Genomic DNA, 57,671 nt, shown 5'->3' with positions numbered 1-57,671 from the left:
CGCCCGATGCGAACGTGCGCGCGAGCGTCGCGGTGATGCGCGCGGGATCATCGCCGACGTATTCGGCCCAGTCGAGCGACAGGCCGCGCGCGCCCAGCAGTTCGATGATTTTCGGCAGATGCTTGTCGGTGCGGCGGCCGGACAAGATTTCGTCGCCGATGATGATGACGCCAATGCCCATGAATGCCCCTTTGCTTTTTTCGTGCTTACAGTGAAACGTCGCGGGATTCGACCGTGATCGCCGGGAATTGCGGCTCGCTCGCGCGCAAGCGCTCCAGCGCGTGCAGGCAGTAATGCGCGAACCAGAGCGCCGAAAACACGAGGATGAACGCATACGCCCAGATCGTCACGGCGGCGACGACCGGAAAGAGCGGCAAGAGCCAGACGGACCATGCCCAGAGCATCGTCGGGACAGAACTGAGCAGGCCGCTCACGATGCCGATCGCAAGCAAGGGCCAGCGTGCATCGCGCACGATCGCGCGGCGCTCGTCGGCGCTCGCGTGAAGCGCGAGCGCGTCGTAAGTCATCACGCGATACGTGAGCCAGCCCCACAACAGCGGCGGAATCAAGGCGAAGAACGGCGGAATGAGCCACAGCGGCAGCGTGACGACGAGCAGCACGAGACAGACGACCGTGGTCACGACCGAGTGTCCGAGACTGCCGTACCACGAGCCGCCGCGCCGCTCTTCGAGCGATGAGTAATGACCTTTCGGGCGACGTGTGAGGAGCTTGACGACGCCCGGCATCGACAACGTGGCGATGAGCAGCAGCACCGTCACGACGATCAGCGGCACCGTCATGATGACGACGAGAAACGGCGCGATCACCGCGTGCAGCGACGAAAAGCCGACGGCATCGAAGAGACGGTACATCCACGAGGTCAGCGCCCACGCGCTGAGCCAGTCGTTGGCGGCGCCGGTAAGCGTCTGCCAGAAGAACCAGAGCCCCGCGCCCCAGACCACTGTGGCGACGCCGAAGGGCATCAGCGTCAGCCAGAGCATGCGCGGATGAAAGACGTTCGCAAGCGCGCGCACGAACGAACGCAGCAAGTCACTCATGCGTGTTTCTTAAAAGAAGAAGGAACCGACAGGATAAACCAGCGCCGCGCACGGGCGCTGGTCGAACCGGAGACGTTCAGACGGCCGCCGAGTTGTCGGAAGCGGACGCACCCGCACGGCGAGCGGAAAGGCGCGCGGCGATGCGTTTGAACGCGAGCCAGTGCTGTTCGACGAAGCCGTCGCCGTAATGGACGGGCGCAACGCCCGGCGCACCGAGCTGGTCGCGAATGCCCGTCGGCTCGACGGTGCGGTCGAACGACGCCGAGCGGAAGATGATGTCCCAGAACGAGAACAGCACGCCGAAGTTGCAACCGTAAGTCGTGCCTTCGTGACCGAAGCCGATCGCGTGATGGCGGCGATGAAACGCCGGACTTACGACAATGCGCTCCCCGAGCCAGCCGAAGTGCATGCGGATGTTCGCGTGCTGCACGCTCTGCATGAAGTTGGTGATGGCGACGAGCACGACGAACTGCGACGGCTCCACGCCGATCACGAGCGCGACGCACGCGAAAAAGCTCGCCTGAAGAACGTCGTCGAGCAGATGGTTGCGGTCGTCGGTCCAGAGCGACATCTTCTGCTGGCTGTGATGCACCGCGTGCAATTCCCACCAGATGCCGAAACGATGCTCCAGCCGGTGATACCAGTATCCCGCCAGATCGAGAATGAGCAGATAGATGACGAACGTGACGAGCGGCTGCGTCGTCACGCCGGGCCACAGGTTGTCGATCTCGAGATTCGGCACGTTATGGAGGCGCAGCCAGCTCTGCATCGAATCGAAGAGCGGCTGGAACGTGAAGAAGAAAAACAGATTGAGGATGCCGAGCTTGACGATCCACGTGTAGAGCACGTCCACGCGCACGCCTTTGCGGTCTTTCCACTCCTCCGCCGGGCGGAAAGCTTCGAGCGGCCGCAGGATCGCGTACATCGCGAGCACTTCGAGCACGCCGACGATCACCCAGTACAGCGCGTCGTAGGTGTCTTCGTCGTAGTCCATCATGCCGATCTTGAACAGGACCGGCTGCACGACATCGACGTAGAGCTGCGTCTGAAGCCAGGAAACGAGACCGTCCAGCGACGAAAGAATGGAATGAAACATGGTGCTCCGTGGTGCGTGCGGCCGTCCGGGACCGGCCATCCCTCAATCGTAGTACAGGGCGCGAATGCGCGCCCTGTTTGCTTACGCCCCGTTCGGCGCCGTCACCGGCGCGCGATTGTAGAAGTAGATGCCGTGCGGCGAGCGGCCGACCTTGATGGTTTCGATCAGCTTACGATTCGCCAGGTCGATCACGCCGACGTGCTTCGCGAAGCGGAACGTAACCCACAGATACTTCTTGTCGGCGGAAAGTTCCATGTCGTCGGGGCCGGGCAAGAGACCGGTGATGTCGCCGACGTTCGTGAGCGTGTCCTCGTCGATGATGCTGATCGTGTTCGCCACGCGATTCGAAACGAGTACGTGCTTGCCGTCGACCATCGAGCGGAAGTTGTGCGCGCCCTTGCCGGTCGTGATGGTCTTGACGACCTTCTGGTTGCGCCAGTCGACCACGGCCACGTAATCCGCGCCGGTCATGCCGACGAGCAGATATTTGTCGCCCGGCGTGAGCCAGACGCCCGCGGGCACCTTGCCGACCTTCATCTTCCATTTGACGGTCTGCGTCGGCAGGTCGATCGCCGCGATTTCGCCGGACACCTGCAGCGAGATGAACGCGGTCGAGCTGTCGTTCGTGAACGCGATGTGGCTCGGCATCGTGGCGAGCGGCAGGCGCTTCGCGACGCTCAAATTCTTGCCGTCGAAATGATAGATATCGAGGCGGTCGAGGCGCAGACCCGTCGAGACGAACCATTTCTTGTCCGGCGAAAAACCGAGCTGATACGGATCTTCGATGTCCTGCACCCAGCGCTGGAACGCGCCGGTTTTCGGATCGACGAACATCAGGTTGTTCGACACCGAATTCGCAACGATCAGCGATGAGCTGTCGGGCGTGGGCATCAGGTGATGCGGCTCTTTGCCCGTCGGCACGGTGCCGACGACCTGATGCGTGTTTTCGTCGATGAGACTCAGCGTGGCTTCCGCCGAGTTGAGCACGATGACATTGTTGGCGAGTGCTGCGGAGGCGACCAAGGCGGCGCCGGTTGCGATGGCTGCGCGTGCGGCGAAGGCACGCACACGGCCGGAACGGAAAATATTGCGCATGAAAAGTAGGCTTCGGAGGGCAGGCGTCATTGTAGAACGTTTGCCTCGCGCGGCGGGTTGACGAGCGAGGTCTTTTTGCGCAATACGTTGATTCTTTGCGTCTTTCCAGCGGAAACCTAACGCTGCATCGATTCCCACACCTTGTGGAGGCGTTTTACCGAGACCGGCATCGGCGTGCGCAGTTCCTGCGCGAACAGCGATACGCGCAATTCCTCCAGCAGCCAGCGATATTCGGCAAGCCGCGCATCCGCGACGCCGCCGCGCTGCGATAACGCGCGCTGATAGTTCTGCGCGAGCGGCTGCAGATCGGCGGCGAGACGCGCGTCGCGGGCCGGATCGGCCTTGAGCTTGTCGACGCGCTGCGCGATCGCCTTCAGATAGCGCGGAAAATGCGCAAGCTGCGCATACGGCGTATCGATGACGAAACGCTTGCCGATGAGCGCGCTCAATTGCGCCTGCATGTCCGCATAGGCCGACGCGAACGATTTCACCGACGCCAGCTTTTTGGCGAGCGCCGCATATTCGTTGAGGATCGTGCCGACGAGCCGCGCGATTTCGTTCGCGAGCAGCGTCAGACGCCCTTTCGCGGCGTCGCGGCGCGCGTGGAAGCTGGCGTCGTCGTCGGGCAGCGGGTCTTGCAGGCACGCGCGATCGAGCGCCGTTTCCACGATCTGATCGCGCAGTTCGTCCGCCGTGCCGAGCGCCATGTATTGCATCGACATCTCCCGCAGGCCCGGCAGATTTTTCTCGAGATAGCGAATCGGCTCGCGCAACTGCAGCGCGAAAAGCCGGCGCAATCCCGCGCGATGAATACGCACCGCTTCCTCGGGCGAATCGAACACTTCGACGTCGCAATGCGTGCCGCGATCGACGAGCGCCGGATAGCCGAAGAGCGTCTGCCCGCGCCGGCGGATTTCCAGCAGCTCGGGCAGCTTGCCGAAGTTCCACGTCGTGAGGTTCTCGTAGAGCGCGGTTCCTTCGCTTGCCGGTTGCTGTGCGGGCGGCGTATCGGAGTCCCCGGAAAGCGCATCGAACGCCGCCGCCGACGTCAGTTTCTGGAACTGCTGCTGCGCCTGCCCGCCGAGTTCCGCGCGCAACTGCGCGAGATTGCGGCCCATCGCGAGCTGGCGGCCGTGTTCGTCGATCACCTTGAAGTTCATGAACAGGTGCGCGGGCAGCGTTTCCAGCTTGAAATCGGCGCTTTTCACGGCGATTTGCGTCTGCTCGCGAATATCGGCGATGAGCGAATCGACGAGCGCGCCCGCGCCGAACTTCGGCCCGGCATGACGCCCGGCGAAAGCCGCGGCGTATTCCGGCAACGGCACGACGTGACGGCGCAGCTTCTGCGGCAGCGACTTCAGCAGCAGTTGCACCTTCTCCTTGATCATGCCGGGCACGAGCCATTCGACGCGGCGCGCATCGACCTGATTCAGCCCGTAAAGCGGCACTTGCAGCGTGACGCCGTCGCGCGGCGAACCCGGCTCGAAGTGATACGTCAGCGCCATTTCGATGCCCGACATCGTCATGCGCTTCGGAAACAGATCCGTCGTGACGCCGGCAGCTTCGTGACGCATGAGGTCGTCGCGCGACAGGAACAGCAGCTTGTCGTTGCCCTCTTTCTTCTGCTCGTCGCGATACCAGCGCTCGAACGCCGCGCCCGTCCAGATGTTTTCGGGGATCAGCGAATCGTAGAAGCCGTAGATGAGTTCATCGTCGACGAGCACGTCCTGACGGCGCGACTTGTGTTCCAGTTGCTCGATGTCCGCGACGAGCTTGCGGTTGTGCGCGAAGAACGGCAGACGCGTATCGAATTCGCCTTCGACGAGCGCCCCGCGAATGAACAGTTCGCGCGCGTATTTCGCGTCCTGCTTGCCGAAGCTCACGCGCCGACGCGCATACACCGTCAGCCCGTACAGCGTCGCGCGTTCGTAGGCGACGACCTGCGCGGCCTTCTTCTCCCAATGCGCGTCCGATAGCGATTTCTTCAGCAGATGCGCGCCGACCGTTTCGAGCCATTCCGGCTCGATCTTCGCGATCGTGCGCGCGTAGAGGCGGCTCGTCTCGACGAGTTCGCCCGCCATCACCCAGCGCCCCGCTTTCTTCAAGAGCGCCGAGCCCGGCCAAAGAAAGAACTTGATGCCGCGCGCGCCGAGATAATGCGGCTCGTCGTCGGCCTTGAGACCGACGTTGCCGAGCAGGCCCGTCAAGAGCGACAGATGCACCTGCTCGAAGGTCGCATCCGATTCGTTCAGACGCCAGCCGTGCTCGCGCACGACCGTCAGCAGTTGCGAATGCACGTCGCGCCACTCGCGCAAACGCAGATGCGACAGGAAATTCGCGCGACACGCATCCGCGAGCTGCTTGTTCGATTTCTTGTGCGCGACCGCTTCCTCGAACCACCTCCAGATGCGCGTCCATTGCAGAAATTCGGAGCGCTCGTCGACGAACTGCCGATGCGCCTGATCCGCCTGCTCCTGCGCCTCGATCGGACGGTCGCGCGGGTCCTGCACCGACAGCGCCGACGCGATGATCAGCACTTCCGCGAGCGCATGATGATCGCGCGCGGCGAGAATCATGCGGCCGACGCGCGGATCGAGCGGCAGGCGCGCGAGTTCGCGGCCGAGACTCGTCAGCGCGTTGTCGTCATCGACGGCGCCGAGTTCGTTCAGCAATTGATAGCCGTCCGCGATCGCGCGGCCCGGCGGCGGTTCGATGAACGGAAACGTTTCGATCGCCGTCAGATGCAGCGACTTCATCCGCAGAATCACGGCCGCGAGCGACGAGCGCAGGATTTCGGGATCGGTGAAGCGCGGCCGCGCGGCGAAATCGGCTTCGTCGTACAGACGGATGCACACGCCGTCCGCGACGCGCCCGCATCGGCCCGCGCGCTGATTCGCCGCCGCCTGCGACACCGGCTCGATCTGCAGTTGCTCGACCTTGTTGCGATACGAATAACGCTTCACGCGCGCCATGCCGGTATCGACCACGTAGCGGATGCCCGGCACCGTCAGCGACGTCTCCGCGACGTTCGTCGCGAGCACGATGCGCCGCGCGTTCGACGGCTTGAACACGCGCTCCTGCTCCTGCGCGGAAAGACGCGCGAAGAGCGGCAGGATCTCCGTATGCGGCGGATGATGCTTGCGCAACGCTTCTGCGGCATCGCGAATTTCGCGCTCGCCGGGCAGGAACACGAGCACGTCGCCGGGACCGACGCGGCACAGTTCATCGACGGCATCGACGATGCCTTCCATCAGATCGCGATCGGCTTTGCGATCGTTGCGTTTGGGCGCCGTGCCCTGCGCGTTCCTGATCGCCTCGCTTTCCTCTTCGATCGGCCGATAGCGTACTTCCACCGGATACAGCCGTCCGCTCACCTCGATCACCGGCGCGGGCTTGTCCTCGCTGCCGAAATGGCGCGCGAAGCGTTCTGCGTCGATGGTCGCGGACGTGACGATCAGCTTCAGATCCGGGCGTTTCGGCAGGATTTCCTTCAGATAGCCGAGCAGAAAGTCGATGTTGAGGCTGCGTTCGTGCGCTTCGTCGATGATGATCGTGTCGTAGGCGGTCAGCAGCGGATCGGTCTGCGTTTCCGCGAGCAGAATGCCGTCGGTCATCAGCTTGACGGACGCGCCGGGCGCCAGATTGTCCGTGAAGCGCACTTTGTAGCCGACGACTTCGCCGAACGGCGTGCCGAGTTCCTCCGCGATGCGCCGGCCGGTCGCCGAAGCGGCGATGCGGCGCGGCTGCGTATGCCCGATCAGCCCGCTGCCGCCCGCGCCGAGACCGCGTCCGAGCGCGAGGCAGATCTTCGGCAATTGCGTCGTCTTGCCCGAGCCGGTTTCGCCGCTGACGATCACGACCTGATTCGCAGCGATCGCGCGCGCGATTTCCTCGCGTCGGCCGGAGACGGGCAGCGCTTCGGGAAACGTGATCGGCGGAATGGGATTCGGCGTGACGACGCGCGGCGCGCGCGGCGGACGTTGCTCGCGAGGCGGGCGCGTTTCGGCCGGGCGTTCGACGTGCGACGGACGTGCTTCAACCGGGCGTTGTTCGCGCGGCGGACGTGCATCAACCGGGCGTTGTTTGCGCGGCGGGCGCGTTTCGGCCGAAGGTTCGACACGCGGCGCAGGTTGCGGCTGCGGCTGCTGCTGGCGCGCTTCGACAGGCTTCGGCTGCTGAACGCGCGCCGGACGCTGCGGCCGCGCACCTTGTTCACGCGTCGCGTCTTCGCGTTTCGGGGGCGCTTGCGTGGCAGCTTGCGCCGTGTCGCGCGGCTTCGGCGGACGTTGCGCCGTGACTTCCGCTTTCGCGGGCCGCTCTTTCGACTGCGCCGCCTTCTTCGGTTGCGAAGGAGCCTCCGCCGCCGCTTTCCCGCCCGCGAACCGCTGCGCGGCGCGTTCCTTCTTGCTCAAACCCGCCGCTTCGCCGGAATCGGACGTGCCCGCGCCCTCCCGCGTCTCGCGCAGCAGACTTTCACGCAGTTGTCGCAACTGCTCCTGAGTATCGAGGGATTTGTCGGCGGACTGAGACTTGCCCGCCTGATCGGGGCGTGAGGGACGAGAAACATTCGGCATAGCGTCGCATTATAATCCCGGGATGAATTCCCAAACCGACCTCACGATGACCGCGACGCAGCCGGCAGTCGAGCCCGAAGCGCCGAATCCCCACGCCCAGTTCGTCGACTGGATGCGATCCGTCGCGCCCTACATTCACGCGTTTCGAAACAAGACTTTCGTTGTCGCGTTCGGCGGGGAACTCGTGCAGGAAGGTCGCCTCAACGCGCTCGTGCAGGACGTCGGCCTGTTGCACGCAATGGGCATCCACGTCGTGCTCGTGCACGGCTCGCGTCCGCAGCTCGACGAGCAACTGAGCCTGCACGGCGTCGAGTCGTCGTTCTCTCACGGCTTGCGCATAACGGATGCCCGCGCGCTCGAATCCGCAAAAGAAGCCGCCGGCGAAGTGCGTCTCGACATCGAGGCCGCGATCAGCCAGGGCTTGCCGAACACGCCGATGGCGCACGCGCACATCAGCGTGGTGTCGGGCAACTTCGTGACGGCGCGGCCGGTCGGCATTCTCGATGGCGTCGATTTCCAGCACACCGGCGTCGTGCGCAAGATCGACGGCGATTCCATCCGCCAGTCGCTCGCGTCGAACAAGCTCGTGCTGCTGTCGTCGCTCGGTTTTTCGCCGACGGGCGAAGCCTTCAACCTGTCGATGGAAGATGTCGCGTCCGCCGCGGCCATTGCGCTGCGCGCCGACAAGATCATTTTCGTGACCGAAATTCCGGGTCTCGGCGACTCGGAAAACGAGCTGATCCGCGAAATGTCGCTCGACGACGCCTATCGCTTGCAGGAAAGCGGCGAATTGCAGGGCGACACGGCGTTCTATCTGAAGCATACGGTGCGCGCGTGCCGCGGCGGCGTTGCGCGCGGCCACATCATTCCGTATTCGCTCGACGGCAGCGTGCTGCTCGAACTGTTCCTGCACGACGGCGTCGGCACGATGATCTCGTACGAGAATCTCGAAAGCCTGCGCGAAGCGACGCCCGACGACGTCGGCGGCATTCTCACGCTGATCGAGCCGCTCGAATCCGACGGCACGCTCGTACGGCGCGGACGGCACCAGATCGAGCGCGACATCGACCATTTCTCGGTCATCGAGCACGATGGCGTGCTGTTCGGCTGCGCGGCGCTCTATCCGTACACACAGGAGCGCATCGGCGAAATGGCCTGCCTGACGGTCGCGCCGGAAGCGCAAGGTTCGGGCGACGGCGAACGCCTGTTGAAGCGCATTGAACAGCGCGCCCGCGCACGCGGCTTGACGCGCATTTTCGTGCTGACGACGCGCACCGAACACTGGTTCCTGAAACGCGGTTTCGTGAAAGTGACCGTGGACGATCTGCCCGAAGATCGCCGGCGGCTCTATAACTGGCAGCGCAAGTCGCTCGTCCTGATGAAACAGCTTTGAACATGATCCAAGAAGCGTCGAACGGCGCTTTGCCCCCGATACAGAGGAGAAACTCACAATGGCCCGAATGGTTCAATGCGCGAAGCTCGGCAAGGAAGCCGAAGGACTCGATTTCCCGCCGCTGCCGGGCGAGCTCGGCAAGCGCATCTACGAAACGATCTCGAAGGAAGCCTGGCAAGGCTGGCTCAAGCAGCAGACCATGCTCATCAACGAGAATCGGCTGAACATGGCCGATCCGCGCGCACGCCAGTATCTGATCAAGCAGACGGAGAAGTATTTCTTCGGCGAAGGCGCCGATACGGCGTCCGGCTACGTGCCGCCGCAAAGCTGAAATCGCGCGTTCATCGCATCGCAAAAACCGGCCCGAGCGGCCGGTTTTTTGTTGTCCGCGCGGCGGAAAATTGTTCCGCTTAGTACATCGAACCACGAGATGACAATCGGCGCAATCCTACGTCCGACAAGGCTTTGCGGCCGCCGGGCTCGAGCGCGGTGGCAGACCGGTTTGCAGATCGTCAGTCATCGTGTTATCATCTTGCTCGTTATCAACAGCAATTCACCATCATTCACGTGCAAATGTTTCCGACTTCAAGTTCGGGCGTTGCGCGGTAGTGACAGTTTCTTATACAAAGAGGCGCGTCGGTTTTCCAAGCAGTAACGCCGGCCTTTTTCGTCTCAAGTTGTTTTTTCGCCGACGTCGCGGCCCACCCGCGGCAACTCAGTCATTCAGCGCTGCGTTCGCCGTCCGCACGTCAAATTCGTGTGTTTCACCCGAGTGCAATTTCGCGACTACACCCGCGCGAGGCACCGGCACCGTGTTTCTTTTCGCTCATCGACTTCGAGCCGCTCGGCCCGAGGTCGCGGAAAGCCTTTGCTTTCGTCTTCAAGCGTTCGCGGCGCCGTCTCGAAACTGCACTATCCCGGTAATTTGCGTCCGTCCTCCGCGGCGACGCACCCGACGTTCTTTGAGCGTCGGGATCGAATACGGAGTTTTTCGAACTATGTCTTCTCTTAACGAGGGCCTTTGGCGCAAACGCGATTCATCCAGTCAGAAGTCCGACCTCACCCTCGACGACATCACCATCGTCGATCAATCCCTGTTGAAGCGCGCCGTCGGCGCCATGGCCATCGGTAACGCGATGGAGTGGTTCGATTTCGGCGTGTACAGCTACATCGCCGTGACGCTCGGCCGTGTGTTCTTCCCGTCGAGCAGCCCCACCGCGCAGTTGCTCGCGACCTTCGGCACGTTCGCCGCCGCTTTCCTCGTGCGCCCGATCGGCGGCATGGTGTTCGGCCCGCTCGGCGACCGCATCGGCCGCAAGCGCGTGCTCGCGATGACGATGATCATGATGGCCGTCGGCACCTTCTGTATCGGCATCATTCCGAGCTACGAATCGATCGGCGTGATGGCGCCGGTACTGCTGCTCATCGCGCGTCTCGTGCAGGGCTTCTCCACGGGCGGCGAGTACGGCGGCGCGGCGACCTTCATCGCCGAATTTTCGCCGGACAAGAAGCGCGGCTTCATGTCGAGCTTTCTCGAATTCGGCACGCTCGTCGGCTACGTGCTCGGCGCGGGCGTGGTCGCGGTGCTGACGGCGGTGATGTCGGAAAAAGACCTGCTGTCGTGGGGCTGGCGCATTCCGTTCATGATCGCGGGTCCGCTCGGCCTGATCGGTCTCTACATCCGGATGAAGCTCGAAGAAACGCCTGCGTTCCAGCGTGAAGCCGAAAAGGCCGAAGCCGTGTCGCACGAGACGACCAAGGAGCAGTTCCGCGAGACGCTTATCCAGCAATGGAAGCCGCTCTTGCAATGCGTGGGCCTCGTGCTGATCTTCAACGTGACCGACTACATGGCGCTGTCGTATCTGCCGAGCTATCTGTCGGCGACGCTCAAGTTCAACGAGACGCACGGCCTCTTCATCGTGCTCGTCGTGATGGTGCTGATGATGCCGCTCACGCTCCTCGCCGGCCGTCTGTCGGACACGATCGGCCGCAAGCCGGTGATGCTCGCCGGCTGTATCGGTCTGCTGGTGCTGTCGATTCCTTCGCTCTCGCTGATCCGCATGGGCACCGTTCCGTCGATCTTCGCCGGCATGATGATTCTCGGCGCGCTGCTGTCGACGTTCACGGGCGTGATGCCGTCGTCGCTGCCGGCGCTCTTCCCGACGAAGATCCGCTACGGTGCGCTCGCGATCGGCTTCAACGTGTCGGTGTCGCTCTTCGGCGGCACGACGCCACTCGTCACCGCATGGCTCGTCGACACGACCGGCAACCTGATGATGCCCGCGTACTATCTGATGGGCGCGTCGATCATCGGCATCGTGTCGGTGCTCGCGCTCTCCGAGACGGCGAAGAAGCCGCTGAAGGGCTCGCCGCCGGCGGTCGCGTCGAAGTCGGAAGCGCATGCGATTCTGCGCGGCCATCGCGAAGCCGCCGAAATGGACGATGCGTTCCCGGAAGGCACGGTGCGCGCGTAAGCGTTCTGGCGTGATCGAATGGAAGGGCCGGTGCATGAAGCGCCGGCCCTTTTTTCATTCGATCAGCGAAACGATGCGCGCTTCCGCTTTGCCGTCGTCGATATCGAGCAGCGCGAGCGTGACCGGCAATCTGAAGCGACGCGGCCCCGCGCTGCCGGGATTCACGAAGAGCACGTCGCCGCGCCGCTCGATGAGCGGCTTGTGCGAATGACCGGTCACGACGACATCGATGCCGTCGAGCTGCTTCGGCACATCGGCGATATCGTGGACGACGTGAATCGTCGCGCCGCCCAGTTCGATGCGCGCGTGTTCGGGCAGCCGCGCGAGGTCATCGGCGATATCGTTGTTGCCGCGCACGACGGTGAGCGGCGCGAGCGACGCGAGCGCATCGAGCACGTCGCGTCTGCAGATATCGCCCGCGTGGATGATGTGCGCGGAGCCGCGCAAGGCGTCGAGCGCTTCGGGGCGCACGAGGTTATGGGTATCGGAGATAAGGGCAATACGCATGAGGCGTCACGCTTCTTCGTTCGCGCGCACGCCGAAGTCCTCGCCGTGCGCCACGTTCAGTTCCGGCACCATCATCGTGTCCTCGCGACTGAATCGGTGCCGGCGATTATGCGGGACGGCCGAAACCTTGTCGAACGGCTTGTATACGACGAGCGGCGCGGCTTTGGCGCGGTCGCATGCAATGGTAGAATCGCGTCCGCCCTGCCGGGGTGATGAAATTGGTAAACATAGCGGACTTAAAATCCGCCGCCTCACGGCTTGCCGGTTCGAGTCCGGTCCCCGGCACCAAGCAGTATGAAGGGCAGCGCGCCGCACCCTCACACCGCGTTCAACAACCGCTCCGCATCCCTCACTGCATCGAGCAGCGCTTCGATCGCCGTATCGCGTTCGAGCAGGCACACATGCTCGATATCGAACGGCAACGCATCCACGCCGACGAAGCGCACCGTACCGCCGAAGCAGTCGCGCGCCTTGCCGCTCTTCACGGAAGCGATGTAGTTCGGGGTGATGTAGAGCGCAACGGGCGTCATGGCGGGCTCCGCGATGGTCCGGTCGATGAACCCGAGTCTAGCCGCACGCACCATCTCGCTGAACCCGCCGCACGCGGGGAAACCGATCCCCTCTTTCGCTGCCTTCGCTGCCTACACCGCATGCCCCAGCACACGCGCGACGTAGTGCCGTCCCCACGCCTCGCCGTGCGCGATCGCCTCGGCGACGGTCTCGAACGGGCCGCGGTCGCCGGTCATTTCGCCGGAGTCGTCGGCGAGTTTCGAACCGTGCAGCGGCTTCTGGTCGAGGCGCGTCACGCGCACGCGGATCGCGTAACCTTCGGACGGCGCCGCATCCTCGTCGCCATCGGCCGCGAGCGGCTTCGGCACGGCCTGCATGGCGAGCAGGTAATCGCCTACTTCGATGTCCTTCTGCATGGCGGTCGTCTCCATCGGTGAGGAACGCGCTCGTCCAACGTCAGTGCCGATTGTGCTACCGCATCGCTGCACAAAACAAGCGGTCACGCGCCGCGATGCACTACAGTGATGCACTGCGGCACGCATGTTATAAAGCTCCGCCCGACACTCATCACGCCCCGGCGCGTCTCGCCGCATCGGGCACCGACCGAATTCATCGATGAACCATCGCATCCGTCACCTGCTGCCCGTCCTGCTCACGACTTCGCTCGCCTGTCTCGGCGGCTGCACGTCCTATTACAAGAACGTCGAGACCTGCAAGGAGAAGGTGCGGGCCGACTATCCCGACGCCGCGAGCGCGCCGCTCAAAATCACCGGTTCCGGCGCGAGTTATCATGGCTCGCGGGTCGTCGTGCACGGCACGATCCAGAATCCGCCGAAGCCGCCGGCCACGAAGTCTTCATCGGTGCCCGCAGCCGCCGAATGCACGTTCAGCGAAACGTCGATGACCGGCTTCCAGTGGCTCGTCCCCGCGAAGCTCGCGCCCAAGCCGCCGGTCGCCGAATCCGACGACTGAATCCGACGGCTGAATCCGACGACCCAGCCCGAAACCGTCCGCGACGAGGAGATTCGCGCATGCTGCTCGCCCAGATCAGCGATCTGCACATCACGCCGCCGGGCACGCTCGCCTACGGCCGCGTCGATACCGCCGCGTATCTCGCCCGCGCGATCGACGTCCTCAACGCGCTCGATCCGCGCCCCGACGCCGTGCTTGTTACCGGCGATCTCGTTGATGCGGGCGGCATCGACGAATACCGGCATCTGCGCACGCTCCTCGACCGGCTCGCCATTCCGTGGCGCGTCATCGCCGGCAATCACGACGACCGCGCGAATCTGCGCGCCGTCTTCGGCGATCTCCCCGAGCTCGCGGATCACGACGGTTTCGTGCAGTACGCGTTCGACGTCGGCGAAGTCCGCGTGATCGCGCTCGACACCCTCGATCCCGGCTCCGGCGCGGGACGCCTGTGCGCCACGCGCCTTGCCTGGCTCGAAGCGCAGCTCGACGCCTCGCGCGACCGGCCGGTGCTGATCGGCATGCATCATCCGCCGATCGAATGCGGCATCGGCTTCATGGACGACATCCGCCTCGCGCCCGACGACAGCCGCGCGCTCGACGCACTCGTGCGGCGTCATCCGAACGTCGAGCGCATCGTATGCGGCCACGTGCACCGCGCGATCAGCGCGCGCTTCGGCGGCACGATCGTGTGGTGCGCCCCGTCGACGGCGCATCAGGTCGCGCTGCAATTGAAATCCGATGGTCCAGAAGCCTTCGTGATGGAGCCGCCCGCATTCGGGCTGCATCTGTGGCGCGCCGGCGTCGGCCTCGTCACGCATTGCATGAGCGTCGAACAAGGTGGCGGGCCGCAGCCTTTCTGAGCCGAGCCTTCAGGTGCGCTCGCGCGCGTAGTCGTCGAGCGCGTCGAGCACGCGATCGAACTCGAGCGATTTGTCGAAGAAGTGACGCACGCCGTATTGCAGGCAACGCTCGCGATACGTCGGCAGCGCGTGATTCGTGAGCACCGCGATGAACGCGGTTTCCGAGCGCGGCGCGCCGCCCTCCTTGAGCCAGGCGAGCACGTCGATGCCCGAGCCGCGCTTCAGTTGCAGATCGACGATGATCGCATCGAAAGTCCGCGACGACAGCAGCGCGATGGCCTCGTCGGGCGCATCGGCGAACGCGGTCACGCGCCACGGCCCGAGCGCGTCGATCGCCTCGGTCAGGCTGCGGCGGATAAGCGGCGAATCCTCGATCAGCAACGCCGCGAGCGGCGGCCGCCGCGCGCCCGGCTGCTCCATTCGGTCGTCAGTGTCGATGTGATTGCCCACGGCGGGCGTCCTCCGGCAGTGCTCTCGCGGATGTTCGAACGATGCGCCGCTATTCGATCAGGCCGTTCTTGATCGCGTAATACGTGAGGTCGGCGTTATTGGAAAGCCGCATTTTTTCGAGCACGCGCGCGCGATACGTGCTCACCGTCTTCACCGACAGATGCAGTTCCTGCGCGATTTCCGTCGGCAACTGGCCGCCCGCGAGCTTGCAGAAAATCTGAAACTCGCGTTCCGACAGCAGTTCGTGCGGGCGCTCGGCGGCGGGCTTGTCGAGCTTGTCGGCGAGCGCATCCGCGATGAACTCCGACAGATAACGATGCCCGCGTGCCACCGTGCGGATCGCGCGCACGATTTCGTCGGGCGCGGCATCCTTGTTCAGATAGCCGTTCGCGCCCGCCTTCAGCAGGTTGATTGCGTACTGGCTTTCGGGGAACCCCGAAAGCATCAGCACGCCCTGCTCCGGGCGGATCTGCTTGATGACGCGCAAGGTATCGACGCCGTTCTTGTCGGGCATCGCGATGTCGAGCAGCACGACATCGAACGCCTGCGCGCGCACGAGCGCGATGGCCTCGTCGCCGGTGGCGGCTTCCGCGCCGACTTCCATGTCGGGTTCGTCGGCGACGAACTGCCTGAACCCGCTGCGCACGATGGCGTGGTCGTCGGCTATCAAGACTCGAATCATTCGCGTGGTCCGTGCTGCCGGACGGTCTGCTACCAGTGGATCGGCCATGTCATGCGGGCGCCGGGCGCGCGACGCGTGCCCGGCGCCCTCGTCCTCATCCGTTGCGGCCTTCCAGCAGATCGGCCATGTCGTCGGCGTGCTCTTCCTCGACGGCGAGAATGTCCTCGAAGATGCGACGCGTCGTGACGTCCTTGTCGCCGAGATAGCGGATGATCTCGCGATACGTGTCGATCGCGATGCGCTCCGCGATCAGATTCTCGCGGATCATGTCGATCAGATCCTTACCTTCGCTGTACTGCGAATGCGAGCGCGACGAGAGGCCGTCGGGCGCGAAATTCGGCGCGCCGCCGAGTTGCACGATGCGCTCGGCGAGCGTGTCGGCGTGCTGCTGTTCCTCGTTCGCGTGCTCGAGAAACTCCTGTGCGACGGCTTCCGAGTGGATGCCCTTCGCCATGAAATAGTGGCGCTTGTAGCGCAGCGTGCAGACGATTTCCGTGGCGAGCGAATCGTTGAGCAGCTTCAGCACGGTCTCGCGATCGGCGCCGTAGCCGGTCGTCACCGCGCCTTCGTCCATGTGCTGCCGGGCATCGGCGCGGATCTTCTCGACATCGAGAACGAAGGCGTCGGTGGATTGGCTCGGCTCGGCGTTTACCGCAGACGATTTGGACATTTGGTTCGCTCCTCTTTGACAGGTGAGTTGACGTTGTTCGCTGGAGCAGGCTTCGGCGCCAGGGTTTCCATAGCGCCCTGCTATCCAATCCGATACTCCGATGCACACACCATGCCTGATCTGTCGAAGAAACCGCGCGACGGTGATGAAACCCGCGCGCGGCTTGATGGCTCGTGGCTTTTAGTTAAGCGGGCGTCACGTTCGGAACACGCCGAGCAGCAAAGTGACCACGAACACGACGAGAAAAATGAAGAAAAGGATCTTCGCGATTTCCGCCGCGCCGGCCGCGATGCCCGTGAAACCGAACACGGCCGCGATGAGGGCGATGACGAAGAAGACTGCAGCGTAATGAAGCATGTGACCTCCTTCCTGAGTTTTTGATTACGTTTTGTCGATACGTCCGGAACGCCGCTAATCGATCGCTTTTTTCGTGACGACGAAGCCGAGCACGAGAAACACGACGCACAGGATCAGGAACAGCACGAACAGGAACTTGGCGATGGCGGCCGCTCCGGCAGCGACGCCGGTGAACCCCAGCACGCCGGCGATCACGGCTACGATCGCGAAAAACAAGGCCCACTTCAGCATGATCGTTCCCCGTAGGAGTGGATGACGGAACTATCGTAGCCACGCGATGCGCGCCGCGCATTCGGGCAGGCTCCTTTTTTGCTGTGGGAATCCACCGACACTTGCTTTCAAATCGGCTGCTCTAAGTGAAACGCCGGACGACCCACGCCATGAGCCACGTACCGCCCACCGCGATACCGACGACGATCTTGCCCGAGGACACGCCGCCGCCCGCGCCGGAAGGCATCGCGCGCCGCGCCACGCGCTTCAACGACTGGATGCGCCGCTATAGCTGGGCGGTCGCGATGACGGTGGCGATCGTCATCACGGTCGGCGGGCTGATCATTCTGGAATCGGGGCGCATGCGGATCGCGTCGGAATACGAGACCGCGCTCGAAGCGAAAGGCGCGACCGCGCAGCTTTCGATGCTCGCCGCCGATATCGCCGCGCTCACCGCCGACGAACGCGGCTTCGCGCTACAGGCCGACGACGCGTATCAGGCGCATTTCCGCGACGCGGCCGGACGCGTGCGGCGCACGCTGGCGTGGCTCGATGCGTATTACCGGCGCATCGGTGACGACACCGCGCTCGCGAGCTTCGCGCAGATCCGCGCCGCCGCCGACGATGAAATCGCGCAAGGCACCGCGCGCATCGCCGATTCGCCCGACGCCGATGCCACGCGTGCGCTGCCGCCACCCGACGCGAGCGCCACGCTCGATGCGGCGCTGTCGCTGTTGCGCCTGAACGAAGAGCAGCGCGCGCAACACGCGCTCGACGCGAGCCGCGCCGACCAGCGCATCTCGACGCTGTGCGTGGGCGCGTTGTGCGCCCTCAACATCGTGCTATTCATCCTGCTGTTTCGTAATCTCGGCATTCAGCTCGACAAGCAGGCGCGCGTGCAGAAGGCGCTCATCACGCAGCAGGAAGAGCTCGATCAGCTCGTGTTCGCGCGCACGCGTCAGCTCGAGGCGCTCGCGTGGCACTTGCAGTCCGTCAGCGAAAACGAGAAGACGGAGCTCGCGCGCGAACTGCACGACGAACTCGGCTCGATCCTCACCGCGAGCAAGATGGATGTCGCGTGGGTGCGCGGCAAGCTGAAGGACAGCGAGCCCGCGATGGCCGAAAAACTCGCGCGCGCGCTCGGCAATCTGGATCAGGGCATCGCGTTGAAGCGCCGCATCATCGAGGACATGCGCCCGACGGTGCTCGCCAACTTCGGTCTCGTCACGGCGCTGCGCTCGCTCGCCGATGAAGCCGCGCAGCGCAACGGCTGGAACGTCGAATTCGATCTGCCGGGCGAGGACGTGAAGCTCGGCGAGGCGATCGAAATCGCGCTTTTCCGCGTCGCGCAGGAGACGCTCACGAACGCGGCGAAGTACGCGCACGCGAGCCGTATCCGCGTGGCGCTGACGGTCGATGAAGCGAACGTGTCGCTCTCGATCACCGACGACGGCATCGGCATTCGGCCGCAGGATTTGAAGCGCACGCAGACGCATGGGCTCGTCGGCATGCGGCAGCGCGTGTCGGCGCGCGGCGGACGCTTCGAGATCGAGCGCGCGACGCCGCGCGGCACGGCGATCAGCGTGTCGATGCCCCGCGAGCGCAGCGCCGATGCGCCGGTCGTCGCGGCATCCACGTAGGACGGCGCCGACACGAAATGCGGACGACGCCGACACCAGAATCGCATGCGTGCCTACATCCGCGAACGATGCGCTTTTTTATGATTGATCACACCGGTAAGACAGGACGTCAGCCAGGCGCCCGTCGACCACACACGATGCGCGAACCGTTTTTCCTGTCACGCATTTCAACTCCAAGGGGAATACACATGACTCGACTCATCGCTCTACTCCTCATCGCCGGCAGCGCGGCTCTCGCAGGCTGCAACACCGTTTCGGGAGCCGGTCAGGACATCTCGAAGGGCGGCCAGGCCATCTCGAACTCCGCGGAGCAGCACAAGTAATTCACGAGGCGCGCCGCTTCGCTGCGGCGTTCCCGCTCAGGCGTTCCATAGCGTTGACGTAGTTCTCTCTCTTCCCGCCACCTTCGCGTGGCGGGATTTTTTTTGTCTTTGGAGCCGTTCGTGTGTCGTCCAGGCCGCTCGCGGCGTCCCACGGGTCACGCGTCATTCTCTGCACAATGACGCCGATGACCCAGATCCCCTTCGCTGCGATAGAGTTCGCTCATCTCGATGCCTTCCTGAGCGATGATGCCTGGCTTCAGACATCGGGATTCACAGCGCAAACGGAGACACGAATGGCCAAAGTAAAAGTAGCCGGGTTCGGCGTTTCGCTCGATGGCTTCGCCGCGGGAACCGGTCAGAGTCTGGAACATCCGCTCGGGGTGCGGGGCCCGGAGCTCTTTCAGTGGTTTTTCCCGACGCAGACGTTTCGGCGGATGCAGGGAAAAGACGACGGCGAAACCGGTGTCGATGACGACTTCGCCCGGCGCGCGATGGACGGATTCGGCGCGTTCATCCTCGGGCGCAACATGTTCGGGCCGATTCGCGGCGAATGGCCGGATGAACAATGGAAAGGATGGTGGGGTGAGGATCCGCCCTATCATGCGCCGACTTTCGTGCTGACCCATTACCCGCGTCCGCCGATTCGGATGCAAGGCGGGACGACGTTTCACTTCGTCTCGGACGGCATCGAGGTCGCGCTGCAAAAGGCACGCGAAGCGGCCGGCGCGAAGGACATCAAGATCGGCGGCGGAGCGGCCACGGTCAAGCAATACATTCAGGCCGGCCATGTGGATGAAATCCACCTCGCTTTCGCGCCGGTGGCGCTCGGGCAAGGGGAATCGCTCTTCGACGGTCTGGATTTGCGCGCTTTGGGATATCGGACGGTCGAGCACGTTCCGACGGAGCGGGCCACGCACATCGTCCTTGCGAAGTAGCTGCGCGCGATACGAAAAGGCCCGGCCGATTCTTCCGGCCGGGCTGTGCGGTTCATGCCTTATTGCGTGTCGGGCAGTTCGAGCGCCGGCTGCTGCGTGTTGCCACCCTGCGCGACGAGCACGCGAATCTTCTCGGGCACGAGTTGCGTGGCTGCAGTTCCCGAAGGCAGCGTCGTCACGAGCCAGTCCGCGTTGTTGACGAGATCGAACGACGCCGATTTATAGACCGGCGTCTTCGAGCCCGGCAGCGTCGCGATCAGTTGATACGTGCCGCCGGAGACGTAGATCGAGTCTTGCGTCGTCGCCGGTACGGCGTTCTTGTAGGCCACGCCCGCCATCGTCGGGCTGACGGTCGAGATGTTCGTGCCCGGCGCGACGAGATAGATGTCGAGGTTCGGCGCGTTCGTCGATGCGTTGAACGCGCGCACGCGTGCGCTGCTCGATAGCAGGCCCTTGTCGAACGGATCGTCGATCACCGCGATCGACGGCACGAAGCCCGCGTCCGGCAGCGCGATCACCGTGTATTCGTGCCCTTTCGCCGCGTTCGAGATGGTCGTGTCGGTCGCGAGTTGCGTCGTCGTGTTGACGGCGGCGTAGGAAAAGTTGTGCTGGCCCGTGTCGATGTTCGCGAAGTTCGTCACCGCCTTATAGGCGAGATTCGGCTGCAGGATCTTGCTGTTGTCGTAGAAGTCGACGTTCGGGCCGCTCGGGATCGCGTGGATGAAATGGACTTGCGGCTGAGTGACGCCGATTTCCTTGCTGACGTCATCGGAGCTTCCGCCGCAAGCGGAGAGCAAAGCGGCGACGGCGGCAAGCGCGGCAGCGGTGCGGATGAGCTTCATGGTTTCACCTTCCTTTGTTTTGATTTGATTTGATCGGCCACATCGTCATCCGGGTCCGGACGATTAGGCATCCGCAGGACTTTGCGCGCTCGCTCGCCGGGCCCGATTCGGGTTTCCCTCTTGCCATTTCGATCGATCAGATTTGCCGTCGAAGTGGCGCATGCGTTGAGCAATGAGCATGCCCCGAGACGGTGCGACGATGGCGTGTATCGGCCGCTGAGGCCCGTCCGGAAAGGGTTTCGGATTCGTTAGAGGAATTGCTCGGGATGCGCGAAGACCCCGCGCGGTGCTGCATCGATCAATGCAGCGTCGCCGCGTGACGAGAAGCGGTTTTTACAAGGATGGTGCGTTCAGAGAAGCCCCCGCCGCCGCTGATCAAACCAGAACGACAGCCCAACGGAAAGCAGAATCACAACGGTCGCAATCAAGGTCCATTGCGTGACGATTTCCCCGAGCAGCAGCGCGCCCAAACCAACCGCCACCACCGGATTCACATAAAGACAACTCGTCGCGACGATCGTGCTCGTATTGCGGATCAGAAAGTTATACGCGACATAAGCGGCCATCGAACCGATCACAACGAGATACAAAAACGAGAACCCCGCGCCGACGCCGACGCTCGTCAACCGCTCGCCCGATGCGAACGCGATCGCCGTCGCGATCAATCCGCCCAAACCGATCTGCAGCGCCGTCGACATCAGCAGATCGGAAGGCTGCGGCAGGCGCGTCGCCAGATGCGCGCCGCCCGCCCAGAAGATCGCTGCGCACAGAATCGCCAGCGTGCCGACCGTCGAACTCGGCGAGGGATCGCCGTGATTCAGCAGCACGATCCCGAGCAGACCCAGCGCCACCGCGAACCACTCGCCTTTCGCGACGCCGCGTCCGCTGAGCGCGGTGAAGATCGTCGCGAAAAGCGGCACCGTCGCGACCATCACGGCGGCCGTGCCGGTCCCCACGGTCCGCATGCCGTAAGCCATCATCCCGCTCGACAGACCTTCCAGCAACGTGCCGACGATCGCCGCGTTGCGCACTTCCCGCGCGCTGGGCCACACCGACTTGCGATGCACCGCGATCAAGAATAGCCCGATGCCCGCGAACAGATTGCGCAGCCCGCCGAGCATCAACGGCGGAAAAGATTCGAGCGCGAGATGGATGCCGAGATACGTCGATCCCCAAACGAGATAGACGACCGTCAGCGCAAGCGCGACCTGCCCCTTGAAAGAGCGCGGCGCGCGAAACGGAAAACGGTCAGGGAAGCTGAACGGCAGGCGCGGCGGAGGCAGAGCGGACATGCATCACTCCGCGGCGACGGCTGCGCGCCGGAGAAAAACGGGCAAAACCAGACAGAACGACATGGCGTAAAGCAAAGGGGAATGGCGCGAGGAAGGACCGCGCGACCTTCGGGAAAACCCGGAAATCCGCGGCGCCCGACATTATGCAGTAAGCGCTCGCATCCATCGGCTCATTTTCGGGATGGTTGCCAAGACGCCACGCCGCGGTGTAACGTGTCGGCTGCTAACGCGGGGGTCCTGCGTTGCACATCGCGGTTTCGTGCGGTTTCATCGGCGAAGCGCTTCGTGTGGCGTGGGTGAGAAATACCCTTTGAACCTGATCTGGATAATGCCAGCGCAGGGAAGCGTTCGGGTTCCATAGGCCGCAGTCCACGCCACTTCAACCGAACCCGTACCTTTCCATCTCGTTCCTCCCTGTTTAGCTCCTGAGTCACCACGAGCTACGACATCGCTCGTGCTGAAAAAAATCGTCCCTTAGGAGATCAAGCACATGAATGCCAACCCGAAGTTCCTCTCGGAAAACGCCGTCGTCGATGCCGCCGCCATCGCGCCGCTGCCGAACTCGCGCAAGGTCTATGTCGAAGGTTCGACGCCCGACATCCGCGTGCCGATGCGCGAGATCACGCAATCCGACACGCCCGACGGCTTCGGCGGCGAGAAGAATCCGCCCGTCTACGTGTACGACACGTCGGGCCCGTACACCGACCCCGACGCGCAGATCGACATTCGCAGCGGTCTGCCCGCGCTGCGCGGCGCGTGGATCGAAAAGCGCGGCGACACCGAGGAACTGAGCGGCCTGTCGAGCGAGTTCGGCCGCGAGCGCGCCGCCGATCCGAAAACGGCCGAACTGCGCTTTCCGGGTTTGCACCGTCATCCGCGCCGCGCGCTCGCCGGCAAGAACGTCTCGCAGATGCACTACGCGCGGCAAGGCATCATCACGCCGGAGATGGAGTACATCGCGATTCGCGAGAACCAGCGTCGCGCGGAGTATCTCGAAAGCCTGCGCACGAGCGGCCCCAACGGCGAAAAGCTCGCGAAGATGATGGGCCGCCAGCACGCCGGACAAGCCTTCGGCGCGGCGGCGTTCGGCAAGGACGCGGCGAAGGAAATCACGCCTGAATTCGTGCGCGAGGAAGTGGCGCGCGGCCGCGCGATCATCCCCGCGAACATCAATCACCCGGAAAGCGAGCCGATGATTATCGGCCGCAACTTCCTCGTGAAGATCAACGCGAACATCGGCAATTCGGCGGTCACGTCGTCGATCGGCGAGGAAGTCGACAAGATGACGTGGGCGATTCGCTGGGGCGGCGACACGGTCATGGATCTGTCGACCGGCAAGCACATCCACGAAACGCGCGAGTGGATCATCCGCAATTCGCCGGTGCCGATCGGCACGGTGCCGATCTATCAGGCGCTCGAAAAGGTGAACGGCAAGGCCGAAGACCTGACGTGGGAAATCTTCCGCGACACGCTCATCGAGCAGGCGGAGCAAGGCGTCGATTACTTCACCATTCACGCCGGCGTGCGCCTGCAATACGTGCCGCTGACCGCGAACCGCATGACGGGCATCGTGTCGCGCGGCGGCTCGATCATGGCGAAGTGGTGCCTCGCGCATCACAAGGAAAGCTTCATTTACGAGCACTTCGAAGACATCTGCGAAATCATGAAGCAATACGATGTCTCGTTCTCCCTCGGCGACGGCCTGCGCCCCGGCTCGATCTACGACGCCAATGACGAAGCCCAGCTCGGCGAACTGAAGACGCTCGGCGAACTGACGCAGATCGCGTGGAAGCACGACGTGCAGGTGATGATCGAAGGCCCCGGCCACGTTCCGATGCAGCTCATCAAGGAAAACATGGACCTGCAACTGGAATGGTGCGACGAAGCGCCCTTCTACACGCTCGGGCCGCTGACGACCGACATCGCGCCGGGTTACGACCACATCACGTCGGGCATCGGCGCTGCGATGATCGGCTGGTTCGGCACCGCGATGCTCTGCTACGTCACGCCCAAGGAACACCTGGGGCTGCCGAACAAGGACGACGTGAAGGAAGGCATCATCACGTACAAGCTCGCGGCGCACGCGGCCGATCTCGCGAAGGGTCATCCGGGCGCGCAGGTGCGGGACAACGCGCTGTCGAAGGCACGCTTCGAATTCCGCTGGGAAGACCAGTTCAATCTCGGTCTCGATCCGGACAAGGCGCGCGAATTCCACGACGAAACGCTGCCGAAGGATTCCGCGAAGGTCGCGCATTTCTGCTCGATGTGCGGCCCGCACTTCTGCTCGATGAAGATCACGCAGGACGTGCGCGATTTCGCGGCGAAGCAAGGTGTCAGCGAAAGCGAGGCGCTCGCCAAGGGCATGGAGACGAAGGCGATCGAGTTCGTGAAAAAGGGCGCGGAAATCTATCAGCCGACCTGAAGCTTCTGACTCGCTGACAACGGCCTGTCGCACAGCGCGTGCGGCAGGCCGTTTTTTATGTGTGCGCCGGGCGCAAAGCCTTGTCGGGCCTGAATGAGCGGTTCATCCGACGATTCGGGCATCTTTTCTGCTGGTTGAGTGCGTGAACCGGCGCAAATGCGGCCGAGCCGCAGCCGATTCATCTCATCTTCGAATTGGAGAGTCGACATGAAAATCATCAAACAGATCGGCGCCGCTGCAATGATCGTCGGGTTTCTGGGAGGACTGACCGCTTGCGGCGACATGACCACGCGTCAACGGGATACGGCTATCGGCGCCGGCGTCGGTGCGGCGGGCGGCGCGGTGATCGGCGGCAGCGCGCTTTCGACGCTCGGCGGCGCGGCGGTCGGCGGGATTATCGGCAATCAGGTCGGGAAGTAGCGCGAACATCGTCTGAACGACGCAACGGACGCGTTTCGCCGCCATCAACGACGCGCTGTTTCATTTCTGTTACATAAAGGCGCGCCGCAATGCTTTTTCACATCACGCGGCGCGCCTCCCGGTTGTCGTTCGACTAAGCTGCTTCTTAAGGGGCCAATTTCATTCGATCCCACGTCCCGCAAGCCGTAACGCAAGGAGCAGTGCCATGATTTCCGCCCGCAGCATGTCCGGACCCGGGACGGCCGCCGCAGCGCTCGCCGCCGGGCTTCTTCTCGGCGGATGTTATTACCCTTACGGTTATCCGGCTTATCCAGCTTATCCGCCCGCGCCTTTCGTCGGCGCGACCTACACGCAGCGGGAATTTGCGTTGCCCGCGTCCGGCACGGCGGCCACGCCGACGTCATCCGCGACCTTGCCGCCACAGTACGAATACGCCGTCGGCTCGTCGTACTCCGACTACTACCGGACGTATCCCTATCCGTATTACCCGCCGTATGCGGCTTACCCGTACTACGGCTATCCGGCGTACTACGGCTACGGCTACGGTTATCCGGCGGTTTCGTTCAGCTTCGGCTACTGGGGCGGCAGCGGATGCTGCTGGGGACATGGCTATCGCGGCGGGTACCACGGTGGCGGATGGCACGGCGGCGGCGGGTGGCATGGGGGCGGCGGCTGGCACGGCGGCGGCGGCAGTTGGCATGGCGGCGGAGGCGGCGGCCGCGGACACTGATCGCCGCGCCGCGATACGCTAGGTGAGACAAAAAGCCGTTTGTCGCCTTGCCGCGTAACACTGCTGCAACATTTTCCTTTCGACACGGGCTCGCGCGCACGACGCGCTTCATCGTGCGCCGGCGCACTTTCCTTATCCGACAAGGCTTCGCCACTATTCGCCAGATGATTGGCACGGTTTTGGCTACATAGCTTCCCCGCATCGAGTCGCAACGGCGATAACCGTTGTTCCGCGCACGTTTCCGTATCGGGGGATCGGACATGATGGCCTTCGTGTTTTTCCTGCTGTGGATTTTCGCCTCGCTCGGCCTTCTGACCGTGTGGGTCTTCCGCCAGACGCCATCGGCCGGTCGCGACGAGAGCGCACCGAGCGCCGTCGCCGAGGGCTGATCGCGCTCGTCCGTGCTTCTCCGTCCGCATCGATGACGCGCCCGCAAGCGGCGCGTCCCTTCACGTCCATTCACCTCTGCGCGCCACGCCGTGGCCGGAATGGACGGGCATTCACGCCTTGACGCATGCCCTTCGCGCCCTATTCTTAGTGTGCGCGTTATGCGGTTGCTTAAGCCGGCGACCGGACATCGAACTCCACGCGCATCGCGGCTTCGCGTTGGCGCCGCTTCGGTTCATGACAGAACGAAGGAGACCCGATGTTCCACCAGCTACTCACCCCGATCGCCAATTCCCTGTTCGCATCCTTCATCGTCGCCGCGCTGCCGATCATCCTCGTGCTCGTGCTGCTCGGCTGGGCGCGCCGTCCCGCGTGGCAGGCGTCGCTCGCGGGGCTGGTCCTTGCGCTCGTCATCGCCATCGCGGGCTGGCATTTTCCGGTCGGGCTCGCGCTCGATTCGGTCGCGGCCGGCGCCGTGTTCGCGCTGTGGCCGGTCATGTGGATCGTCTTCGCCGCGATCCTGCTCTACAACGTCGCCCAACGCTCGGGGCGCTTCGAAGCGTTTCGCGTGTGGATGGTCGATAACCTGCCGAACGACCGGCGCATCGTGCTCGTCGTGATCGGCTTCTCGTTCGGCGCGCTGCTCGAAGGGATTTCGGGCTTCGGCACGCCGATCGCAATCACGAGTTCGCTCTTGATCCTGCTCGGCTTCCCGACGCTCGAAGCGCTGACCTTCACGTTGATCTTCAACACGGCGCCGGTCGCGTTCGGCGCGCTCGGCGTGCCGATCACCGTGCTCGGCGCAGTGACGCACCTGCCCACCGATGCGCTCGCCAAAATGGTCGGTCGCCAGTTGCCGTTCTTCGCGCTCTTTCTGCCCTTCTATGTGATCGGTATCTACGCGGGCTTTCGCAACATGATGCGTATCTGGCCCGTGCTGCTCGTCTCGGGCGGCGTGTTCGCATTGACGCAGTTCGTGACGTCGAACTACATCAGCTATGCGCTCACCGACGTGCTTTCGTCGCTCGTCTCGCTGATCGTGACGATCGCGTTCCTGCGCGTGTGGAAGCCGGTCGCGGACGAGCGCTTCGCGGTGAACGTCGAGCGCGCCGGCGCGACGCGTTCGGCGATTCCGGGCGGCCAGGGCTGGGTGCCGTGGATCGTGGTCTCGGTGGTCGTGATCGTGTGGACGGTGCTCAAGATCTTCATGATCGGCGACGTGAAAATCGCGTGGCCGGGCCTCGACAAGGCGGTCTACATTACGCTCTACAGGCAGCCTTACGGCGCGATCTGGGACTTCCAGCCACTCGCGACGGGCACGGCGATCCTGGTCGCGTCGATCATCACCGCGTTGATGGTGAAGCTGCCCGCGCGCGAATACGTCGCGGCGATCGGCGATACGTGGGTGCAGACGCGCATCGCCATCCTGACGGTCGCGACGATCGTCGGCCTCGCGTATCTGATGAACTACTCGGGCATGAACTACACGCTCGGTCTGGGCGTGGCGTCGGTCGGGCCGTTCTTCCCGCTCGTGTCCGCGTTCCTCGGGTGGGTCGCGGTGTTCCTCTCCGGCAGCGACACGTCGGGCAACGCGCTCTTCGGCAATCTGCAGGTCGTCGCGGCGAACCAGCTCAACCTCAATCCGGTGCTGATGGCGGCGACCAATTCGTCGGGCGGCGTGATGGGCAAGATGATCTCGCCGCAAAACATCTCGACCGGCGTCGCGACCACCGAGCTCAAAGGCAAGGAAGGCCTCGTGTTCGCGCGCACGTTCAAGCATTCGATCTTGCTGACGATCCTGCTCGGCGTGCTCGTGTGGCTGCAGCAAAACGTGCTGACGTGGATGATCCCGCCGCATTGAGCTTTCGCGCTTCTCCTGTTTCTCCCGCTTCTTGCGCTTTCGTCCGGCGGACCATTTCTGAGACGAACGCGGTGCTAACATGCGCGGACTTTCGATGAGCCTTGCGAAGTCCGCCCGCCATGTCACCCGCCAATCTGCTGCAACTGATCGTCCTCGCCGCCCTGTGGGGCGCGTCGTTTCTCTTCATCCGCGTGGGCGTCGCCGAGTTCGGCGTCGCGCCGCTGATGGCCGTGCGCGTGGGCATCGGCGCCGTGTTCCTCATCGCGATGCTGCTTTCGCGGCGGCCGCTCGCCCAAACCGCCGCGACGCTGAAGAAACGCTGGCTTCAGTTGCTCGCCGTCGGCATTCTCAACTCGGCCGCGCCGTTTTGTCTCTTCGCGTATGCCGAATTGACGCTTTCGGCCGGGGCCACGTCCGTCATCAACGCGACGACGCCGCTGTTCGGCGCGCTCGTCGCTTTCCTGTGGCTCAAGGATCGCCTGACGACCGCGCGCACGATCGGCATGGCGATCGGCTTCGCGGGCGTGCTCGTGCTGGTGTGGAACCAGATCGCGCCGGAGCACGCCGGGCAAGCCGCCGCGCTGCCGGTGCAAGGCATGCTCGCGGCGGCGGCGGCGCTGGCGGCGTCGGCGCTTTACGGCGTCGCGGGCAACTTCGCGAAAAAGTATCTGATGGACGTCGACGCGATGACCAACGCGGCCGGCAGCATGATCGGCGCAACGCTCACGCTCGCACCGATCGCGCTCTTTACCTGGCCCGCCGCGCCGGTTTCCGCGCACGCATGGGGCGCGGTGCTCGCGCTCGGCATCGGCTGCACGGGGATCGCGTATTTCATCTACTTCCATCTGGTCGCGGTCGCGGGCCCGGCGCGCGCGATGACCGTCACGTTCGTGATTCCGCTGTTCGGCATTCTGTGGGGCGCGCTCTTTCTCGGCGAGCACGTCTCGCTCGTCATGATGGCGGGCTGCGCGATCGTGCTCGCGGGCACCGCGCTCGCGACGGGCGTGGTGAAACGCGTGCCGTTCGTCGGACGGCGAAAATTCGCGCGCTGACTATACTGCTTTCGGGAAAAGCGGCGGTGTGCGGGCGGCATCGTCCGCAAGGGTGAAATTGTTTGGATGCCGTTGCACGCCGTGCGGCGCCGCGTCATCCTTCGCGCTTTTGCCGGGAGCCGTCATGCACGATCTGTTCGCCAAGCTCAAACATGAAATGATGAAAATGGTCCCGCCGACCGTTTTCTTTTTCATCCTCCTGCATGCCGTCGCCATCGTGCGCGCGTTGATGGTAATGGGCACCGGCATTTCGCTGACCTCGTCGATGTCGGTGCTCGTCGCTTCGCTGATTCTCGGCAAGTCCGTGCTGATCGCCAACATGCTGCCGTTCATCAACCGCTATCCGGACCGTCCGCTGGTCTGGAACGCCGCCTGGAAAACGCTGATCTACACGGCCATCGCTGGCATCCTGCACTATCTCGAGCGGCTGCTGGACTTCTGGAAGGAGACCCACGGCCTTGCTGCCGCGAATCAGGCGCTCATCGCGCATATCAACTGGCCGCAGTTCTGGGCCGTCCAGATCCTTCTCGTGCTGATGATCGGCAACTACTGTGCGTTCGCCGAACTGGGCCGCGTGATCGGACGCGACGTGCTCAAGTCGTGGTTCTTCGGGCCGCGCGTCGACATGCCGCCGAAGTGGCAAAGCTGAGTCATTCGCCGCGCACCGGCCCGCGCCCCGCCTTGATCGCGCCGCGTTTCACCTTGCCTTCGACGCGCCGCAACTGCGATGCGCGCGTCGGCTTCGTCGCGATTCGCTTGCGGCGCGTGATTGACACGCTGCGGATGAGTTCGTCGAGACGCGCGAGCGCCGCCGCGCGATTCATGTCCTGCGTGCGATGCTCCTGCGCCTTGATGACGATCACGCCCTCGCGCGTGACGCGGCTGTCGGAAAGCGCGAGCAGACGCGCCTTGATGTGCTCCGGCAACGAAGACCCGCGGATGTCGAAGCGCAGATGGATCGCGCTCGACACCTTGTTGACGTTCTGACCGCCCGCGCCTTGCGCGCGCACGGCCGTCAGCTCGATTTCGTTGGGCGGCACGGCGAGGCTGTCGGTGATGGTCATCGGTCGAATTCCCTGGATAGGCGCCGCATTCTCGCGGCCAGCCCGGAGTCGCGGCGCGTCGGCTCCCGGACGGCTTGCGCGAAGATCGCCGCCGAGCCGATCACTTCGACTCTGCGCTTCGCCCGCGTGATCGCCGTGTACACCAGCTCGCGCGACAACACGCGCACGAACGCGCCGGGCAACACGAGCGCCGCGTGCTCGAACTCCGAGCCTTGCGACTTGTGCACGGTGAGCGCGAACGCGGTGTCGTGCGGCGGCAGCGCAGCGGGCGACACGTAGCGCAGCGCGCCATCGGCCAGGCGGAACGCGACGCGCAACAGGCCGTCGGCGCCCGGCAGCGCGATGCCGATATCGCCGTTGAAAAGCCCGAGCGCGTAGTCGTTGCGCGTGACGATCACCGGCCGTCCGGCGAACCACTGTGCACCGAGTGCAAGCGCAATGCCCGCTTGCTCGCGCACTTCCGCCGCGATGCGCGCGTTCACTTCGTCGACGCCGCGCGGCCCCTTGCGCGTCGCGCACAGCACGCGGAAGCGATTCAGCGCATCGAAGAGTCGGGCGTGATCCGCTTGCTCGCCGTCGAGCACGGCCGAGAGCGCGTCCGCGTACGGCGCGAAGCCTTTCGCGAGACGCGCGAGGGTGCGCTCGGACAGCGTCGCGTCGCCATCGTCGAAGAGCACGGCCGCGCGCTCGCCCGATGGATCGAGCGCATCGAGCGCGGCCCGTTCGTCGCCATTGCGGATTGCGATCGACAGACGCCCGATGTCCGAATCGAGCCCGAAGCGATAGTTCTTCTGCAGCCACACGACGCAATCGGTGAGCGCGGGCTCGGCCTTCGCGTCGAAGAGATCGCCGTAGCCCTCGGAATCGTCGATGGGCGCGGCGTTCGGCAATGCGGCTTCGAGGCGCTTCGCATCGACCGAAAGCGCCGCCGCGATGCGCGCCACGCCCGCATGGCTGAACGACGGCTCCGCGCTCAGTTCCGCGAACACCGCGCCCGCTTCCACCGCCGACAGTTGATCCTTGTCGCCGAGCATCACGAGACGGCTCGCCGGCGCGACGGCTTCGAGCAGATGGGCGGCGAGCGCGACGTCGATCATCGAGGCTTCGTCGACGACGATCACGTCATACGGCAACGGATTGTCGCGATGATGCCGGAAGCGCCCGTCCGACTGCACGCCGAGCAATCGCTGCAACGTGAACGACGTGCGCGGCAGGCGTTCGGCGAGTTCGGGCGGCAGCTTGTCCGCGCGTTCGATGAGCGCCTCCTGCATGCGCTGCGCCGCCTTGCCGGTCGGCGCGGCGAGCGCGATGCGCAAGTCCGGATCGGCGTCGAGCAGACACGCGAGCACGCCGACGACGGTCGTCGTCTTGCCGGTGCCCGGCCCGCCGCTCACGATCGTCAGCCGTCCCGCCAGCGCGACGAACGCCGCGACCCGCTGCCAGTCGATGTCGTCATCCGCGCGCGGGCCGAAATAGCGCGCGATGCGTTCGGCCTGTCGCGCGATGTCCTCTCGCGAAGCGGTCATGCGCGTATCGCGCGAACGTTCGACGAGCGAGCACGCGAGCCTGCGCTCGTAGTCGAAGTAGCGCGCGAGATAAAGCCGCCCGTCCTCGTCGATGACGAGCGGCAGCAGGTCGGCCGCGTCCGCGCGCGCGCCGCCGCGCACGAGGCACGCGACACCGCTTGCAAGCAGCGCGTCGCGCGCCTCGTCGAAACGCGCGTCGTGACGGCGCGCGAGCGCGGCGAGCGGCAGGCACACATGGCCTTGCGCGGTCGCGCGGCTCATCGCGAGCGCGGCGCGTTCGGCCCACAGCACGCTGCGTTCGTCTGCGTTCAGGCGCGCCGCGAGCGCGCTCATGCGCCGCGCGAAACCTTCGGCGAGCGCCGCGCTTTCATCGGCGGGTGCGGGCACGGGGCGCGTCGCCTGCATTGCATCGAGCGTGCTCATGCCGCGCCTCCCGACATCAAACGATCGAGCGCCTCGACCAGTTCCAGCGACGGCCGTCCGCGATGCACGCCGCACGCTTCTTCACCGTCGCGCCAGTCCGGGCGCACGCCGCGCACGAACAGATACAGATAGCCGCCGACATGCGTGTCGTACGCATAGCCCGCGAGCCGCGCGCGCAAATATCGATGCAGCGCGACCACGTAAATGAGCGCCTGAAGGTGATACGCGTGCTCCGCCATTGCCGTGGCGAGCGGCGCGGCGGCGTAGTCGGAAGCGGTGTCGCCCAGATGATTCGACTTCCAGTCGATGATCCAGAAACGGCCTTCGTGCTCGACGATCATGTCGATGAAACCCTTGATGAATCCGCGCAACGCGCCCGCCTCCAGCGCGACGTCGGGAAAACCGTGCGCCGCGAGCAGACGCCGCAACGCGCTGAAATCGAGCGAATCCGCCGGGAACAGGAACTCCAGTTCGTTCATGCGGCGCGTCGTCGGGATGGTCGCGAGCCGCATGCCGGGCGCGATTTCGCTCCTCACGGTGTCGCCGATGAGACGCAGCATCATCGGACGCAGACGCGGCGCGAGCGCTTCCGGCGCGGGCGTCGGATGCTCGTGCAGCGCGCGCTCGACGGCGGCCGGCCAGCTCGACTCATCGGTGAAATCCGCCAGCTCGAACATGCGATGCAGGCATTCGCCCGCCGCCGCGCCGCGCGGAAACGCGAGAATGTCGTCGGGATCGAGCGGCGATTCGTCACTTGAAGCGGCGTCCGTGCGCGCGGTGTCATCGAGCGCGGCGAGTTCGTCGTGATCCGGACGCGCTTCCACCGGCTGCGCCTGATTCGCCTCGTCGCGCGCGCCCGCCGCGATCAGCGAACTGAAGCTCGCCATGCGCCAGCGATCGCGCAGGATGCGCCGGTTCGTGCGCGCGGCGATGTCGTGTTCGTGGGACGCGTCGGCTTCGAGCGGCTCGCGCGTGTCGATCACCGGCAGCGGCGCGACGCCGATCGCGCCCTGCGACCGCGCCGCAACCGCATGCCACGCCGCGACGATTTCCGCTTCCTCGGGCGGCGCATCGCAGAACGCATCGAAGTCTTTTCCGCCACCCGCGACGAGCCAGTTGAGGACGCTTCGGCGCGACTCCTTCGTCGACCGGCTCGACAGATAAGAACCCGCGACGACATAGCAGCGGAACACCGCGCGCGTCAGCGCGACATACACGAGACGCGCGCTCTCGGCCGCCTGCTCGCGCGCAATGGCCGCACTCGCGAGATCGTCTTCGTCGCCTTCCATGCCGTAATGCAGCACCGCCACGCCCGCGTCGTCGTGATACTCGCGCGCATCGGGCAAACCGGATTTCGACGCCTCGCGCGACGCGCCGTCGTTCAGGAACGGACAGAACACGACCCCATACTCAAGCCCTTTCGACTTGTGCACGGTCACGATCTGCACGAGATTGCGGTCCGATTCGAGACGCAGTTGCGCTTCCTCGCCGCCGCCCTGCTGCTCGCGTTGCGCCGCGAGCCAGCGCAGCGTCGGCGCGATGCCGGGCTGTTCGGCCGAGCGCGCCTGCAGCAGCTCCGCCAGATGATTCACGTTCGTGAGCCGGCGCTCGCCGTCGGGCCGTGCGACGAGAGGCGTCGCGATCGACAGCTCGCGAGCGAGCGTGCGCCACATCACCGCGAAGCCGCGCTCGTGCCAGATCGTGCGATAGCGCGAGAAGCGCTCGACCCAGCTCGTCGAATCGATCGACTCGCCGTGCGGATCGGCGGCGTCCGCGTGTTCGAGCCGCCAGAGCGCGGCGGCGTCGAGCCCGAACCAGTCGGTAGCGAGCGCGGCGCGCAGGCGGCGCAGATCGCCCGGCGTGTCGATGGCGGCGAGCACGCGCTCGATCTGCTCGGCATCGAGCGAGCCGAACACGGACGCCTGCGCGAGCTCCACGCTGCCGATGCCCCATGCCGCGAGCACGCGCTTCACGAGACTGCCCTGCCGATGCGTCCGCACGAGCACGGCGATATCGCCCGCCGACAGCGGCGCTTTCCCGATGGTCACTTCGCCGCGCTGCGCACCGCGCAACAGCCGCGCGATCTCGGCGGCGCAGGCCTCTGCGGCATCGCGCTGCGCATTCGCTTTCACAAGCACCGATTCGCCGTGCGGCAGCATCCACACGCAGAAATCCGCGATGTCCGAATACGCGGCGGCAGGCGTGTTGTCGACGAACGGTCCGCGCTGGCGCGTGCCCGCGCGCACCGGCTGATAGTCGAGCCCATCTAGGATGAACGCCGACGGATTCGCCTCGAACAAACGGTTGCACGCCTCGATGATCGGCGGCGTCGAGCGCTGGTTGACCGCGAGCGTGTAGCGCGCGCTCGCGCCGTCGCGCGCGGCGAGATACGTGTGCAGGTCGGCGGCGCGGAAGCTGTAGATCGCCTGCTTCGGGTCGCCGACGAGAAAGAGCGGCCCGTGCGGCGCGAATACGCGATCGAAGATCGCGAACTGCAGCGGGTCCGTGTCCTGAAATTCGTCGATGAGCGCGGCTGGATAACGCGCGCGCAACGCCTCGGCGAGCCACGCGTGCTTCACGAGCGCGTGATGCAGGTTCGACAGCAGATCGTCGAACGACACGACGCGGCGCGCGCGCTTGCGCGCGGCGAGTTCCGAAGGCGCGTGATCGAGCCATTCACGCACGATGTCGAGCCACATCGCGCGCTGCGATGCCTCGGCGGCGGCGGCGGACGCGGCGAGCGCATCGGCCTGATCGAAGAAGGCGTGCGCGGGGGGCGTGTTCTTGACCTTGGTGCCCTTGGCGAGCGCGGTCGCCGTGAGCTTGAGCGCCCGCTCGGGCGGCGGCGCGTGGCAATCGCCTTCCGCGAAGTAGGCGCTCCATGCCTCGATGGCCTCGCCGACGATCTTCGTGCTGTAGCTGTTCGCTTTCAGCGCATCCTTCGCGTCGGAGAGCAGCTTCACGATGCCGTCGCGCTCGGCGTGCCACAACGCGCAGGCTTGGTCGAAGAGCGCCTGCATGTCGGCGGTTTGCGCGGCGCCGAAGTCACCGAAACGCAGCGCCGCGAGCGGCTTCTTCAGCCGCCGCGCGAGCTGCGCATCGAGCGATGCCGGACCCGCGCCCTTCGCGACGAGCCACGACGCGAACGACGGCACGCGCGCCGCCACCGGCTCGACGCGCTCGCGCCAGAAGTCGGCGGCGAGTTCGAAGCGCAACGCGCTGTCGTCGGCTTCCATCTCGAACGCGAACGGCATCGCCGCGGCGAACGGCGCTTCCTGCAGCGCGCGCTGGCAGAACGCGTGAATCGTGTGGATCGCGGCCTGATCGAAGGTCGACACCGCGATGCGCAGGCGCTTCGCGGCTTCGTCTGCGTCGATGCCGGCGAGCGTCGTGTCGAACAGTTGCTCGATGAACGGATCGCCCGCCGCATCGCCGTTTTCGATCGCATGCGCAACGCCCGCGAGCCGCGAGCGGATGCGCTCGTGCAGCTCGGCGGTCGCCGCCTTCGTGAACGTGACGACGAGAATCTGCTCGACGGACAGGCGCTTTTCGAGCAGCAGCCGCACGTAGAGCGCGCAGATGTTCCAGGTCTTGCCGGTGCCGGCGGAAGCCTCGATCTGATTGACGCCGTCGAGCGCGCAAGAGAAGACGTCGAGTTCCTGCACGCCGATGTTGTCCAGAGATGAAGTCAGGTTGGTCATGCGCCGCTCCGCAGATGTTGCACGAGCGGTTCGAACACGATGCGCGCGAGCGCGGCGAAGGCGTCGTCGAGTGCGAGGTCCGCGCCGCGAAAGGCGATGCGAAACACCGGATCGTCGGATTCGGCGTGCGTGCGCTCGGATTCCCACGCGGCCTGCGCTTTCGAATCGCCCTCCTTCACCTTGAGCCACGCGCTCTTCGGAAAGAAGCGCAGCGGCATGCGGCGTCCCGCGCGATAGAGCGACGCGAGCGCGGCGAGATGCGCGAGCGGATCGGCGACGGGCATCAGTTCGAAATCCGCCGATTGTGCGCCGCGCCCATGCCAGATCGTGCGGCGCGGTCCGTCGGGCAGCGCCGCGCAGTACGCGAGATGCGCGAGCCACGCGGACAGATAATCGCGTGCGCGCGGCGCGTCGTAGCGATAGATCACCTGGCCTTGCGGCGTCAGCGCGTTCAACGTGCCGACGAGCGCCATCGGACGGACGTCGACGAGCGAATCGTCGTGCGCGCCGAATAGCGCGATGCCCGCGGTGTCGGGCCAGCGTGGCCTCACGTCCAGCGAGAACGGCAGACGTTCGACGCCCGCCGACGTCGATGCCCGCACGCGCTCCGCCAGTTGCCCGAGCGCGTGCAGTTCGCGCGCCTGCCACACGCCGCCCGTCGCGCCACCCGGCATTTCGGGACTCGCGCGCGCGACGCGTCTTGCGAGTTCCCGCGCGGCGCGCTCGCCATCGTCGGCGGCGTCGAGCAGCGCCGGCAGCACGCGCGCGGCGAGCGCATCGCGGCCCGCGAAGCCGAGCTCGAACGGCTCGGTGTCGTCGAGTTCGGACTCGGCATCGACGAGCGCAATGCCCAGGCGGTCGCGCAACAGCGAGCGCGCCGGATGCCGCCAGAAGCGCACGAAGTCGTCGAACGCGACGGTCTGCGCGTCGTCTTCCGGCGGCAACGGCGCGCTGAAGAATCGCGCGACGGGCTGCGACTTGCCCGACTCCAAAGCGCGAGCGAGTTCGGCGCGCTCGGGTTCGTAAGTGAAGAGCCTGCCATCGTCGCGAAAATACTCGGGCGCATACGGCTGCAGCGGATGCTCGAACACGAAGCGCGCGCGCGCGTTCGCGAGTTCGTCCGGCGCCGCGTGCTTGCCCGCGACGGACTGCGCGAGGTAGTCGAGCAGTTCGTCGATGAGCGCGGCGGGCGGCAGCACGGCGTTGTCGCGGATGCTGCGGCCCGTGTACGCGATCATCAGCCGGTCGCGCGCCGCGAGCGTGAGATCGAGAAACAGATTGCGCTCGTCGTCGCGGCGCTGACGGTCGCCGAGCTTGCCGAAGCGGGCCATCAGATCGAACTCGTCGGCGCGCGCGAGGCTCGGCAGCATGCCGTCGTCCATGCCGAGCAGACACACGACGCGATACGGCAGCCCGCGCAAGCTCGTCAGCGACGAGAACGTGACGCCGCCCCAGGGCACGCCGCCGCGCGCTGGATCGTCGAGCGTATCGGTGAGCGCGGTGCGGATCACGGCGGCCGATACTTCGGTCTCGCCCGCGCCCTCGTCCATTGCGGCGATCAGCGAATCGATCGCGCGGCGCACGTCGCCGACGGCGTCGGCGAACGCGACGCCCGCATCGAAAAAACGCTCCAGCGCGTCGAGCAGCAGATCGCCCCAGGCGCGCGCGGTGCGCGCTCTCGCGATGCGTTCGGCGAACGCGTCGATGTCGTCGACGAAGCGCGTGAGACGGCCGAGCAATTCGGCCTCCGACCCGTTCGCCCCTTCGATCGGCAGCCAATCCGCGACCGGCGCGCCGCCGCCCGGCAGCGCATAGCCGAGATAGAGCCGCGTGAGCGCATCGGCGAATGTGTGACGCGCGGCGGGCACGTCGTCCGCCGTCACGTCGTCGGGACGCAGGCCGCGCCGCGCGCCCGCCGCCGCGAGCCACGCCTGCGCCGTTTCGAGCGCGGCGGCGTCGATGCCGTAGCGCGCCGCGATCGCATCCACGCGCAGCCATTCGACGAGCTCGGGCGCGCCGACGCTGCGTTCCGTGAGCGCGAGCCAGTCGATGAGCGCGCGCGCGACGGGATTCGCCTGCGACGGCGGCAGGCCGGTAATCCGATACGGAATGCGCCGGCGCTCGTTGCTCGCGCCCGCGGGCGCGGTGCCGAAGATGCCGTCGATGAGCGGCCCGGCGACTGCGAGATCCGGAAACGCGACGAGCACGTCCGAAGGCTCCAGCCCTTCGATATCGTCGAACCAGTCGAGCAAGCGATCGTGCAGCACTTCGAGCTGGCGCGACAGGCTGTGACAAACATGCACTTCGATGCCGTTCTCGACGATGTCCTCGGGCTGCGGCTCGGCGCTGTCTTCATCGAGCGCGAGGATGCCGTTTTGCAGACGCGCGAGCCACGTAGGCGCGGGATTGTTCTCGTACAGTTGCCGCTCGCTCGACGCCGCGCTCTCGGTCAATTCGTGCAGCATGTGCAGTTGCGCCTGCGTCTGCCGGCCCCACTCCGCGAGCAGCGGATGACCGACTTCCTGATAGTCCGCCTCGCCCTTCAATTCGAGTTGCTCGACGCGCGCCTCGCTCACGATGTCGAACCAGAACTCGCGGCAAGGATTCGGTGCATAGACGCGCACGTCGATCCAGCGCGACAGCTCGCGCAAGAGCGCGATGTGCAGCGGCGGCATCGTCGGCAAGGCGAACACGCTGATGCGGCTCGGCCATTGCGCGCGCATCACCGTATCGAGATCGAAGCCGGGGGAACCGGCGAGGAAGCGGTATGCGGGCGGCGTCGGGTCTTTCTCGTCGCCGTTCGCATCGCGGGACAGGTCTTCGAGCAGTGCGCGCCAGAGCGCTCGTTGCCAGCGCTCGTCCTCGCGCTGGATGTCGTTCGCGCCAGAAAGACGCGGGCCGCGCGCGTCGATTTCGGCATTGCTTCCCGTGAGAATCGAGCCACCCGCCTGCCAATGCGTGAGCCACTCGGGCCGATACGTCAGATAGTGATCGAAGACTGTCGCGATGCGCCGCGCGAGTTCGTAGCGCATGGAATCGTCGGCGGCGTTCAGATACGTCGATAGCCGCGCCGAATCGCCGAACGATGGATCTTCGAAGAGCCGATAGCAACGCCACGCGAGCCGGTCCGGCGAAAACGGCGAATGCGCGGGCACCGGCAGCACGCGCCCGATCTGCGCCCACAGCCATTGCGCGAGATAACAGAAGTCGACGTTCGCGCAGATGCCGAAGCGCTCCGCCATATCGAGTTCGAGCCGGCGCCGCAACGCCGCGCTCGGCACGATGACGGACTCGCGCGCGAAGGGATCGCCCTCGCGCATCGCAAACGCGTCGAGGTCTTCGAAGAGCGCTGCGGCGAGCGTCTCGTGACGATTCGAATAGAAGAGTTCGAGCATGGAAAGCGGCTTGCTATGCGGTCTGTGAAAGCTTCACCGGCGCGCGATTTGAAAAGCTTTGTCAGCTAATGCGCCAGCATAACAAAGCGGACGTGCCGCCGAGAACCTGGCCGAATGGCCGAGGGTCGAAGCCCGGGTGAGTTGGGTTAGACTCGATTCTCGCTTCGTCTCCATGACGTCAACGAGCGTAAAACAGGAAGTCGATGCGCTATTCGTTCGAAATCAGGAAGTTCATTTACAGCCAGTATTTCTTTGGCGGGTTGCGCATCGCGCTCGGCGTATCGCTGCCCGCCGTCCTGATGCTCACCGTCTTTCACAATCGCGAGCTTGGTTTCACGATCGCAACCGGCGCGCTCGGTGCGTGCGTCGTCGACATGCCCGGCCCGCTCAGGCACAAGCACAACGAGATGCTCGCGTGCACGGTGATCGGCTTTCTTGCGGCGCTCGCAACGGGCATCGCGACCGCGAATCCGATCACGCTCTGGCTGACCATCGTGCCGCTGACCTTCGTGCTGTCGCTGATCGTCGTGTACGGCAATCGCTGGCCGCAGATCAGCTTCGCGACGCTCTTCATGATGGTCGTCACGCTGGAAGAGCATTTCACGCCGATGCAGGCGCTCATCAACGCATCGTGGATTTTGCTGGGCGGCCTCTGGTACACGTATTGGGCGACGCTGGTCTCACGGCTGCTCGTCTATCGCATCGAGCAGCAGGCGCTGGCCGAAAGCATCTTCAGTTGCGCGGAGTATCTGCTCGCGCGCGCCGAGTTCTACGACAGCGACGCCGATCTCGACGAGTGTTATCGCGTGCTCATCGAAAAGCAGATTGCGGCCGTCGAGCGGCAGGAAGCGGCGCGCGACATCGTGCTGCGCAACTTGCCGAAGGTGAAGAGCGGCAAGCTCAACGCGCGGCGCGCGCGGCTCTTCAATCTGTTCATCAACGTGGTCGATCTGCACGAGTTCTTCGTCGGCGCGCATACGGACTATCCGCTCGTGAGAAAGACGTTCGCCGGCTCCGACGTGCTGATCTTCTATCGCGACCTGATGCGCAAGGCGAGCGCGGATCTCGAGGAAATCGGGCTCGCGGTGCTGCAGAACAAGGCGGCCGGCCGGCAGATCAGCATGAAGGCCGAACTGCGCGCGATCGAATACGAACTGGAACTGATGCGCAAGCACGGGCTGCCGGAGAAGAATCCCGAAGCGTACGCGGCGGCGGCCGCCGTGTTCAGGCGTCTGTGGAGCGCGACGCGTCTCATCGACAAGATGCGCCGCCGCACGCGCGACGAACCCAGCGTCACCGAAACCGAAGTGCAGATCGACCACGCGCTGTCGCGCTTCATATCGAGCCGGCGCGTGCCGTTCATGCAGATATTCTCGAACCTCACGATGTCGTCGCCGAGTTTCCGGCATGCGCTGCGCGTGACGATCGCCGTGGGTATCGGCTTCTGGCTCGGGCGTCTCTTGCCGCTCACGAACGCGTACTGGATCGTGATGACGACCGTCATCATTCTGAAGCCCGGCTACTCGCTCACCAAGCAGCGCAACACGCAGCGGATCATCGGCACGGCGATCGGCTGTGCGGTGACCATCGCGCTGATCCTGTTCTTCAAGGAGCCGCATATCCTGCTCGTCGTGATGTTCGCGTCGATGGTGATGAGCTACAGCCTCCTGCTTTTCAACTATGCGGCGAGCGTCGTGTTCACGTCGTCGTATGTGCTGCTGATGTTCCATCTGCTCGCGCCGGGCAACATGCGGATCATCGGCGAGCGCGCGATCGACACCGTCGTCGGCTGCGCGATCGCGATCGCGGCGAGTCATCTGTTTCCGTACTGGGAATATCGGCTGATGGGCAAGCCCGTGAAGGATCTGCTCGCCGCGACGCGCAATTATCTCGAAGCGAGCTGGTGGTGGCGCGGGACGCAGACCGACAAGGCGCGCGCGGCTGCGGTTCACGCGCCGGCGGCCGAAACGCCGGTCGATCGCGCCGTGTTCGCCGATGCGAACGCGGGTGCAGTGGCGGCGACGTCGTCGGCCGTGGCGACGCCCGCGCAAACGGTGACGATCACGGCGGAAGCGGTCAGCGAACCGGTCGAGCCGATGGCCGCCACGCTGCCGCCCGCCGCCGATTCCGCGATGAAAGCCGCGAGCGCGACGGCGCAGCGTTTATCGTCGGTGAGCATCGGCGAGAGCACGGCGGCCACGGCGAGCAAGGGCGCATCCGCCGCGGCGACGGTGACCGCCACGGCGCTCGACCGCGACTTCCGCTACCGGCTCGCGCGCAAGAACGTGCATATCGCGTTCGCCAATCTCGCGCAGGCGTTCCAGCGCATGATGCTGGAGCCCAAGGCGCAGCAAAGGTATGCCGCCGAATTGAACGATCTGCTCGTGCAGAGCCATGTGCTCGCCTCGCAGATCACCGCCGCCGCGCCGCTGCTTCAATCGCTCAACGAGGTGGGCGGTCAGCCGTTCGAGCCGGTGCAGCGCACCTTCGGGATCGTGCGCGACAATCTCGCCGAGGCCGAGGGCGAACTGCCCGGCGCCGCCAAGCCCGATGCGCCGCCCGCTCACGCGGACGCGCTCAAGCAACTGCGGCGCGATCTGGACAAGATGGTCGTCGATGCAGAGCGCGCGCAGTCGCTGCCCGCCGATGCGCTTCACGATCTCAAGCTGCTCGCGCATCAATGCAAGCAGATGCTGACGGCGTCATCGCTGATCGAGAAGGACGCCGCGCAGATTCGCCTGCCGGTTTGACGCGTGCCTACTGCGACGCGCCGACCGCCGGCACGGCGGGCCGCACGTCGCTCGCCGCGGATGGCTGCGCGTTTTCCTCGTCGAACTCGCGCTTCTCGCGGATCGCGTTGAACAGGATCGTGCCGATCACGATCAGCACCACGACGACGATGAACACGCTGACGGCGCGGGTCGGATTCTTTTTCGGCGTACCGTCCGGGCGGCGCGGATCGCGGGGGTCGTGGCTCATGAATGGATTCGTGGCGGCGTGTCGGGAAGAACCCGCTATGGTACTCGGGTTGGGTTTCAGTTGGATTGCGGGGCGCCCATCGTCGTTTCGCAACCCGCGCCGCCATCGCGAAATTCTCTGCTGCACGCGCGCGCTTGAACGCGGCCCGTCCGATTGACGATACTAGTCACGATTCCATGCGCGTCCGATCCCGGGAAGGGCTAAAGGGGCAATCCCGGGATACCTAGTGACCGGACGTGTTGAGCCGCCCGCCCGGGCGGCTTTTCTTATGTGTCGGCGGTTCAGGGTTCGAGCGTGGGGCGCACCGGCAACGCCGTCGAATACTTGATCTGCTCCATCGCGAAACTCGAGCTCACGTCATACAGCGGCACGGCGCGAATGAGTTGCTTGTAGACGCGATCGTAGTCGTCGATATCCGACACCACGACGCGCAACAGATAATCGGTCTCGCCGCTCATCCGGTACACCTCGACCACTTCCGGAATATCGCGCACGGCGCGCGTGAAATCGTCGGCCCAGGTCTGGGTGTGCTGGTTGGTGCGTACCGCGACGAACACCGTCGTCCCGACGCCCAGCTTCTTCGGATCGCACAACGCAACCTGCGCGCGGATCACGCCCGTCTCTTTCAGACGCTGCACGCGTTTCCAGCACGGCGTCTGCGAAAGGTTCACGCGCTGCGCGAGTTCCGCGATGGGCATCGTCACATCCTGCTGAAGCAATTCGAGCAGCTTGCGGTCGATGAGGTCCATTCCCATGCTGCACCCCTTATAGGAAATTATTCTATTTCTTGATGGTCGAGCGGAATTATATGGAAACTAATTCTGGAGGCAAGCCGGTATAAATGAGCGGATCGAACAACAACGACGCGACGGCTCATCCACTATGCGACTCGAACATGTCAGCCGCCTGGCGCGGCCCTCTTCATCGGCTTTGGCGGCTTCCCCGGCCGCCGATTGTGCCGCGTTCCGAAACCCCGCGCTCGAACGACTGTGCCGCGAAATCGACGCCGCATTCGCCGCCGCCGAAGCGGATTCGCGCGCGTCGTTCGGCGAGCGCGTGCGCCTCGCGCTGCAACGCGCGATCGCCGATCCGGGTCTGCTGCGCCCCGATCAGCGCGTGAGCGATCCGCGGAACTATTGCCGTCATCTGCTCGCCGCCGACCCGCTCAACCGTTACGCGATCGCCGCGCTCGTCTGGGAGCCGGGGCAAGCGAGCCCGGTGCATGGTCATCGGACATGGTGCGGCTATGCGGTGATCGATGGCGCGCTCGAAGAAACGCTTTATCGCTGGGATGCAGTCGCCCATCGCGCGATCGAGACGCGGCGTCATCCGCGCGCGCCGGGCGCGGTGTCCTATGTGGATGCGGGACGCGGCGCGATTCATCAGCTCGGCAATCCCGCCGATGCCGCCGCGCGCGCCGTATCGCTGCATGTCTACGGCGTCGCGGGCGAGCAGATCGCCACACACGTCAACGATCTGCTCGCCGCCTGAAAAAAGCTCAGCCCTTCCCCGGCTCGGACGCGGTCGGAATCTGCGGCGGAATCTGCACGGATTGATCGGTCGGCGGCGGCGCCGGCTGGGGTTCGTGCGAAACGTCGCGGGCCGCGGCTGCGGCGATCTTCGTCTCGCGCACAGAGGCCGGCCCGGCCGCGAGTTCTTCTTCCTCTTCCACCGGCGCCGGCGCCTCGCCCGTCCAGATGCGCCGCGCGCGCTCGCGTCCTTCGGCGTCGGCGCCCGACATCGCGTCGCGCGTCATTTGCACGTGCATCTGCGGAACCGGAATCTCGATGCCGGCTTCGTCCATCTTGCGCTTGATACGCAGATTGAACGCCCGCGCGACGCTCCATTGCTGCAACGGGCGCGTCTTGATCTGCCCTTTCACGACCATCCAGTTCGGATCGAAGCGGTCGAGTCCCCACACTTCGACCGGCCCGAGCATTTCGAGCCGATAGCGGAAATCGTCCAGCAGATCCGCGCCGACTTCGCGAATCATCTGCGTGACCTGGTCGACGTCCGCCGAAAACGGCACGCGCACCTCGAACACCGCGTACGCGAAATCGCGCGACAGATTCTTCACCGTCTTGATCTGCGAGAACGGAATCGCGTGGATCGCGCCCTGGCCGTCGCGCAGGCGCACGGTGCGGATCGTCAGGCTTTCGACGATGCCCGCGTGACCGCCTTCGACCTCGATCGAATCGCCGACCGAAATCGTGTCCTCGATGATGATGAAAAGCCCGGTGATCAGATCCGCCACGAGCGATTGCGCGCCGAAACCCACCGCGAGGCCGATCACGCCCGCGCCCGCGAGCAGCGGCGTCACATTCAGGCCGAGATTCGCGGCGGTGACGATCGCGGCCACCGTCAGCAGGAACACGAACACCACGTTGCGCACGAGCGGCAGCATCGTGCGGGCGCGCATGCTCGGGCCGCGTCCGCCGCGCCGCGCCGCGTCGGGCCTGAGCGCTTCCTGAATGCCCGTGTCGATCAGAATCCAGATCAGCCAGACGACGAAGAACGTCAGCACGATCATCCCGACCGCGTGCGTGATGCCGCGCGCGGCGACGCTCTCCTCGGCCATGTGCGCGAGCGAGAATCCCCAGAAACGCGACGACAATTCGAGGAACACGAGCCAGACGCCGACCACGATCATCGTGCCGACGAACTTGACGAGCCTGCGCACATACGCCGACTGGCGGCGCGGTTTTCTCGACTTGGGCCGCGTGATACGCACGACGATCGCCGAGAGAAAGAACGCGACGACGAGCAGGCCCGCGGTGGCGATCGCCATCTGCAGCACGTTCTCCGACGTACCGATGCCCATGAGCGTCGCCACGACCGACGCCGACGCGAGCAGCAGCAGCGGCAACTGCCAAAGCGACGCGACCACTTCGAACGTCTCGGTCGCGGCCTTGCGCGTGTTGCGCTGCTCGTACGTGCGGCTGCGGATCAGATGCGCGACGGGCCGCTGGAACGCGAGCGCGAAATACGCGGTGAGCGCCGCGGCGCCCATGTTCGCGCACGTCGAGATCAGCGCGGAGAGATTGGTGCCGAGCTGCTGCGCGACGTCGTAATTCGCGGCGGCGTCGCCGAGCGCGCCGAGCGTGCCGATCAGAAAGAGAAGCCGCCGCGCGCGGCCGATGAGCAGGTTCACCGCGACGCGCCGGTGCGCCGAGCCGAACAGCGAGAACATGATGAGACAGATTGCGGAGAACACCGCGCCCGCGACGATTGCGTAAGCGGTGACCATCGCGAGCGTGCGGCCGAGCGACAGCGGCATGTAGTGCGTGAACGTGAGCGCCGCGAGGAACGCGAACAGGTACGGCGCGACGCGGCGCAGCGTGAAGAGCAGCAGTTCGCGCGTCGTCGGGTTCGAATGCAGGCCGCTGTCGATGCCGAATCGCGCCCGCACGCGCCGCTGCAGATAGACGAGCGCCATCGCGCATGCGCCCCAGCCCGCGAGCGTCGCGAAATAGTTGAAGAGCGTGCGGCCGAACGATTCGCGGCTCTGGCTCGTGACGATCGTGAAAAGCTCGTTGCCGGCGGCGTTGAAGCGTCCGACCCAATAGGCGATAGGCGTCTTGCCGCGCTTCACGTCGGCCTCGATGTTCGTGAGCGCCGACGCGATCGCGCCCAGCAAGCCCGCGTTCTGCGCGATGGTCGCCACGACCGACGATGCCGTCGTTCCCGAAGTCGGCTGTGCGCCCGCAGCCGTGCCGCTCGCGGCGGTGTCCGCCGTCGCGGAGGCCGCCGCGGCACCGGATGCCGGAGCGGTGGAATCGGCGGCGCGCTTCGCATCGCGCAGATGCTTGAGCTGCGCGACGAGCGCCGTGCGCTGCTTGTCGCTATCGAGGGTGGCGATGATGTTGTCGAGCGAGCGCAGCATCTCGGCGTCGGACATCGCGGGCGCCGACGCGGCATCCGGTGCGGATGCGGGCGCGGCCGGCGTGATCAGTTCCTGGAACGTGGGCAGCGTGAGGGCCTGTGCGGCCTGGACGGCAGGCGAGGCGAACACGATCGACGCGGCCAGCGCGGCGAGCATCGACGACATTGCAAGCGAAAACGCGCGCGCAGCGTGGCGCGCGAGTGCGGCGCGCAACAGCACGCACGCCGCCATCCAGGAGATCGCGCCAGACGCCGCCGCGCTTCGCGGCGCGAGCTTGCGTGACTTCATAACGGTCTCGATTTCTGAAAGTCCGCCAGTTTAGCGGCTATAACAGGGAGGCCGCCCAAAGCGGACGTAACCGAATGTTAAGCGCTTCTGCGTTGATTTTTCAGACGAAACATCTCTATTTATCCATCTCGGTGCGCGCGCCGCTGGACTCGGACGTGGGTCCGGCGACCGAGCCTTGCGCGCTCGCTTGCGGATTCGACGCGCCGCCCGACTGCGCGGACCATTCCTGCAGCTTGCGCCCCGCCGATTGCAAGCCCGCGCCCGTCGCGCTCGCGGCATTGTTGATCGCGGCGTTCGTCGCGCTCGCCGCGCTGTCGAAGTTCGATCGCGCCGTCGCGGCGACGCTGCTCGCGGAGACATCGGGCATCGATCCGGCGCTGTCGATGTTCTGCTGCGCCGATTGTTTCGCGGCATCGACCTTCTGGCCGACGTAGCTCGCCGCCTGGTCGAACTTCTGGCTCGTCTGGCTCGCCAGATTGTTGAGAGCGCTCGCGGCCTGCCCCGCGGTTGCGTCGTGCTTCTCGCACGCGGCCAGCACGCCCAGCGCGGCGAGCGTCACGGCGATGCGGGTCATGGGAGTCATCTGCATGGTGATACCTTCCTTCGTCTCGAAACTCGCGCCCATCATACGCTGTCGGTGCGCGTCGCTTCGCGCCGTCACATGCGAAGCGCGGCGCGAATAGTAGACTGATCCGCGCGGCGCGAGCGCGATGGAGCGGCGCGCGGCATCGAGCATCCGACAACCCATTCCCTGACGAGGTTAGCGATGGCTGCCAAGAAGATTCTGTTTCTCACCGGCGATTTCGCCGAGGACTATGAAACGATGGTTCCGTTTCAGGCGTTGCAGGCCGTCGGCCATACGGTGGATGCGGTGTGCCCCGGTAAAAAGCGCGGCGACACCGTGAAGACGGCGATCCACGATTTCGAAGGCGATCAGACTTATACGGAGAAGCCGGGACATCGCTTCACGCTGAATGCGAGCTTCGACGACATCGATCCGGCCCGTTACGACGCGCTCGCGATCGCAGGCGGCCGCGCGCCGGAATATCTGCGCCTGAACGATCGCGTGCTCGAACTCGTGCGGCACTTCGCGCAGGCGAACAAGCCGATCGCCGCGGTCTGCCACGGCGCGCAATTGCTCGCGGCGGCGGGCGTGATCGAAGGGCGGCGCATTTCCGCGTACCCGGCGTGCGCGCCCGAAGTGCGGCTCGCGGGCGCGACTTACGCCGATATCGCCGTCGATGAGGCCATCACCGATGCGAATTTCGTCACCGCGCCCGCATGGCCCGCGCATCCGGCGTGGATCGGACAATTCCTGGCGCTGCTCGGCACTCGAATCGAACTTTGAAACCTTGCATCGCAGGGGAACCTCGCCTCTGGTCAACGGGGTGCGCCAGCCTTACATATAGCTGGCGCAAACGATTTACCCGCGGTGAGCGGCGAATAGAATTTTCCCTCTACATTTCGGAGACTTCTGGTTTTGGCACCTATACGGTTGGCATATATTTGCCGCCGTCCCGCCTCCCACGAAGTCTCGCACCATGCTCTTCATGAATGTCGCCGTCGCCCTTGTCGCAGGGTTGATGCTCTTCGAGCCGTTCACTCGCGCCCCTGTCTCCCGCTTCACCACTCCACGCATGCGTCGCAGTCTCGCTCACCGCGCTTTCTGTCAGGCGGGCGCTGCATTCTTCGCGGCTCTGCTCATCGCGACGAGCCCGCCCGCGCCCGAACGAATTTCGCCGCTCGTCGTGTACTCGGTCGCGCTATTGCTGGTGTGCGCAGCGGTCTACTGGATCGGGCGCGGCAAACGCTTGCTTCGGCAGCCACGCGTGTTTGCGAACATGTATTGATCTCCCAGCGCGGCGCACATTGCGCCGCGTTTTGCTTTCGGCAGCGAAGATGACTGCCGCTTCTCTCCCCATCATTTCCTTTCGACGTCCGAACGACGAGACCCGGCTCCCCCGCGCTTTCCGGTATATTCGCGCCAAGACTTTCGACGAACGCACGGACGAAAAAAAAGGCGCTACGTTTCCGTAGCGCCTTAAAAGTTCTAGCCATTCCGAGGGCCGTGCTAGAACCTGAGAGCCTGTCTCCGAAGCTCGGGCGGTAAGCGCTGAAGCGCACGTCACCCCGGGTTTCGAAATTCGGTTCCATTTTTTCCGGGATCGCTGCTCAAGTCAAGCAAAATCTCGCGGTCCGGGCAACTGCCCAAGTTTCGTTCAACATGCACCGAAACACATAAAAGTTTCATTGCGGGTACAGCTTATTCTGAAGGTTTGCATCGTTTGCAAGTTTCTCGTGCTGGCCTTGTAGAATTGCGCCAGGTCATCAAACAAAACGATGTTTCACTTAACGAATGCCTATGCAAAACGAACCGTCGGTGGGCCGCGAACGCGCCCGGGAGAAGGACGGCGAGGAAGTCACCGCGCTCGCCCGCGGGCTCGATGTGCTGCGCCGGATCGCCGCCGCGGACGCGCCGGTGAGCAATCGCGAACTGACCGACTGGACGGGAATTCCGAAGCCCACGATATCCCGGATCACCGCGACGCTCGTCGGCGCCGGATTGCTGCACCGCTTGCCCGACAGCGAGCGCTTCGTGCTGACGGCGTCCGTTCTCGAACTGAGCAACGGATTCTTACGTAATTTCGATATTCGCGCTCGAGCGCGCCCGTTTCTTATCCGTCTCGCCGAGCGCACTGGTCTCTCGGTGCACCTCGCCGTGCGCGATCGTTTGGAGATGGTTGTAATCGATGCCATTCGGCCGCGGTCCGCCGTTCTGGTGTCGCGGCTGGAAGTCGGCGGCAGGATGGACCTGAGCCGCACCGCTGTCGGACGCGCGTATCTCGCGGTGTTGTCCGACGCGGATCGGCGTGCGCTGATCGGCAGCTTGCAGATCGCATCCGGCGACGACTGGCCGGCCATCGCGGGCGGCTTGCAACGCGGCCTCGACGATGCGTTGCGCCTCGGCTTCGCGATCTCCATCGGCGAATGGCATCACGGATTGAATGCGGTCGCGGCGGGCTTCGTCGGGCCGTCCGAAGAACGCTATTCGGTCAATTGCGGCGGCGCCGCGCATCAGTGTCCGCGCGACATATTGATCGACGAGGTCGCGCCCGCCCTGCTCGATTGCGTCGAGCAGATCACACGCGAGATCGGCGGAACGCACGCCCCGAACCTATTGCGCGCCGCCAGTTAGACTACGCGACGGCCGCTGCGCGGCCGAACGCCTTCGAAAGCGCGGCCGGTTGCGCGTGTAACACTCGTAATCAACAGAAAGAAAGGCCGGTGGACGCCCTCGGGTGCGGGACGTAGCATCATGCTTCGCGCGCACCGGGGTCGCGCCGGATCGCTCGCCTGGCTCGACAGGCAGCCTTTCCAGCCGCTTTCAACGGCCCCGCGTCATTCACGGCCTCCGCTTCGGTCTCGGTTCATGCGCGCGGCGCATCGTCTGGCGCTTGAACCGTGACCGCCGCCCGTCCGCGCTCCGAACAGATTTGAAAGACCAGCCTCCGAACCGATGGACGACCAAAAGAATCCCCCAGGGCACTCGCGCCCGACGCCTCCGACGCCTGCCGCCATCGAACCCGCGCCGCGGCGGCGCCGGGTCGTGCCGCTCATCGTCGCGATCCTGATCGTCGCCGGCGCAGTTGCGTGGTGGCATCCGTGGAATCGCGGCGAGAGCGGCGGCACGAGCGGCGCGCCGGAAGCCCGTCAAGGCGGAAGGCGCGGCATGCCGAATCCGATGAATCAGCCGCAGCCGGTGCATGTCGCGACCGTCACGCAAGGCGAAATGCCTGTGGTCATCAATTCGCTCGGCACCGTGACGCCGCTCGCGAACGTCACGGTCAAGACGCAGTTGAACGGCACGCTCGTCGATGTCGCGTTCAAGGAAGGCCAGATGGTCAAGAAGGGCGACGTGCTCGCGCAGATCGATCCGCGTCCGTATGAAATCTCGCTGCGCAACGCCGAGGGCACGCTCGCGAAAGACCAGGCGCTGCTGCAGACCGCGCGCCTCGACCTGCAGCGCTATCAGACGCTGCTCTCGCAGGATTCCATCGCGAAACAGCAGGTCGACACGCAGGCGTCGCTCGTCAAGCAGTACGAAGGCGCGGTGAAGTCGGATCAGGCCAACGTCGATACCTACAAGCTCGATCTGACCTACGCGCGCATCACGGCGCCGGTGTCGGGGCGCGTCGGCTTGCGTCAGGTCGATCCGGGCAACTACGTGACGACGGGCGACACGAACGGCGTCGTCGTCATCACGCAGTTGCAGCCGATCAGCGTGATCTTCACCACGTCCGAAGACAATCTCGCCGCGATTCTCAAGCCGCTGCACGCGGGCACGAAGATGTCGGTCACGGCGTATGACCGTGCGAATACCACGTCGCTCGAAGCGGGCTATCTCGAGACCGTCGACAACCAGATCGACACGACGACCGGCACCGTCAAGCTGCGCGCTACCTTCGACAACAAGGAAGGCATGCTTTTCCCGAATCAGTTCGTGAACACGAAGCTGCTCGTCGATGTCATCAAGAACGCGACCATCGTGCCGACGCCGGCGGTGCTCAACGGTTCGTCGGGCGCGTTCGTGTACGTCGTGAAGCCGGATAACACCGTCACCGTGCGCAACGTGAAAACCGGCCCGGTCGACGGCGAGCGCACCAGCATCAAATCCGGACTGCAAGTCGGCGAGCGCGTGGTCATCGACGGCTCGGACCGCCTGAAGGAAGGCGCGAAAATCACGATTCCGGCTGAAAAGGCGAAAGCGGCATCGGGCGCGTCGGGTGCATCGGGCGCGTCGGCTGCGGCGCCGGCTTCGGCGGCGTCGGGTGCGCGCCACGGCGGTCATCGGCGTCAGCAATCGCAGCAGTAAGCGCAATTCGAAAGCATGAATCCATCCCGCATTTTTATTCTGCGTCCGGTCGGCACGGCGCTCCTGATGGCGGCGATCATGCTGGTCGGCCTCGTCGCGTTGCGCTTTTTGCCGCTCTCGGCGCTGCCCGCCGTCGACTATCCGACGATCCAGGTCCAGACGTTCTATCCGGGCGCGTCGCCCGACGTGATGACGTCGAGCGTCACGGCGCCGCTCGAAAAGCAGTTCGGGCAGATGGCGAGCCTGAACCAGATGTCGTCGCAAAGCTCCGCGGGCGCATCGGTCATCACGCTGCAGTTCAGCCTTGATTTGCCGCTCGATATCGCCGAACAGGAAGTGCAGGCGGCGATCAACGCAGCGGGCAACCTGCTGCCGTCCGACCTGCCCGCGCCCCCGATCTACGCAAAGGTGAACCCCGCCGACGCGCCGATCATGACGCTCGCGGTCAGCTCCAAAACCTTGCCGCTGACACAAGTGCAAGACCTCGCCGACACGCGTCTCGCGCAGAAGATCTCGCAGGTCGCGGGCGTCGGCCTCGTATCGGTGAGCGGCGGCAATCGCCCTGCCGTGCGGATTCGCGCGAACACGCGCGCGCTGGCGTCGTATGGCCTGAACATCGACGATCTGCGCACGACGATCTCGAACCTCAACGTCAACACGCCGAAGGGCAACTTCGACGGCCCGACGCGCGCCTACACCATCAACGCGAACGACCAGCTCACCGACGCGAACGCGTACAAGAGCGCGGTCGTCGCGTATCGCAACGGCCGTCCGGTGATGCTGACGGACGTCGCGAGCATCGTCGAGGGGCCGGAGAACACGAAGCTCGGCGCATGGGTCGATTCGACGCCCGCGATCATCCTGAACGTGCAGCGTCAGCCGGGCGCGAACGTGATTGCGGTGGTCGACGGCATCAAGAAAATCCTGCCGCAATTGCAGCAATCGCTGCCGGCCGCGCTCGACGTGCGCGTCGTCACGGACCGCACGACGACCATCCGCGCTTCGGTGCGCGACGTGCAGTTCGAACTCGCGCTGTCCGTCGTGCTGGTCGTGCTCGTCATCTATCTGTTCCTCGCGAACGTCTACGCGACCATCATTCCGAGCTTGTCGGTGCCGCTGTCGCTCGTCGGCACACTCGCGATCATGTACCTGTGCGGCTTCTCGCTCGACAATCTCTCGCTGATGGCGCTGACCATCGCGACCGGCTTCGTGGTCGACGACGCCATCGTGATGATCGAGAACATCGCGCGTTACGTCGAGGAAGGCGATCCGCCGCTCGAAGCGGCGCTGAAGGGTTCGAAGCAGATCGGCTTCACCATCATCTCGCTGACGGTCTCGCTCATCGCCGTGCTGATTCCGCTGCTCTTCATGGGCGATGTCGTCGGCCGCCTCTTCCACGAGTTCGCGATCACGCTCGCGGTGACCATCGTCATTTCGGCAATCGTCTCGCTCACGCTCGTGCCGATGATGTGCGCAAAACTTCTGCGCCACACGCCGCCGAAGGAAAGCAAGCGCTTCGAGGCGCGCGCGCATCAGTTCATCGATTACGTGATCGGGCGTTACGCGGTCGCGCTGGAATGGGTGCTCGCGCGCCAACGCGCGACGCTGTTCGTCTTCGTGCTCACGCTCATTCTGACCGCCGTGCTGTACGTGTACATTCCGAAGGGCTTTTTTCCGACGCAGGACACCGGCGTGATCCAGGCGATTACGCAGGCGCCGCAGGCCGCGTCGTATCAGGCTGTCGCGGACCAGCAGCAGGCGCTCGCGAAAAAGATTCTGCAGAACCCGGACGTCGAAAGCCTCACCTCGTTCGTCGGCGTGGACGGCTCGAACATCACGCTGAACAGCGGGCGCATGCTCATCAACCTGAAGCCGCGCGACGACCGCAGCAATACGTCGAGCGATGTCATCCGCGAGATTCAGAGCGAAGTCGCCGATATTCCCGGCATCAAGCTGTACATGCAGCCGGTGCAGGATTTGACGATCGATTCGACCGTCAGCCCGACGCAGTATCAGTTCATGCTGACGGACCCGAACGCGTCGGAGTTCGCGGAATGGGTGCCAAAGCTCGTCGAGCGGCTGCAACACACGTCCGTGCTGACGGACGTCGCCACCGATCTGCAGCAGAACGGCCAGTCGGTGTATATCGAGATCGACCGCGAGACAGCCGCGCGCTTCGGCATCACGCCCGCGACCGTCGACAATGCGCTCTACGATGCATTCGGCCAGCGCATCATCTCGACGATTTTCACGCAATCGAACCAGTACCGAGTGATTCTCGAAGCCGAACCGTCCGACGCGCATTACAGCGAAACGCTGAACGGCATCTATCTGCCCTCTTCCACCGCGACCAACGGTCAGGTGCCGCTCTCGGCCATCGCGAAGTTCCATGAACGCGCGGCGCCCTTGCTCGTCACGCACCTCGGCCAGTTCCCGGCGACGACCGTTTCCTTCAATCTCGCGAAGGGCGCGTCGCTCGGCGAGGCCGTGAAAGCAATCGAGCAGGCCAAGGAGGAAATCGGCTTGCCCGCGTCGTTCCAGATCCGCTATCAGGGCGCCGCGCTCGCGTTCCAGGCGTCGCTGTCGAACGAGCTATTCCTGATTCTCGCGGCCATCGTCACGATGTATATCGTGCTCGGCGTGCTGTACGAGAGCTTCATCCATCCGATCACGATTCTCTCGACGCTGCCGTCCGCGGGCGTCGGCGCCCTGCTCTCGCTGATGATCACCGGGCACGATCTGGACATCATCGGCATCATCGGCATCGTGCTTCTGATCGGCATCGTGAAGAAAAACGCGATCATGATGATCGACTTCGCGCTCGAAGCGGAGCGCGATCAGGGCAAGCCCCCGCGCGAAGCGATCTTCCAGGCGTGTCTGCTGCGCTTCCGCCCGATTCTGATGACCACGATGGCCGCGCTCCTCGGCGCACTGCCGCTGATGCTCGGCTGGGGCGCGGGCTCGGAGCTGCGGCGTCCGCTCGGCGTGGCGATCGTCGGCGGCCTGATCGTGTCGCAGTTGCTCACGCTGTTCACGACGCCCGTCATCTATCTCGGCTTCGATTCGCTCGCCCGCAAGCTGCGCGCGCGCTTTCATCGCGACGCGCCGCCGGCCCCGGCCAGCGAGGGCCGCTGAGTCATGAACCTGTCGCGCATCTTCATCGCCCGGCCCGTCGCCACGACGCTGCTCGCGGTCGGCATCGCGCTCGCGGGCATGTTCGCGTTCGTGCGCTTGCCGGTGGCGCCGTTGCCGCAAGTCGATTTTCCGACCATCTCCGTGCAGGCGTCCTTGCCCGGCGCGAGTCCGGAGACGGTGGCGACGAGCGTCGCGAGTCCGCTGGAGCGACATCTGGGCACCATCGCCGATGTAAGCGAAATGACCTCGATGAGCTCTGTCGGCACGACGCGCATCACGCTGCAATTCGGCCTGAATCGCGATATCGACGGCGCCGCGCGCGACGTGCAGGCCGCGATCAACGCCGCGCGCGCCGACCTGCCGACCGCGCTGCGCCAGAATCCGACGTACCACAAGGTCAACCCCGCCGACGCGCCGATTCTCGTGCTCGCGCTCTCCTCGCCCACGCGCACGGCGGGCTCGCTCTACGATTCCGCGGCGACCGTGCTGCAGCAGACGCTCTCGACCGTGCCGGGCGTCGGCGAAGTGGACGTGAGCGGCTCGGCGAATCCGGCCGTGCGCGTCGAGCTCGAGCCGGGTGCGCTCTTTCACTACGGCATCGGGCTGGAGGACGTGCGCGCCGCGCTGGCGTCGGCGAACGCGAACAGTCCGAAGGGCGCGATCGAGTTCAAGGGCACGCGCGTCCAGCTCTACACCAACGATCAGGCGAGCAAGGCCGCGCAGTACAAGGACCTCGTGGTCGCGTACCGCAACGGCGCGGCGGTGAAGCTTTCGGATGTCGGCGAAGTGGTCGATTCCGTCGAAGACTTGCGCAATCTCGGCCTCATCAACAACAAGCGCGCGGTGCTCGTGATCCTGTATCGCCAGCCGGGCGCGAACATCATCGAGACGATCGACCGCGTGAAGTCGATGCTGCCGCAGTTGCAGGCCGCGCTTCCCGCCGACGTGCAGATCACGCCGACCGCCGACCGCTCCACGACCATCCGCGCATCGCTGCACGATACCGAGCTCACGCTCGTGATCGCCGTGGCGCTCGTCGTGATGGTCGTGTTCCTGTTCCTGCGCAACTGGCGCGCGACGCTGATACCGAGCGTCGCCGTGCCGATCTCGATCATCGGCACGTTCGCGGCGATGTATCTGCTCGGCTTCTCGCTCGACAATCTCTCGCTGATGGCGCTAACCATCGCGACGGGCTTCGTCGTCGACGACGCGATCGTCGTGCTCGAGAACATCACTCGGCATGTGGAAAAAGGCGTGCCGCGGATGCAGGCCGCCATACTCGGCGCGCGCGAAGTCGGCTTTACGGTGCTGTCGATCAGCGTGTCGCTCGTCGCCGTGTTCCTGCCCATTTTGCTGATGGGCGGCATCGTCGGGCGGCTGTTCCGCGAATTCGCGCTCACGCTGTCGCTCGCGATCGCGGTGTCGCTCGTCGTCTCGCTGACCGTCACGCCGATGATGTGCTCGCGCCTGCTCGAAGAGCCGCACGAGCGCAAGCAGGAAGGCCGCGTCGCGCGCTGGCTGGAGCGCCAGTTCGATCGCATGCAGCGCGGCTATGCGCGCACGCTCGGCTGGGCGCTCACGCATCCGCGCACGATTCTCTTGATCCTGCTGGCGACCATCGGGCTGAACGTTTATCTGTACGTCATCGTGCCGAAGGGCTTTTTCCCGCAGCAGGACACGGGCCGCATCATCGGCGGCATTCAGGCGGACCAGAGCACGTCGTTCCAGGCGATGAAACTCAAGTTCGCCGAGATGATGAAGATCGTCGAAGCGGACCCGGCCGTCGACAGCGTCGCGGGCTTCACGGGAGGGCGCTCGACCAATTCGGGCTTCATGTTCATCTCGCTCAAACCGAAGAGCGTGCGCAAGGTCTCCGCCGATCAGGTCATCAACCGCCTGCGCAAGCCGCTCGCGGATGTCGCCGGCGCGCGCACCTTCCTTCAGGCGGTGCAGGACATTCGCGTGGGCGGGCGGCAATCGAACGCGCAATATCAGTTCACGCTGCTGTCCGACTCCACGGCGGACTTGTACAAGTGGGGGCCGCTTCTCACCGAGGCGCTGCAAAAGCGCCCCGAACTCGCCGATGTCAATTCCGACCAGCAGCAAGGCGGCCTCGAAGCGATGGTCACGTTCGACCGCGCGACGGCCGCGCGCCTCGGCATCAAGCCCGCGCAGATCGACAACACGCTCTACGACGCATTCGGCCAGCGGCAGGTATCGACCATCTACAACCCGCTGTCGCAGTATCACGTCGTGATGGAGCTCGCGCCGAAATACTGGCAGGACCCGGAGATGCTCAAGCAGATTTACATCAGCACGTCGGGCGGCACGGCGAGCGGTTCGGCATCGACGCAATCGACGACCACGTCCGGCACGACGACGACCGCGTCCACTTCGGCGACGGGATCGACGGGCGCGGGCGGTTCCTCGACGAGCACGTCCGACACAACCGCTGCCCTTGCGCTGGCCGCCGTGAAGAACTCGGCGACCAACGCGATCGCGGCGACGGGCAAGAACGGGTCGTCGTCGGGTGCTGCGGTGTCGACATCGAAGGAAACGATGGTGCCGCTTTCCGCGATTGCGAAGTTCGGGCCGGGCAACACGCCGCTTTCGGTGAATCACCAGAGCCAGTTCGTCGCATCGACGATCTCGTTCAATTTGCCGCCGGGCAAGTCGCTCTCCGACGCGACCGCGGCGATCTACGAGACCATGGCCACGATCGGCGTGCCGCAGACCATTCACGGCAGCTTCCAGGGCACGGCGCAGGCGTTCCAGCAATCGCTCAACGACCAGCCGCTCCTTATTCTGGCGGCGCTCGCAGCGGTTTACATCGTGCTCGGGATTCTGTACGAGAGCTACATCCATCCGATCACGATTCTCTCTACTTTGCCGTCGGCGGGCATAGGTGCGCTGCTCGCGTTGCTGTTGTTCAAGACGGAGTTCAGCATCATCGCGCTGATCGCGGTTATTTTGCTGATCGGCATCGTGAAGAAGAACGCGATCATGATGGTCGATTTCGCGATCGAGGCGACGCGCCACGGCGCGCAGACGCCGCAGGACGCGATCCGCGAGGCGTGTCTGTTGCGCTTTCGCCCGATCATGATGACGACCGCCGCCGCCCTGCTCGGTGCGCTGCCGCTGGCGTTCGGCAGCGGCGAAGGTTCGGAGATGCGTGCGCCGCTCGGGATCGCGATCGTTGGCGGGTTGATCGTGAGTCAAATGCTCACGCTCTATACGACGCCTGTGGTCTATCTTTATATGGATCGGTTTCGGATTCGCGCGGAAGAACGGCGCGCTCGGCGGCAGCGGGGGGCGGGGCCGGCTGGCGCGGCGGAGTGAGGTTTTGCTCTTTGTTTTCTCCGGATCGCGGAGTGGGCGTTTGTTGTTGGTCCTTCGCCGGAGCCCGGAGTGGGCGTTTGTTCTTGGTCCTTCGCCGGATCCCGTTTTGCTCTCGGTCTATTAGCACTGCCCCTGTGCGGGGCGGCAGTCACTTTCTTTGCTGCTGCAAAGAAAGCAACTGTATTGAGCGTCAAGGGTTGAGTTGGTAAGGATCATGGTTTTGGGGGATTCCAAGTTGTGCCGTCGCGCATCA

The 57,671-nt window shown here is 64.9% G+C and carries 46 protein-coding genes, 1 tRNA gene and 1 riboswitch (1 of these 48 running past the window's edge); of the genes, 24 read left to right on the top strand and 23 right to left on the bottom strand.

The genetic code is table 11. From position 1 onward, the window contains the following. From NCR93_RS04995 to hrpA, 5 genes are all read right to left on the bottom strand, one after another. Window positions 1–181, bottom strand: the 5' portion of a protein-coding gene (locus NCR93_RS04995; protein WP_008350529.1) for a competence/damage-inducible protein A. Its footprint begins 638 nt before the window's first position; the window shows 181 of its 819 coding nt (coding positions 1–181); its start codon is at window positions 179–181; its stop codon lies off the left edge, out of view. Window positions 182–206: 25 nt separating this feature from the next. Beyond that, on the bottom strand, window positions 207–1,058 hold the full coding sequence (locus tag NCR93_RS04990) for an EI24 domain-containing protein (protein ID WP_175979904.1): 852 nt from the start codon (window positions 1,056–1,058) through the stop codon (window positions 207–209). Window positions 1,059–1,134: 76 nt separating this feature from the next. Next, window positions 1,135–2,154 (bottom strand): sterol desaturase family protein, encoded by a 1,020-nt coding sequence (locus tag NCR93_RS04985; protein WP_008350532.1) that lies wholly within the window; start codon window positions 2,152–2,154, stop codon window positions 1,135–1,137. An 81-nt stretch (window positions 2,155–2,235) separates the two neighbouring features. Further along, complete coding sequence (locus NCR93_RS04980) at window positions 2,236–3,249, bottom strand: YVTN family beta-propeller repeat protein (RefSeq protein ID WP_034474119.1); 1,014 nt, start codon at window positions 3,247–3,249, stop codon at window positions 2,236–2,238. Window positions 3,250–3,365: 116 nt separating this feature from the next. Continuing rightward, entirely contained in the window at window positions 3,366–7,823 is a 4,458-nt protein-coding gene (gene hrpA, locus NCR93_RS04975; protein WP_239295413.1) for an ATP-dependent RNA helicase HrpA, read from the bottom strand. A 22-nt stretch (window positions 7,824–7,845) separates the two neighbouring features. Here hrpA and argA point away from each other — a divergent pair, with 22 nt between their 5' ends. The 3 genes from argA (at window position 7,846) to proP (ending at window position 11,690) form a co-directional block, all read left to right on the top strand. Next, window positions 7,846–9,216, top strand: coding sequence for an amino-acid N-acetyltransferase (gene argA, locus NCR93_RS04970; RefSeq protein ID WP_033536863.1), 1,371 nt, complete (start codon window positions 7,846–7,848; stop codon window positions 9,214–9,216). Between the two features lie 58 nt (window positions 9,217–9,274). Next, window positions 9,275–9,547, top strand: a complete 273-nt coding sequence (locus NCR93_RS04965) for an oxidative damage protection protein (protein WP_008350541.1) — start codon at window positions 9,275–9,277, stop codon at window positions 9,545–9,547. 667 nt (window positions 9,548–10,214) lie between these two features. Further along, a complete protein-coding gene (gene proP, locus NCR93_RS04960) occupies window positions 10,215–11,690 on the top strand; it encodes a glycine betaine/L-proline transporter ProP (RefSeq protein WP_033536864.1) in 1,476 nt (491 codons plus the stop codon). Between the two features lie 54 nt (window positions 11,691–11,744). Here the strand turns inward: proP and NCR93_RS04955 are convergent, their stop codons facing one another. Further along, window positions 11,745–12,197 (bottom strand): metallophosphoesterase family protein, encoded by a 453-nt coding sequence (locus NCR93_RS04955; RefSeq protein WP_175979903.1) that lies wholly within the window; start codon window positions 12,195–12,197, stop codon window positions 11,745–11,747. 203 nt (window positions 12,198–12,400) lie between these two features. Between NCR93_RS04955 and NCR93_RS04950 the strand changes: the two genes are divergently transcribed. Further along, window positions 12,401–12,485 (top strand) — tRNA-Leu (locus NCR93_RS04950). A 29-nt stretch (window positions 12,486–12,514) separates the two neighbouring features. Here the strand turns inward: NCR93_RS04950 and NCR93_RS04945 are convergent. Next, entirely contained in the window at window positions 12,515–12,727 is a 213-nt protein-coding gene (locus NCR93_RS04945; RefSeq protein ID WP_008350546.1) for a hypothetical protein, read from the bottom strand. A gap of 111 nt (window positions 12,728–12,838) precedes the next feature. After that, window positions 12,839–13,123 (bottom strand): hypothetical protein, encoded by a 285-nt coding sequence (locus tag NCR93_RS04940; RefSeq protein ID WP_008350548.1) that lies wholly within the window; start codon window positions 13,121–13,123, stop codon window positions 12,839–12,841. A gap of 199 nt (window positions 13,124–13,322) precedes the next feature. Here NCR93_RS04940 and NCR93_RS04935 point away from each other — a divergent pair, with 199 nt between their 5' ends. Both NCR93_RS04935 and NCR93_RS04930 read left to right on the top strand, forming a co-directional pair. Further along, window positions 13,323–13,679 (top strand): hypothetical protein, encoded by a 357-nt coding sequence (locus NCR93_RS04935; protein WP_008350549.1) that lies wholly within the window; start codon window positions 13,323–13,325, stop codon window positions 13,677–13,679. Window positions 13,680–13,738: 59 nt separating this feature from the next. Then, window positions 13,739–14,539, top strand: a complete 801-nt coding sequence (locus NCR93_RS04930) for a phosphodiesterase (protein WP_250532179.1) — start codon at window positions 13,739–13,741, stop codon at window positions 14,537–14,539. 9 nt (window positions 14,540–14,548) lie between these two features. On the opposite strand, the gene NCR93_RS04925 is transcribed toward NCR93_RS04930, so the two are convergent. From NCR93_RS04925 to NCR93_RS04905, 5 genes are all read right to left on the bottom strand, one after another. Then, window positions 14,549–14,989: a response regulator gene (locus tag NCR93_RS04925; RefSeq protein WP_239295414.1), complete on the bottom strand. Its 441-nt coding sequence runs from the start codon at window positions 14,987–14,989 to the stop codon at window positions 14,549–14,551. 49 nt (window positions 14,990–15,038) lie between these two features. Next, window positions 15,039–15,671, bottom strand: coding sequence for a response regulator (locus NCR93_RS04920; protein WP_008350556.1), 633 nt, complete (start codon window positions 15,669–15,671; stop codon window positions 15,039–15,041). Between the two features lie 94 nt (window positions 15,672–15,765). After that, a complete protein-coding gene (locus NCR93_RS04915; protein WP_008350558.1) occupies window positions 15,766–16,341 on the bottom strand; it encodes a ferritin-like domain-containing protein in 576 nt (191 codons plus the stop codon). Between the two features lie 195 nt (window positions 16,342–16,536). Then, window positions 16,537–16,698, bottom strand: a complete 162-nt coding sequence (locus tag NCR93_RS04910; protein ID WP_008350559.1) for a DUF1328 family protein — start codon at window positions 16,696–16,698, stop codon at window positions 16,537–16,539. Between the two features lie 54 nt (window positions 16,699–16,752). Beyond that, complete coding sequence (locus tag NCR93_RS04905; RefSeq protein WP_008350561.1) at window positions 16,753–16,929, bottom strand: DUF1328 domain-containing protein; 177 nt, start codon at window positions 16,927–16,929, stop codon at window positions 16,753–16,755. 149 nt (window positions 16,930–17,078) lie between these two features. Here NCR93_RS04905 and NCR93_RS04900 point away from each other — a divergent pair, with 149 nt between their 5' ends. The 3 genes from NCR93_RS04900 to NCR93_RS04890 all read left to right on the top strand — a co-directional run bounded on the left by NCR93_RS04900 (window position 17,079) and on the right by NCR93_RS04890 (window position 19,806). Further along, window positions 17,079–18,548, top strand: a complete 1,470-nt coding sequence (locus tag NCR93_RS04900; RefSeq protein ID WP_008350563.1) for a sensor histidine kinase — start codon at window positions 17,079–17,081, stop codon at window positions 18,546–18,548. Window positions 18,549–18,736: 188 nt separating this feature from the next. Beyond that, complete coding sequence (locus tag NCR93_RS04895) at window positions 18,737–18,871, top strand: entericidin A/B family lipoprotein (protein WP_008350566.1); 135 nt, start codon at window positions 18,737–18,739, stop codon at window positions 18,869–18,871. Window positions 18,872–19,164: 293 nt separating this feature from the next. Further along, window positions 19,165–19,806: a dihydrofolate reductase family protein gene (locus NCR93_RS04890; RefSeq protein WP_175980118.1), complete on the top strand. Its 642-nt coding sequence runs from the start codon at window positions 19,165–19,167 to the stop codon at window positions 19,804–19,806. A gap of 59 nt (window positions 19,807–19,865) precedes the next feature. On the opposite strand, the gene NCR93_RS04885 is transcribed toward NCR93_RS04890, so the two are convergent. After that, window positions 19,866–20,648 (bottom strand): DUF4397 domain-containing protein, encoded by a 783-nt coding sequence (locus NCR93_RS04885; protein ID WP_175979902.1) that lies wholly within the window; start codon window positions 20,646–20,648, stop codon window positions 19,866–19,868. Between the two features lie 350 nt (window positions 20,649–20,998). After that, window positions 20,999–21,940 (bottom strand): EamA family transporter, encoded by a 942-nt coding sequence (locus tag NCR93_RS04880; RefSeq protein ID WP_175979901.1) that lies wholly within the window; start codon window positions 21,938–21,940, stop codon window positions 20,999–21,001. A 220-nt stretch (window positions 21,941–22,160) separates the two neighbouring features. Then, window positions 22,161–22,301: riboswitch (TPP riboswitch) on the top strand. 129 nt (window positions 22,302–22,430) lie between these two features. Between NCR93_RS04880 and thiC the strand changes: the two genes are divergently transcribed. The 7 genes from thiC to NCR93_RS04850 all read left to right on the top strand — a co-directional run bounded on the left by thiC (window position 22,431) and on the right by NCR93_RS04850 (window position 29,461). After that, a complete protein-coding gene (thiC, locus tag NCR93_RS04875) occupies window positions 22,431–24,362 on the top strand; it encodes a phosphomethylpyrimidine synthase ThiC (RefSeq protein ID WP_175979900.1) in 1,932 nt (643 codons plus the stop codon). A gap of 240 nt (window positions 24,363–24,602) precedes the next feature. Beyond that, on the top strand, window positions 24,603–24,782 hold the full coding sequence (locus NCR93_RS04870; RefSeq protein ID WP_372492622.1) for a YMGG-like glycine zipper-containing protein: 180 nt from the start codon (window positions 24,603–24,605) through the stop codon (window positions 24,780–24,782). Between the two features lie 205 nt (window positions 24,783–24,987). Beyond that, on the top strand, window positions 24,988–25,512 hold the full coding sequence (locus NCR93_RS04865; RefSeq protein ID WP_175979899.1) for a hypothetical protein: 525 nt from the start codon (window positions 24,988–24,990) through the stop codon (window positions 25,510–25,512). 260 nt (window positions 25,513–25,772) lie between these two features. Next, a complete protein-coding gene (locus tag NCR93_RS31900; RefSeq protein WP_268811669.1) occupies window positions 25,773–25,901 on the top strand; it encodes a hypothetical protein in 129 nt (42 codons plus the stop codon). Window positions 25,902–26,158: 257 nt separating this feature from the next. Further along, window positions 26,159–27,760 (top strand): L-lactate permease, encoded by a 1,602-nt coding sequence (locus NCR93_RS04860; protein WP_175979898.1) that lies wholly within the window; start codon window positions 26,159–26,161, stop codon window positions 27,758–27,760. A gap of 119 nt (window positions 27,761–27,879) precedes the next feature. Further along, window positions 27,880–28,812 carry a DMT family transporter gene (locus NCR93_RS04855; RefSeq protein WP_175979897.1) on the top strand — a complete coding sequence of 311 codons (933 nt, stop codon included), beginning with the start codon at window positions 27,880–27,882 and terminating at the stop codon, window positions 28,810–28,812. Window positions 28,813–28,936: 124 nt separating this feature from the next. Further along, the gene (locus NCR93_RS04850; protein ID WP_008350584.1) at window positions 28,937–29,461 is read left to right on the top strand and encodes a hypothetical protein; all 525 of its coding nucleotides are present in this window, start codon (window positions 28,937–28,939) and stop codon (window positions 29,459–29,461) included. Between the two features lies 1 nt (window position 29,462). On the opposite strand, the gene arfB is transcribed toward NCR93_RS04850, so the two are convergent. From arfB to recC, 4 genes are read right to left on the bottom strand one after another with little or no spacing between them, the layout of a single operon-like run. Then, window positions 29,463–29,876, bottom strand: coding sequence for an alternative ribosome rescue aminoacyl-tRNA hydrolase ArfB (arfB, locus tag NCR93_RS04845; RefSeq protein WP_034474228.1), 414 nt, complete (start codon window positions 29,874–29,876; stop codon window positions 29,463–29,465). Further along, a complete protein-coding gene (recD, locus tag NCR93_RS04840; RefSeq protein ID WP_175979896.1) occupies window positions 29,873–31,825 on the bottom strand; it encodes an exodeoxyribonuclease V subunit alpha in 1,953 nt (650 codons plus the stop codon). Before recD ends, arfB begins: the two co-directional genes overlap by 4 nt. After that, complete coding sequence (recB, locus tag NCR93_RS04835) at window positions 31,822–35,526, bottom strand: exodeoxyribonuclease V subunit beta (RefSeq protein ID WP_175979895.1); 3,705 nt, start codon at window positions 35,524–35,526, stop codon at window positions 31,822–31,824. The genes recD and recB overlap by 4 nt, the downstream gene beginning before the upstream one ends. Then, window positions 35,523–38,921, bottom strand: a complete 3,399-nt coding sequence (gene recC, locus NCR93_RS04830; protein WP_175979894.1) for an exodeoxyribonuclease V subunit gamma — start codon at window positions 38,919–38,921, stop codon at window positions 35,523–35,525. Before recC ends, recB begins: the two co-directional genes overlap by 4 nt. Window positions 38,922–39,124: 203 nt before the next feature. On the opposite strand from recC, the gene NCR93_RS04825 reads away from it, so the two are divergent. Further along, window positions 39,125–41,671 carry an FUSC family membrane protein gene (locus NCR93_RS04825; protein WP_175979893.1) on the top strand — a complete coding sequence of 849 codons (2,547 nt, stop codon included), beginning with the start codon at window positions 39,125–39,127 and terminating at the stop codon, window positions 41,669–41,671. A gap of 7 nt (window positions 41,672–41,678) precedes the next feature. On the opposite strand, the gene NCR93_RS04820 is transcribed toward NCR93_RS04825, so the two are convergent. Next, complete coding sequence (locus tag NCR93_RS04820) at window positions 41,679–41,900, bottom strand: hypothetical protein (RefSeq protein WP_008350594.1); 222 nt, start codon at window positions 41,898–41,900, stop codon at window positions 41,679–41,681. 281 nt (window positions 41,901–42,181) lie between these two features. Beyond that, entirely contained in the window at window positions 42,182–42,655 is a 474-nt protein-coding gene (locus tag NCR93_RS04815) for an Lrp/AsnC family transcriptional regulator (protein ID WP_033536869.1), read from the bottom strand. 127 nt (window positions 42,656–42,782) lie between these two features. Here NCR93_RS04815 and NCR93_RS04810 point away from each other — a divergent pair, with 127 nt between their 5' ends. After that, window positions 42,783–43,391, top strand: coding sequence for a cysteine dioxygenase family protein (locus NCR93_RS04810; protein ID WP_051079032.1), 609 nt, complete (start codon window positions 42,783–42,785; stop codon window positions 43,389–43,391). 7 nt (window positions 43,392–43,398) lie between these two features. Here NCR93_RS04810 and NCR93_RS04805 read toward each other — a convergent pair whose 3' ends face one another. Both NCR93_RS04805 and NCR93_RS04800 read right to left on the bottom strand, forming a co-directional pair. Beyond that, a complete protein-coding gene (locus NCR93_RS04805; RefSeq protein WP_175979892.1) occupies window positions 43,399–46,071 on the bottom strand; it encodes a mechanosensitive ion channel family protein in 2,673 nt (890 codons plus the stop codon). 115 nt (window positions 46,072–46,186) lie between these two features. Beyond that, window positions 46,187–46,660: a BCAL1086 family glycoprotein gene (locus NCR93_RS04800; protein WP_051079045.1), complete on the bottom strand. Its 474-nt coding sequence runs from the start codon at window positions 46,658–46,660 to the stop codon at window positions 46,187–46,189. Window positions 46,661–46,837: 177 nt separating this feature from the next. Between NCR93_RS04800 and NCR93_RS04795 the strand changes: the two genes are divergently transcribed. The 6 genes from NCR93_RS04795 to NCR93_RS04770 all read left to right on the top strand — a co-directional run bounded on the left by NCR93_RS04795 (window position 46,838) and on the right by NCR93_RS04770 (window position 57,418). After that, window positions 46,838–47,419, top strand: coding sequence for a DJ-1/PfpI family protein (locus NCR93_RS04795; protein ID WP_008350603.1), 582 nt, complete (start codon window positions 46,838–46,840; stop codon window positions 47,417–47,419). A gap of 193 nt (window positions 47,420–47,612) precedes the next feature. Continuing rightward, window positions 47,613–47,921, top strand: a complete 309-nt coding sequence (locus NCR93_RS04790; RefSeq protein WP_144403775.1) for a hypothetical protein — start codon at window positions 47,613–47,615, stop codon at window positions 47,919–47,921. 512 nt (window positions 47,922–48,433) lie between these two features. Continuing rightward, window positions 48,434–49,267, top strand: coding sequence for an IclR family transcriptional regulator (locus tag NCR93_RS04785; RefSeq protein WP_008350606.1), 834 nt, complete (start codon window positions 48,434–48,436; stop codon window positions 49,265–49,267). A gap of 321 nt (window positions 49,268–49,588) precedes the next feature. Then, window positions 49,589–50,944 carry an MdtA/MuxA family multidrug efflux RND transporter periplasmic adaptor subunit gene (locus NCR93_RS04780; RefSeq protein WP_008350608.1) on the top strand — a complete coding sequence of 452 codons (1,356 nt, stop codon included), beginning with the start codon at window positions 49,589–49,591 and terminating at the stop codon, window positions 50,942–50,944. 15 nt (window positions 50,945–50,959) lie between these two features. Further along, a complete protein-coding gene (locus NCR93_RS04775; protein WP_008350610.1) occupies window positions 50,960–54,079 on the top strand; it encodes an MdtB/MuxB family multidrug efflux RND transporter permease subunit in 3,120 nt (1,039 codons plus the stop codon). A 3-nt stretch (window positions 54,080–54,082) separates the two neighbouring features. Then, a complete protein-coding gene (locus NCR93_RS04770; RefSeq protein WP_034471185.1) occupies window positions 54,083–57,418 on the top strand; it encodes an efflux RND transporter permease subunit in 3,336 nt (1,111 codons plus the stop codon). Window positions 57,419–57,671: the final 253 nt, after the last annotated feature.

Origin of the sequence: Caballeronia sp. ATUFL_F1_KS39 (assembly GCF_023630985.1) — a bacterium.
GTDB lineage: Bacteria > Pseudomonadota > Gammaproteobacteria > Burkholderiales > Burkholderiaceae > Caballeronia > Caballeronia zhejiangensis.
The sequence above is the reverse complement of the archived record's forward strand: the minus strand, read 5'-3'. Positions and strand labels throughout refer to the sequence as shown.

Coding starts and splice junctions, on each gene's coding strand:
- NCR93_RS31900 (WP_268811669.1), top strand. CDS start 25,773: ATGATGGCCTTCGTGTTTTTCCTGCTGTGGATTTTCGCCTCGCTCGGC.
- NCR93_RS04915 (WP_008350558.1), bottom strand. CDS start 16,341: ATGTCCAAATCGTCTGCGGTAAACGCCGAGCCGAGCCAATCCACCGAC.
- NCR93_RS04785 (WP_008350606.1), top strand. CDS start 48,434: ATGCAAAACGAACCGTCGGTGGGCCGCGAACGCGCCCGGGAGAAGGAC.
- NCR93_RS04810 (WP_051079032.1), top strand. CDS start 42,783: ATGCGACTCGAACATGTCAGCCGCCTGGCGCGGCCCTCTTCATCGGCT.
- NCR93_RS04885 (WP_175979902.1), bottom strand. CDS start 20,648: ATGAAGCTCATCCGCACCGCTGCCGCGCTTGCCGCCGTCGCCGCTTTG.
- NCR93_RS04890 (WP_175980118.1), top strand. CDS start 19,165: ATGGCCAAAGTAAAAGTAGCCGGGTTCGGCGTTTCGCTCGATGGCTTC.
- NCR93_RS04895 (WP_008350566.1), top strand. CDS start 18,737: ATGACTCGACTCATCGCTCTACTCCTCATCGCCGGCAGCGCGGCTCTC.
- recC (WP_175979894.1), bottom strand. CDS start 38,921: ATGCTCGAACTCTTCTATTCGAATCGTCACGAGACGCTCGCCGCAGCG.
- NCR93_RS04990 (WP_175979904.1), bottom strand. CDS start 1,058: ATGAGTGACTTGCTGCGTTCGTTCGTGCGCGCGCTTGCGAACGTCTTT.
- NCR93_RS04980 (WP_034474119.1), bottom strand. CDS start 3,249: ATGCGCAATATTTTCCGTTCCGGCCGTGTGCGTGCCTTCGCCGCACGC.
- NCR93_RS04880 (WP_175979901.1), bottom strand. CDS start 21,940: ATGTCCGCTCTGCCTCCGCCGCGCCTGCCGTTCAGCTTCCCTGACCGT.
- NCR93_RS04780 (WP_008350608.1), top strand. CDS start 49,589: ATGGACGACCAAAAGAATCCCCCAGGGCACTCGCGCCCGACGCCTCCG.
- NCR93_RS04800 (WP_051079045.1), bottom strand. CDS start 46,660: ATGCAGATGACTCCCATGACCCGCATCGCCGTGACGCTCGCCGCGCTG.
- NCR93_RS04955 (WP_175979903.1), bottom strand. CDS start 12,197: ATGCGTATTGCCCTTATCTCCGATACCCATAACCTCGTGCGCCCCGAA.
- NCR93_RS04855 (WP_175979897.1), top strand. CDS start 27,880: ATGTCACCCGCCAATCTGCTGCAACTGATCGTCCTCGCCGCCCTGTGG.
- NCR93_RS04820 (WP_008350594.1), bottom strand. CDS start 41,900: ATGAGCCACGACCCCCGCGATCCGCGCCGCCCGGACGGTACGCCGAAA.
- NCR93_RS04790 (WP_144403775.1), top strand. CDS start 47,613: ATGCTCTTCATGAATGTCGCCGTCGCCCTTGTCGCAGGGTTGATGCTC.
- recB (WP_175979895.1), bottom strand. CDS start 35,526: ATGACCAACCTGACTTCATCTCTGGACAACATCGGCGTGCAGGAACTC.
- NCR93_RS04805 (WP_175979892.1), bottom strand. CDS start 46,071: ATGAAGTCACGCAAGCTCGCGCCGCGAAGCGCGGCGGCGTCTGGCGCG.
- thiC (WP_175979900.1), top strand. CDS start 22,431: ATGAATGCCAACCCGAAGTTCCTCTCGGAAAACGCCGTCGTCGATGCC.
- NCR93_RS04815 (WP_033536869.1), bottom strand. CDS start 42,655: ATGGGAATGGACCTCATCGACCGCAAGCTGCTCGAATTGCTTCAGCAG.
- NCR93_RS04900 (WP_008350563.1), top strand. CDS start 17,079: ATGAGCCACGTACCGCCCACCGCGATACCGACGACGATCTTGCCCGAG.
- NCR93_RS04940 (WP_008350548.1), bottom strand. CDS start 13,123: ATGCAGAAGGACATCGAAGTAGGCGATTACCTGCTCGCCATGCAGGCC.
- NCR93_RS04985 (WP_008350532.1), bottom strand. CDS start 2,154: ATGTTTCATTCCATTCTTTCGTCGCTGGACGGTCTCGTTTCCTGGCTT.
- arfB (WP_034474228.1), bottom strand. CDS start 29,876: ATGACCATCACCGACAGCCTCGCCGTGCCGCCCAACGAAATCGAGCTG.
- argA (WP_033536863.1), top strand. CDS start 7,846: ATGAATTCCCAAACCGACCTCACGATGACCGCGACGCAGCCGGCAGTC.
- NCR93_RS04945 (WP_008350546.1), bottom strand. CDS start 12,727: ATGACGCCCGTTGCGCTCTACATCACCCCGAACTACATCGCTTCCGTG.
- NCR93_RS04795 (WP_008350603.1), top strand. CDS start 46,838: ATGGCTGCCAAGAAGATTCTGTTTCTCACCGGCGATTTCGCCGAGGAC.
- NCR93_RS04965 (WP_008350541.1), top strand. CDS start 9,275: ATGGCCCGAATGGTTCAATGCGCGAAGCTCGGCAAGGAAGCCGAAGGA.
- NCR93_RS04865 (WP_175979899.1), top strand. CDS start 24,988: ATGATTTCCGCCCGCAGCATGTCCGGACCCGGGACGGCCGCCGCAGCG.
- recD (WP_175979896.1), bottom strand. CDS start 31,825: ATGAGCACGCTCGATGCAATGCAGGCGACGCGCCCCGTGCCCGCACCC.
- NCR93_RS04930 (WP_250532179.1), top strand. CDS start 13,739: ATGCTGCTCGCCCAGATCAGCGATCTGCACATCACGCCGCCGGGCACG.
- NCR93_RS04860 (WP_175979898.1), top strand. CDS start 26,159: ATGTTCCACCAGCTACTCACCCCGATCGCCAATTCCCTGTTCGCATCC.
- NCR93_RS04850 (WP_008350584.1), top strand. CDS start 28,937: ATGCACGATCTGTTCGCCAAGCTCAAACATGAAATGATGAAAATGGTC.
- NCR93_RS04770 (WP_034471185.1), top strand. CDS start 54,083: ATGAACCTGTCGCGCATCTTCATCGCCCGGCCCGTCGCCACGACGCTG.
- NCR93_RS04825 (WP_175979893.1), top strand. CDS start 39,125: ATGCGCTATTCGTTCGAAATCAGGAAGTTCATTTACAGCCAGTATTTC.
- NCR93_RS04905 (WP_008350561.1), bottom strand. CDS start 16,929: ATGCTGAAGTGGGCCTTGTTTTTCGCGATCGTAGCCGTGATCGCCGGC.
- NCR93_RS04775 (WP_008350610.1), top strand. CDS start 50,960: ATGAATCCATCCCGCATTTTTATTCTGCGTCCGGTCGGCACGGCGCTC.
- hrpA (WP_239295413.1), bottom strand. CDS start 7,823: ATGCCGAATGTTTCTCGTCCCTCACGCCCCGATCAGGCGGGCAAGTCT.
- NCR93_RS04935 (WP_008350549.1), top strand. CDS start 13,323: ATGAACCATCGCATCCGTCACCTGCTGCCCGTCCTGCTCACGACTTCG.
- NCR93_RS04870 (WP_372492622.1), top strand. CDS start 24,603: ATGATCGTCGGGTTTCTGGGAGGACTGACCGCTTGCGGCGACATGACC.
- proP (WP_033536864.1), top strand. CDS start 10,215: ATGTCTTCTCTTAACGAGGGCCTTTGGCGCAAACGCGATTCATCCAGT.
- NCR93_RS04910 (WP_008350559.1), bottom strand. CDS start 16,698: ATGCTTCATTACGCTGCAGTCTTCTTCGTCATCGCCCTCATCGCGGCC.
- NCR93_RS04920 (WP_008350556.1), bottom strand. CDS start 15,671: ATGATTCGAGTCTTGATAGCCGACGACCACGCCATCGTGCGCAGCGGG.